48 protein-coding genes and 3 pseudogenes (1 of these 51 cut by a window edge) are annotated in these 57,196 nt (G+C 72.1%); 23 read left to right on the plus strand and 28 right to left on the minus strand.

Annotation, left to right across the window (positions count from 1 at the left end; all coding sequences use genetic code 11):
• Positions 1-162: 162 nt before the first annotated feature.
• Positions 163-648, plus strand: a pseudogene (locus ACZ5ON_RS04410) (GNAT family N-acetyltransferase); the annotation flags it as partial.
• 48 nt (positions 649-696) lie between these two features.
• Here the strand turns inward: ACZ5ON_RS04410 and ACZ5ON_RS04415 are convergent.
• Positions 697-1,863 carry a DUF418 domain-containing protein gene (locus ACZ5ON_RS04415; RefSeq protein ID WP_465585352.1) on the minus strand — a complete coding sequence of 389 codons (1,167 nt, stop codon included), beginning with the start codon at positions 1,861-1,863 and terminating at the stop codon, positions 697-699.
• Positions 1,864-2,083: 220 nt separating this feature from the next.
• Between ACZ5ON_RS04415 and ACZ5ON_RS04420 the strand changes: the two genes are divergently transcribed.
• Both ACZ5ON_RS04420 and ACZ5ON_RS04425 read left to right on the plus strand, forming a co-directional pair.
• Positions 2,084-4,105, plus strand: a complete 2,022-nt coding sequence (locus tag ACZ5ON_RS04420) for an oxidoreductase (RefSeq protein WP_465585354.1) — start codon at positions 2,084-2,086, stop codon at positions 4,103-4,105.
• A 218-nt stretch (positions 4,106-4,323) separates the two neighbouring features.
• On the plus strand, positions 4,324-4,905 hold the full coding sequence (locus ACZ5ON_RS04425; protein ID WP_465585356.1) for a PadR family transcriptional regulator: 582 nt from the start codon (positions 4,324-4,326) through the stop codon (positions 4,903-4,905).
• A gap of 19 nt (positions 4,906-4,924) precedes the next feature.
• Here ACZ5ON_RS04425 and ACZ5ON_RS04430 read toward each other — a convergent pair whose 3' ends face one another.
• On the minus strand, positions 4,925-6,100 hold the full coding sequence (locus ACZ5ON_RS04430) for an alpha/beta hydrolase (protein ID WP_465585359.1): 1,176 nt from the start codon (positions 6,098-6,100) through the stop codon (positions 4,925-4,927).
• A 1,097-nt stretch (positions 6,101-7,197) separates the two neighbouring features.
• Here ACZ5ON_RS04430 and ACZ5ON_RS04435 point away from each other — a divergent pair.
• Positions 7,198-7,632, plus strand: coding sequence for a hypothetical protein (locus ACZ5ON_RS04435; protein ID WP_465585363.1), 435 nt, complete (start codon positions 7,198-7,200; stop codon positions 7,630-7,632).
• A gap of 81 nt (positions 7,633-7,713) precedes the next feature.
• Here the strand turns inward: ACZ5ON_RS04435 and ACZ5ON_RS04440 are convergent, their stop codons facing one another.
• Positions 7,714-7,989: a hypothetical protein gene (locus ACZ5ON_RS04440; protein ID WP_465585367.1), complete on the minus strand. Its 276-nt coding sequence runs from the start codon at positions 7,987-7,989 to the stop codon at positions 7,714-7,716.
• Positions 7,990-8,948: 959 nt separating this feature from the next.
• Between ACZ5ON_RS04440 and efeO the strand changes: the two genes are divergently transcribed.
• From efeO to efeU, 3 genes are read left to right on the plus strand one after another with little or no spacing between them, the layout of a single operon-like run.
• On the plus strand, positions 8,949-10,088 hold the full coding sequence (gene efeO / locus ACZ5ON_RS04445; protein ID WP_465585369.1) for an iron uptake system protein EfeO: 1,140 nt from the start codon (positions 8,949-8,951) through the stop codon (positions 10,086-10,088).
• A 52-nt stretch (positions 10,089-10,140) separates the two neighbouring features.
• A complete protein-coding gene (gene efeB, locus ACZ5ON_RS04450) occupies positions 10,141-11,409 on the plus strand; it encodes an iron uptake transporter deferrochelatase/peroxidase subunit (protein ID WP_465585372.1) in 1,269 nt (422 codons plus the stop codon).
• A gap of 33 nt (positions 11,410-11,442) precedes the next feature.
• Complete coding sequence (efeU, locus tag ACZ5ON_RS04455; RefSeq protein WP_465585374.1) at positions 11,443-12,288, plus strand: iron uptake transporter permease EfeU; 846 nt, start codon at positions 11,443-11,445, stop codon at positions 12,286-12,288.
• A gap of 97 nt (positions 12,289-12,385) precedes the next feature.
• On the opposite strand, the gene ACZ5ON_RS04460 is transcribed toward efeU, so the two are convergent.
• Positions 12,386-12,937 (minus strand): GNAT family N-acetyltransferase, encoded by a 552-nt coding sequence (locus ACZ5ON_RS04460; RefSeq protein WP_465585377.1) that lies wholly within the window; start codon positions 12,935-12,937, stop codon positions 12,386-12,388.
• A 140-nt stretch (positions 12,938-13,077) separates the two neighbouring features.
• On the opposite strand from ACZ5ON_RS04460, the gene ACZ5ON_RS04465 reads away from it, so the two are divergent.
• The gene (locus tag ACZ5ON_RS04465) at positions 13,078-13,587 is read left to right on the plus strand and encodes a F0F1 ATP synthase subunit B family protein (protein ID WP_465585379.1); all 510 of its coding nucleotides are present in this window, start codon (positions 13,078-13,080) and stop codon (positions 13,585-13,587) included.
• A 202-nt stretch (positions 13,588-13,789) separates the two neighbouring features.
• On the opposite strand, the gene ACZ5ON_RS04470 is transcribed toward ACZ5ON_RS04465, so the two are convergent.
• From ACZ5ON_RS04470 to ACZ5ON_RS04495, 6 genes are all read right to left on the minus strand, one after another.
• Positions 13,790-14,026 (minus strand): DUF6296 family protein, encoded by a 237-nt coding sequence (locus tag ACZ5ON_RS04470; RefSeq protein ID WP_465585382.1) that lies wholly within the window; start codon positions 14,024-14,026, stop codon positions 13,790-13,792.
• Positions 14,027-14,088: 62 nt separating this feature from the next.
• Entirely contained in the window at positions 14,089-14,970 is an 882-nt protein-coding gene (locus tag ACZ5ON_RS04475; RefSeq protein WP_465585384.1) for a DUF7158 domain-containing protein, read from the minus strand.
• Complete coding sequence (locus tag ACZ5ON_RS04480) at positions 14,967-19,175, minus strand: glycoside hydrolase family 38 N-terminal domain-containing protein (RefSeq protein ID WP_465585387.1); 4,209 nt, start codon at positions 19,173-19,175, stop codon at positions 14,967-14,969. Before ACZ5ON_RS04480 ends, ACZ5ON_RS04475 begins: the two co-directional genes overlap by 4 nt.
• A 48-nt stretch (positions 19,176-19,223) precedes the next feature.
• Positions 19,224-21,455 (minus strand): endo-beta-N-acetylglucosaminidase, encoded by a 2,232-nt coding sequence (locus ACZ5ON_RS04485; protein WP_465585389.1) that lies wholly within the window; start codon positions 21,453-21,455, stop codon positions 19,224-19,226.
• A 124-nt stretch (positions 21,456-21,579) separates the two neighbouring features.
• Complete coding sequence (locus tag ACZ5ON_RS04490) at positions 21,580-22,854, minus strand: glycoside hydrolase 5 family protein (protein WP_465585391.1); 1,275 nt, start codon at positions 22,852-22,854, stop codon at positions 21,580-21,582.
• Positions 22,855-22,904: 50 nt separating this feature from the next.
• Complete coding sequence (locus tag ACZ5ON_RS04495) at positions 22,905-23,957, minus strand: LacI family DNA-binding transcriptional regulator (protein WP_465585393.1); 1,053 nt, start codon at positions 23,955-23,957, stop codon at positions 22,905-22,907.
• A gap of 379 nt (positions 23,958-24,336) precedes the next feature.
• On the opposite strand from ACZ5ON_RS04495, the gene ACZ5ON_RS04500 reads away from it, so the two are divergent.
• From ACZ5ON_RS04500 to ACZ5ON_RS04515, 4 genes and pseudogenes are all read left to right on the plus strand, one after another.
• Positions 24,337-25,581, plus strand: a complete 1,245-nt coding sequence (locus tag ACZ5ON_RS04500) for an ABC transporter substrate-binding protein (protein ID WP_465585397.1) — start codon at positions 24,337-24,339, stop codon at positions 25,579-25,581.
• Positions 25,582-25,594: 13 nt separating this feature from the next.
• Positions 25,595-26,467: a carbohydrate ABC transporter permease gene (locus tag ACZ5ON_RS04505; RefSeq protein WP_465585399.1), complete on the plus strand. Its 873-nt coding sequence runs from the start codon at positions 25,595-25,597 to the stop codon at positions 26,465-26,467.
• Between the two features lie 96 nt (positions 26,468-26,563).
• Positions 26,564-27,451: a carbohydrate ABC transporter permease gene (locus ACZ5ON_RS04510; RefSeq protein WP_465585403.1), complete on the plus strand. Its 888-nt coding sequence runs from the start codon at positions 26,564-26,566 to the stop codon at positions 27,449-27,451.
• 125 nt (positions 27,452-27,576) lie between these two features.
• A pseudogene (locus tag ACZ5ON_RS04515) lies at positions 27,577-27,713 on the plus strand (metallophosphoesterase family protein); the annotation flags it as partial.
• Positions 27,714-27,867: 154 nt separating this feature from the next.
• Here ACZ5ON_RS04515 and ACZ5ON_RS04520 read toward each other — a convergent pair.
• A complete protein-coding gene (locus ACZ5ON_RS04520) occupies positions 27,868-28,506 on the minus strand; it encodes an MBL fold metallo-hydrolase (protein WP_465585407.1) in 639 nt (212 codons plus the stop codon).
• Positions 28,506-29,591, minus strand: a complete 1,086-nt coding sequence (locus ACZ5ON_RS04525; RefSeq protein WP_465585411.1) for an S-(hydroxymethyl)mycothiol dehydrogenase — start codon at positions 29,589-29,591, stop codon at positions 28,506-28,508. The genes ACZ5ON_RS04520 and ACZ5ON_RS04525 overlap by 1 nt, the downstream gene beginning before the upstream one ends.
• A gap of 481 nt (positions 29,592-30,072) precedes the next feature.
• On the opposite strand from ACZ5ON_RS04525, the gene ACZ5ON_RS04530 reads away from it, so the two are divergent.
• The gene (locus tag ACZ5ON_RS04530) at positions 30,073-30,696 is read left to right on the plus strand and encodes a class I SAM-dependent methyltransferase (protein ID WP_465585414.1); all 624 of its coding nucleotides are present in this window, start codon (positions 30,073-30,075) and stop codon (positions 30,694-30,696) included.
• A 122-nt stretch (positions 30,697-30,818) separates the two neighbouring features.
• Here ACZ5ON_RS04530 and ACZ5ON_RS04535 read toward each other — a convergent pair whose 3' ends face one another.
• Positions 30,819-30,992, minus strand: a complete 174-nt coding sequence (locus tag ACZ5ON_RS04535) for a hypothetical protein (protein ID WP_465585416.1) — start codon at positions 30,990-30,992, stop codon at positions 30,819-30,821.
• 39 nt (positions 30,993-31,031) lie between these two features.
• Here ACZ5ON_RS04535 and ACZ5ON_RS04540 point away from each other — a divergent pair, with 39 nt between their 5' ends.
• From ACZ5ON_RS04540 to ACZ5ON_RS04555, 4 genes are all read left to right on the plus strand, one after another.
• Positions 31,032-32,669, plus strand: coding sequence for an alpha-amylase family glycosyl hydrolase (locus ACZ5ON_RS04540; protein ID WP_465585418.1), 1,638 nt, complete (start codon positions 31,032-31,034; stop codon positions 32,667-32,669).
• Between the two features lie 382 nt (positions 32,670-33,051).
• Complete coding sequence (locus ACZ5ON_RS04545) at positions 33,052-33,696, plus strand: LysE family translocator (protein ID WP_465585420.1); 645 nt, start codon at positions 33,052-33,054, stop codon at positions 33,694-33,696.
• A gap of 182 nt (positions 33,697-33,878) precedes the next feature.
• Positions 33,879-36,215 (plus strand): protein kinase domain-containing protein, encoded by a 2,337-nt coding sequence (locus tag ACZ5ON_RS04550; RefSeq protein ID WP_465585423.1) that lies wholly within the window; start codon positions 33,879-33,881, stop codon positions 36,213-36,215.
• A gap of 230 nt (positions 36,216-36,445) precedes the next feature.
• The gene (locus ACZ5ON_RS04555) at positions 36,446-37,291 is read left to right on the plus strand and encodes an isocitrate lyase/PEP mutase family protein (protein WP_465585425.1); all 846 of its coding nucleotides are present in this window, start codon (positions 36,446-36,448) and stop codon (positions 37,289-37,291) included.
• 180 nt (positions 37,292-37,471) lie between these two features.
• Here the strand turns inward: ACZ5ON_RS04555 and ACZ5ON_RS04560 are convergent, their stop codons facing one another.
• A complete protein-coding gene (locus tag ACZ5ON_RS04560) occupies positions 37,472-38,575 on the minus strand; it encodes an NUDIX hydrolase (RefSeq protein WP_465585429.1) in 1,104 nt (367 codons plus the stop codon).
• Positions 38,576-39,005: 430 nt separating this feature from the next.
• Here ACZ5ON_RS04560 and ACZ5ON_RS04565 point away from each other — a divergent pair, with 430 nt between their 5' ends.
• From ACZ5ON_RS04565 to ACZ5ON_RS04575, 3 genes are all read left to right on the plus strand, one after another.
• Positions 39,006-40,076 (plus strand): S1 family peptidase, encoded by a 1,071-nt coding sequence (locus ACZ5ON_RS04565; RefSeq protein WP_465585433.1) that lies wholly within the window; start codon positions 39,006-39,008, stop codon positions 40,074-40,076.
• 177 nt (positions 40,077-40,253) lie between these two features.
• On the plus strand, positions 40,254-41,339 hold the full coding sequence (locus ACZ5ON_RS04570; RefSeq protein ID WP_465585435.1) for a right-handed parallel beta-helix repeat-containing protein: 1,086 nt from the start codon (positions 40,254-40,256) through the stop codon (positions 41,337-41,339).
• A 25-nt stretch (positions 41,340-41,364) separates the two neighbouring features.
• A complete protein-coding gene (locus ACZ5ON_RS04575; protein WP_465585437.1) occupies positions 41,365-42,501 on the plus strand; it encodes a methyltransferase in 1,137 nt (378 codons plus the stop codon).
• 189 nt (positions 42,502-42,690) lie between these two features.
• Here the strand turns inward: ACZ5ON_RS04575 and ACZ5ON_RS04580 are convergent, their stop codons facing one another.
• The 10 genes from ACZ5ON_RS04580 to ACZ5ON_RS04625 form a co-directional block, all read right to left on the minus strand.
• Positions 42,691-44,058, minus strand: coding sequence for an acetyl-CoA carboxylase biotin carboxylase subunit (locus ACZ5ON_RS04580; protein ID WP_465585439.1), 1,368 nt, complete (start codon positions 44,056-44,058; stop codon positions 42,691-42,693).
• Positions 44,059-44,063: 5 nt separating this feature from the next.
• Positions 44,064-44,609 carry an acetyl-CoA carboxylase biotin carboxyl carrier protein gene (locus ACZ5ON_RS04585; RefSeq protein ID WP_465585441.1) on the minus strand — a complete coding sequence of 182 codons (546 nt, stop codon included), beginning with the start codon at positions 44,607-44,609 and terminating at the stop codon, positions 44,064-44,066.
• Positions 44,606-46,342, minus strand: a complete 1,737-nt coding sequence (accD, locus tag ACZ5ON_RS04590; protein ID WP_465585443.1) for an acetyl-CoA carboxylase, carboxyltransferase subunit beta — start codon at positions 46,340-46,342, stop codon at positions 44,606-44,608. Before accD ends, ACZ5ON_RS04585 begins: the two co-directional genes overlap by 4 nt.
• A 48-nt stretch (positions 46,343-46,390) precedes the next feature.
• Positions 46,391-46,723, minus strand: a complete 333-nt coding sequence (locus ACZ5ON_RS04595) for a TcmI family type II polyketide cyclase (RefSeq protein ID WP_465586108.1) — start codon at positions 46,721-46,723, stop codon at positions 46,391-46,393.
• A gap of 5 nt (positions 46,724-46,728) precedes the next feature.
• Positions 46,729-47,187, minus strand: coding sequence for an SRPBCC family protein (locus tag ACZ5ON_RS04600; RefSeq protein ID WP_465585446.1), 459 nt, complete (start codon positions 47,185-47,187; stop codon positions 46,729-46,731).
• Position 47,188: 1 nt separating this feature from the next.
• Complete coding sequence (locus tag ACZ5ON_RS04605; RefSeq protein WP_344640381.1) at positions 47,189-47,446, minus strand: acyl carrier protein; 258 nt, start codon at positions 47,444-47,446, stop codon at positions 47,189-47,191.
• Positions 47,447-47,510: 64 nt separating this feature from the next.
• Positions 47,511-48,752, minus strand: a complete 1,242-nt coding sequence (locus ACZ5ON_RS04610; protein ID WP_465585450.1) for a beta-ketoacyl synthase N-terminal-like domain-containing protein — start codon at positions 48,750-48,752, stop codon at positions 47,511-47,513.
• 6 nt (positions 48,753-48,758) lie between these two features.
• Positions 48,759-50,015: a beta-ketoacyl-[acyl-carrier-protein] synthase family protein gene (locus ACZ5ON_RS04615; RefSeq protein ID WP_465585453.1), complete on the minus strand. Its 1,257-nt coding sequence runs from the start codon at positions 50,013-50,015 to the stop codon at positions 48,759-48,761.
• The gene (locus ACZ5ON_RS04620; protein WP_465585459.1) at positions 50,012-50,437 is read right to left on the minus strand and encodes a cupin domain-containing protein; all 426 of its coding nucleotides are present in this window, start codon (positions 50,435-50,437) and stop codon (positions 50,012-50,014) included. The genes ACZ5ON_RS04615 and ACZ5ON_RS04620 overlap by 4 nt, the downstream gene beginning before the upstream one ends.
• A 69-nt stretch (positions 50,438-50,506) precedes the next feature.
• Positions 50,507-51,616: a SchA/CurD-like domain-containing protein gene (locus ACZ5ON_RS04625; RefSeq protein ID WP_465585463.1), complete on the minus strand. Its 1,110-nt coding sequence runs from the start codon at positions 51,614-51,616 to the stop codon at positions 50,507-50,509.
• A 246-nt stretch (positions 51,617-51,862) separates the two neighbouring features.
• On the opposite strand from ACZ5ON_RS04625, the gene ACZ5ON_RS04630 reads away from it, so the two are divergent.
• Positions 51,863-53,488, plus strand: coding sequence for an FAD-dependent oxidoreductase (locus ACZ5ON_RS04630; RefSeq protein WP_465585467.1), 1,626 nt, complete (start codon positions 51,863-51,865; stop codon positions 53,486-53,488).
• Positions 53,489-53,588: 100 nt separating this feature from the next.
• On the opposite strand, the gene ACZ5ON_RS04635 is transcribed toward ACZ5ON_RS04630, so the two are convergent.
• The 4 genes and pseudogenes from ACZ5ON_RS04635 to ACZ5ON_RS04650 form a co-directional block, all read right to left on the minus strand.
• Positions 53,589-53,777, minus strand: coding sequence for a YegP family protein (locus tag ACZ5ON_RS04635; RefSeq protein WP_465585471.1), 189 nt, complete (start codon positions 53,775-53,777; stop codon positions 53,589-53,591).
• 354 nt (positions 53,778-54,131) lie between these two features.
• Positions 54,132-54,614: a DUF4232 domain-containing protein gene (locus ACZ5ON_RS04640; RefSeq protein ID WP_465585475.1), complete on the minus strand. Its 483-nt coding sequence runs from the start codon at positions 54,612-54,614 to the stop codon at positions 54,132-54,134.
• A gap of 293 nt (positions 54,615-54,907) precedes the next feature.
• Positions 54,908-55,369 (minus strand): annotated as a pseudogene (locus tag ACZ5ON_RS04645) (GTP-binding protein); the annotation flags it as partial.
• 37 nt (positions 55,370-55,406) lie between these two features.
• Entirely contained in the window at positions 55,407-55,847 is a 441-nt protein-coding gene (locus tag ACZ5ON_RS04650) for a winged helix-turn-helix transcriptional regulator (RefSeq protein WP_465585478.1), read from the minus strand.
• A 152-nt stretch (positions 55,848-55,999) separates the two neighbouring features.
• On the opposite strand from ACZ5ON_RS04650, the gene ACZ5ON_RS04655 reads away from it, so the two are divergent.
• Both ACZ5ON_RS04655 and ACZ5ON_RS04660 read left to right on the plus strand, forming a co-directional pair.
• Positions 56,000-56,197 (plus strand): hypothetical protein, encoded by a 198-nt coding sequence (locus tag ACZ5ON_RS04655; protein WP_465585479.1) that lies wholly within the window; start codon positions 56,000-56,002, stop codon positions 56,195-56,197.
• 122 nt (positions 56,198-56,319) lie between these two features.
• Positions 56,320-57,196 carry the 5' portion of a Gfo/Idh/MocA family protein gene (locus ACZ5ON_RS04660; protein ID WP_465585481.1) on the plus strand. It continues 221 nt past the right edge of the window, so only the first 877 of its 1,098 coding nucleotides appear in the window; it begins with the start codon at positions 56,320-56,322; its stop codon lies off the right edge, out of view.

The raw sequence follows: 57,196 nt of genomic DNA on the forward strand, positions 1-57,196 counted from the left end.
GCGTCAGCTCGCCCAGGTGCCCCGGCGCGAACACCCCCGCCGCTACCGCGACCACCCGCGTGATGACAGACTTCTCCTGCAACGGGACCCCTGTGATTGATCGACTTTCTTCGCCGATCGTTGATCTACAGGTGTCCCGTTGCCTTGTTCAAGCCCCTTGACCTGCGCACTCATGCCATAACGCAGCGGCGTTGCGGTGATGAGGTGCTGGCGATCTACCGGTGCGGGATCGAGGAGGGGAACTCCACCTTCGAGACGGCGGCGCCCGGCTGGGAGGAGTTCGACGCGGCCAAGCTGCCGGAGCACCGGGCGGTGGCGGTCGACGCCGAGGGCCGGGTGCTCGGATGGGTCGCGGTCTCGGCCGTGTCCGGACGCGCCGCGTACGCGGGCGTGGTCGAGCACTCGGTGTACGTGCACCCCGGGGCGCGCGGCCGGGGCGTGGCCATGGCGTTGCTGCAGGAGTTGATCAAGTCGACCGAGCGGGCCGGGATCTGGACGATCCAGTCGGGCGTGTTCCCGGAGAACACGACCAGTCTGGCGCTGCACCGCCGGGCCGGGTTCCGGGCGATCGGTGTCCGGGAGCGGGTCGGCTGCCATCGGGGCGTGTGGCGGGACGTGGTGCTGATCGAGCGGCGCAGCGCGGTCGTCGGGGGGTGCGGGCAACCCCGCACCCTTCCCCCCGGACCTGTCCGGGCCTCAGCGGACGAAGCGGGCCAGCAGTGTGGCCCGGTGGAGGGCCGCCTCGAGCGGGCCGCGGCGGAACCGGCGGGTCCACGTCCAGGCGAGTACCAGGGCCAGCGCGCTGAAGGCGGCCAGCAGCACGGCGGGTGAGCCGGGAAGGTCGTCCCCGCCCAGGGCCTCGATCAGCACGATGTGCCCGACGTACACGGAGAGCGAGAGCGCGCCCACGGCAGCGACCGGCGCGACCGGCAGCCGGGTGCCGACCGAGGGGCGCCGGGCCAGCAGCGTGGTGCAGGCGACCACGATGCTCACCGCGACGCCGAGCGAGCCCAGGATCTCGAAGGTGGTGCCGCTGTGCGGCGCCGCGGTGAGCAGCCCGGCGGGGTCGCCGGTGTTCACGGTGCCCTCCTCGGCGCCGTTCCACCAGTCCACGTCCGTGGCGACCAGCCGGCAGGCCAGCCAGGCGCCGCCGTAGCCGAGGCCGATCAGCGCCGCTCCCGTGGCGGCCAGTCGGGCGCGCAGCCGGGCGGAGGTCAGATCGAGCCGCCCGAGAGCCATGCCCCCGAGGACGAACGGCATCCAGGTCAGCGCGGGGTAGTTGCCGGTGAGCAGCAGGGCCACCAGCCCCTCGCCACCGCTGAGGTGGGCGATCGGATCGAGTGCGGTGAGCGGCTCGCTCCAGTCCCGGGTGTCGAGGCCGGCGCGGAGCACGAAGGACAGCTGCGGGCCGAGCAGCGCCCAGCTCAGCGCGGCGGTGGCCAGCGGGCCGACCGGCAGCCGGCTCAACGGCAGGGCCAGCAGGAAGTAGAGGCCGTAGTAGGCGAGGATGACGTCGACCGGTGCGTGCACCGCCGTCATCGCGCTGCCGACGGCCAGCAGGATCAGGGCCCGCAGCGCGATCCTGGCCGCGGCCTGCCGACCGGCCCGCCCGACCCGGGGGCTGCGCCCGGCGATCAGCGTCAGCGATACGCCTGCCAGCAGCGCGAAGAGGGCCGAGGCGCGCCCGTGGGCGAACTGGGCGGCCAGGCCGATCGGTCCGTCCTCCCCCTGCACCGGTCCGACGTGGGCGGCGAACATGCCGAGCACCGCCAGGCCGCGCGCCAGGTCGAGGCCGGCCATGCGTCCTGTGGAGGCCGAGTTCGTCGGCCCGGTGGCGATGTTGGTGACTGCATCAGCGGACATGACCCCAGTCTTGGGCCTCCGCCGGCCGGTACGTACATCCATGGGAGGGAAATCGTCCCGCCGGTCAGCAGGGAGTGCGGCGGAGCGCGCGGCGCGTGCAGCAGAACGGCCGCGCGCCCCGGCGGTAAGTGCGCCCCGCAGCTGCGAATGTGCAACTAGTTGCATATCTGCACCCGCCCGCCCTACCGTGAGGCGACGACTTCGCGCGAGGAGGCGCTGGATGACCGCGTACCCCCACCTGCTGAGCCCGCTCGACCTGGGGTTCACCACGCTCCCCAACCGGGTGCTGATGGGTTCGATGCACGTCGGCCTGGAGGAGGCGCCCGGCGGCTTCGAGCGGATGGGCGAGTTCTACGCCGCCCGGGTCCGCGGTGGCGTCGGGCTGATCGTCACCGGCGGGATAGCCCCGAACGAGGAGGGCCGTCCCTGGAGCGGCGGCGCCAAGCTGACCTGTGACCAGGAGGTGGCGCAGCACGCCGTCGTCACCGCCGCCGTGCACCGCGAGGGCGGCCGGATCGCCATGCAGATCCTGCACTTCGGCCGCTACGCCCACCACCCCGACCTGGTCGCGCCCAGTGCGCTGCAGGCGCCGATCAGCCCGTTCACCCCGCGTGCGCTCACCGACGACGAGGTCGAGCGGACCATCGAGGACTTCGTCCGCACCGCCGAACTCGCCCGCCGGGCCGGGTACGACGGCGTCGAGATCATGGGCTCCGAGGGTTACCTGATCAACGAGTTCATCGCGGCCGCCACCAACCGGCGCGAGGACCGCTGGGGCGGCTCGTACGAGAACCGGATGCGCTTCCCGGTCGAGATCGTCCGCCGGGTCCGCGAGCGGCTCGGCCCCGACTTCATCGTCATCTACCGGCTCTCCATGCTCGACCTGGTGCCCGGCGGCTCCGGCCTGGACGAGGTGATCACCCTCGCCAAGGCGATCGAGGCGGCGGGCGCGACCATCATCAACACCGGTATCGGCTGGCACGAGGCGCGCATCCCCACCATCGCCACCTCCGTGCCGCGCGGCGCGTTCGCCTGGGTCACCAAGAAGGTGATGGGCGCGGTCCGGATTCCGCTGGTCACCAGCAACCGCATCAACACCCCGGAGATCGCCGAGCAGTTGCTCGCGGACGGCCACGCCGACATGGTCGCGCTGGCCCGTCCGCTGCTCGCCGACCCGGACTTCGTCGCCAAGACGGAACGCGGCCGGGCCGAGACCATCAACACCTGCATCGGCTGCAACCAGGCCTGCCTGGACCACACCTTCAGCGGGAAGATCACCTCCTGCCTGGTCAACCCCCGTGCCTGCCACGAGACCGAGCTGGTGCTCGGCCCGACCCGCCACCGCAAGCGGATCGCCGTGATCGGCGCCGGTCCGGCCGGCCTCGCGTTCGCGGTCTCCGCCGCCGAGCGCGGTCATGCCGTGACCCTGTACGAGGCGGCCGGCGAGATCGGCGGGCAGCTCAACATCGCCCGCCAGGTGCCCGGCAAGGAGGAGTTCGACGAGACCCTGCGCTACTTCCGCCAGCGGCTGGCGGCCGAGCAGGTCGAACTGCGGCTCGGTAGCGCGGTGACCGCCGACGCGCTCGCGGCCGAGGGCTACGACGAGGTCGTGCTCGCCACCGGAGTCACCCCGCGGACTCCCGAGATCCCCGGCATCGACCACCCCAGCGTGCTGAGCTACCTGGACGTGCTGCGCGACAAGGCCGAGGTCGGCGAGCGGGTGGCGATCCTCGGGGCCGGCGGCATCGGATTCGACGTCGCGTCCTTCCTCACCGACCCAGGGGACGCGGCGGCACTCGACCGCGCGGCCTTCCACCGGCGGTGGGGCATCGACACCGACTACCAGGCTCCCGGTGGTCTCGCCCGGCCGGAGCGGGCCGCCGCCCCGCGCAACGTCCACCTGCTCCAGCGCAAGACCAGCAAGGTCGGCGCCGGGCTGGGGAAGACCACCGGCTGGATCCACCGCACCGAACTCCGTCACCGCGGCGTCACCATGCTCTCCGGTGTGAGCTACCGGCGGATCGACGACGCCGGACTGCACATCACCGTGGACGGCCGCGACGAGACCGTCCCCGTCGACACGGTGGTCGTCTGCACCGGGCAGGAGCCGCGACGCGAGCTGTACGACGCACTGGTCGCGCTCGGCGTCCGGCCGCACCTGATCGGGGGCGCGGACGTGGCCGCGGAGCTCGACGCCAAGCGCGCCATCGACCAGGGCACCCGGCTGGCGGCCGCGCTCTGACCCCTGCGGTCGGGCCCACGTCGGTGGGGCTCTCCTGCGGTGCGATCGGGTATCCCCGCGTCGGGTGCCGATCCGTGCGTGGGGCCCGGCCGCTCGGCCGGCGAAGTCCGTGCGCCGGGCCGGGCTGCCGCCCTCCGAACGGCGCTCCGTGCTCCGGCCCGGGCATCCGTAGGATGCCCTGTGATACCCGTTGGCACCTGCCGGAGGCTCCCCCGACCATGTCGCTGCCGCACGCCATCCTCACCGCCCTGCTGGAGAAGCCGTCCTCGGGGCTGGAGCTGACGCGCCGGTTCGACAAGTCGATCGGCTTCTTCTGGCCGGCCACCCACCAGCAGATCTACCGTGAGCTGGGCAGGTTGGAGGAGGCGGGGCTGATCCGCGAACTGCCTCAGCAGCAGCCGGCCCGCGGCGGACGCAAGGAGTACGAGGTCCTGCCCGAGGGCCGGGACGCGCTGGTGGCCTGGGTCGGCGAGAGCCAGGACCCCAGGCCGGTCCGGGACGCGCTGGTGCTGCGGCTGCGCGCGGCGGCGGTGGTCGGTACGGCGGGAGTCGGCAGCGGGCTCGGTGACGAACTCCTCCGGCACCGTGAGCTGCACCGGCGCCAGCTCGCCGAGTACCGGGAGATCGAGCAGCGCGACTTCGTCTCGGTGGCGGACGACAGAGCCCGCCTGCAGCACCTGGTGCTGCAGGCGGGCATCGGCCTGGAGACGTTCTGGCTCGACTGGCTCGACCAGGCCCTCGCCCAACTCGCCGACGGCGACCTCGACGAGGAACTGGACGGTGACCTGGGGGAGACCTGAGCGGCGGTCTGTACGACGCTCAGTGCTGGGGCGGGATGATCCCGGTCAGCCACTTGAAGGTGGGGACCACGAGCGGCTTCCAGGTCGCGCTCAGGTGCGGCCCGTGGGTTTCGAACGGTGTCACCGAGGTCGGGGACTTCGCCGCCTTCTGCAGTGCCAGCGCGTCCTCCAGGCCGTCGCCCTTGTTACCGGTCTCGTAGAGGGCCACGTTCGGCGGGGTGGCCGCGTGGGTGAGCAGGTACAGCGGGTTGGAGACCTCCCGCAGGTGCGGGTCCTTCGCGGTCAGCGAATCGGACTCCTCCTTCGGGTCGTTGTAGCCGGACATGCTGATCGCGGCCCGGTAGCGGTTGGGGTGCGCCAACGCGAGCCTGGTGGCGCAGTGCGCCCCCGCCGAGTAGCCGGCCAGTGCCCAGTGATCGGGGGAGGCGTCCACCCGGAAGTTGTCCAGCACCATCTGCGGGACGTCCCGCGACAGCCAGGTCTCCGCGTTGACCTTGCCCGGAACGTCCGCACAGCCGGTGTCGGTGTTCTTGCCGAGCAGCGTGACCCGGGGCGAGACCAGGATGAAGGGTGCCACCTGACCGGACTTCATCAGCGGCTCCAACTGCTTGGAGACGTCCATGGTGCCGAACCAGGTGCTGGAGGAGCCGGGGAACCCGGCCAGCAACTCGACCACGGGGAAGGTCTTGTCCTTGTACGCGGGGTCGTCGTACTCCGGCGGCGTCCACACCAGGACCTCACCGTCCACTCCGGAGAGCTGGCCCTTGAGGTCGGTCTCCTTGACGTCCTTGGGGACCGCGCCGTCGTCCACCCCGTGGAAGGACTGGATCACCTTCTGCCGATTCTTGGCGGCACCGGCGTCGGCCGCGATGCCGTTGTCCTTGGGCGGCACCGGAACCGCCCGGACATGGCTGCTGGTGCCCAGCAGATCGCCCCAACTGTCGTAGATCAGGTTCGAGTTGTTGACCATCACGAAAACCATCAGCACGGCAGTGGACTGGCAGAACAGGATCGTCGTCAGATAGCCGAGGAACTGCAGCGGCCCGCGCTTGGCCTGCGATGCCCGGCCCCGGTTGCCGCGCCGGCTCCCCTGACCGCCGCCTCCTCGCCTTGCCCACTGCACCACGGCCAGCACGATGGAGGCCAGGAAGAGGACGATCGTGAGGATGAAGAAGGGAGTACCGGTCAGTTTCATGGCGTTCTTGTATCCAGCTCCTGTGCCGACCGGGCCACTTGCCCGGCTCGTACTGCGTTCGAAGAGTTCACCGGAAGTCGGTGTTCGGTTGCCTGAGGCGCGCAACCGGGCGGCCGCCCGGCGGCCTCGGCGCGTGTCGTCGGTGCCCGGCGGGTGGCCGTCGCCCGGCCCGGTGCCGTCAGTCGGTCTGCTGCCGCCGCCGTCCCGCCCGTTGCGCTAACCCAGGTGCGGCGGCGAGGGTGCCCGGGTGCGCGGTGTTCGACTGCGTGGTGTTCGGCTGCGCAGTGCTTGAGCGCCAGGTGCTCGGGTGCCAGGTGCTCGGGTGCCAGGTTTGCTCGGGTGCGCCGTGCCGAGGTGTTCCAGCTCGGCCGTGCGGCTGGCCGTGAGCCTCTCCACCGCCCCGGCGTGGTGGACTTGGGCGGCGAGCGCAGTACCGAGAACCAACTCAGCCTCCAGGGTGCGATGGCGGGAGGGAGCAAGCGGCGGTCCGCAGAGCCCTGCGCTCTCCCGGAGCACGTCCTCGGTCTCCGCCGGCCTGCCGAGGGCGGTCAGCGCGGCGCCGACGGGGACCACTGCTACCGGATGGTAGCCGCCCTGTCCCCGCGGAGACTGCTCAACATCATCCGGTCCGGCGACCAGGCCCATCTCCAATGCCCCCGTACGCGCGCAGCGGGCAACCACGCCGCTGATCCACACTACTGATGAGAACTACCGAAGAACGCCGGAGCGCGGCACCGACGGGCCCGGACGCCGCCGATCAGGAACCGACCGGCGGGACACCCTCCCACACCCGAACCGCACGCTCAAGATCGGGTCCGCCACTCGTCCGACCCACCGCCAAGTGCTGCCAAAGCACTCGCCAAGTGCCGGTCAGCTACGGCGCGATGGGTGGGCGAACCGGGAGCCGGCCGGCCTGCAACCCGCCGTGCCGGGCCCGGCGCGGCGTAGTACGGAGATCACGTGAGGCCGTGGAGGACATGAGTAAAGATGCCAACGATTCGCGAAATAGGGTGAATCGGCCGGACGGTGGCGGTGCCGGGCCGAGGTGACGGTGTAGGACGTTCACCAACGAGTTCGTCCACCGCTGGGAGCAACCCGTGCACATCGCGAAATTTCTGGCCGCTCCGCTGGCCCTGGGGCTGGCGCTGACCGCGACGACGGTGTCCGTCGCCGCGACGGCGTCGGCCGCCGCCCACCCGTCCCACGCGCGGTTTGCCCGCGCCGTCATGCTCACCAACGCGGACGACGGCCGCACCGTGACTGTGGCGCGCAACGACGTGATCACGGTCAGGTTGACCCATCTCCGGGATCAGGGGCAGACCTGGGTGTGGAGCGCACCAAAGGCCGGCGATCCCACGGTCCTCCAACCGCACGACGCCAGCACCTCTCCGAACGGAGACGCGTCGGCCGGATTCCAGGCGATCAGCCGCGGCACGAGTGACATCACCGCCTTCAGGCACTGCGTTCCCGACCCCGGTCACGTCTGTCCACGGGTCGTCATCCCCTGGCGGGTCACCGTCACCGTGAAGTGACGTAGCGCCCCGACGTCGCACCTGCCGGCGCCCGCGGGCAGCTCCTGGCCCCATCGCGCCGCGAGTGGCCGGTGCGGGGACTCAGCGTGCCTTCAGTGCGGCTTCGCAACTCCGGCAGCGACGGGTCCGCTGGGAGGGCGGGTACCAGGTGGCGCCCGGTTCGCCGGGGCTGTATGGCTCCCGCTCCAGGTCGCTCGTCGTGATGCCGCAGAAGGTGAGCGGGCCCGGATCCTCGGGTACGTCCGGATCGGCCGGGGCAGCGTGGACCCAGCGGATCCGGGCACCCACGTCGACCTCCCCGCTGTCGAGGACCTCGGTCGACGGTTCCAGCTCCAGTAACACGATCACACCACTCATGTCTCAGACCGTGCGGCAGGACACTGGCGGGCGCATCTCGGCGGGTCCCGGTCCGGCGCTCCGCCTCGCTACGCCGTGCCACCCTGCCGGGCGTGGGTGACGCCGCCGCTGCGGTTGCTGCCCACGAGGTACGGCAGTGTGGGCGGGACACCGCTCCCGGACGGATGTGAACGGTTCGGCCGCCGTCCGGACGGGCGGCCCGGACCGGAAGGGGCGACCTCGCTTCCGGATGAACCTGGCGATTCAAGGCGGTAATTCGCCCGCGCGGGAAAATCCGAATTTCCGCCTCTGGTGCCGCAAAAAGTGAAGCTCTGGCGCCAAGGACATGTCAAGTGACGTGGATCATCCGCCAGTTCGGGTCGCGCGGGTTTGGGCTGCCTGATGGGTTGTTTGTAGGGATATGTGCGAGATGGCCGCTTTGGGTGCCTCGGGGCAACCTGGACCACGTCGCTCCGTTGGAAGTGGGTGGCGGGGGGCGTGGGCGGAACCGTCCGGTCGTCCCGGCCCGCGGCGGAGACCGCCGCGTCGCACCCCGCGAGTAGTGCGGCCCGGCCGTCCGGGTTCAGCCGCTCGGCGCCCCCGGCGGCAGGCGCAGTCCGGGGGCCGGTTTGCCGCGGTTCGCCGTGGCTCAGTGCGGCGACCAGGTGCCCCCGACCGAGCGGCTCGGTGACCACGGCCGTCCGAGAAACCCCGTACCACCGATCACCGTACCCGCGTCGCTCCCATCGCTACAGGGTGCCCATGGGGCGAAAGGCCTTGGCGGGTAGTGGTGTTGATGACTGGTAATGGACAGTGGCTGGGCATGGTTCGCGGGTGGGGGATGGGTCATTTGGACGTTAAAGAAATGGTTAAGCTAAGGTATGCCTTAGCTAATCGGGCTGGCTCGGGATTCCGGTCGCGGATCCCGCCGGCTCGGTTTCGCCATGCCCCGCACCGCCCCCGTCAACCGTGGAGCCCCCATGTCTGCCCGCCGTTCCACCGCAGTCACGCTGCTCACACTCGCCGTGGCCACCGCCGTCCTGACCGGCTGCACGGAGCGGAAGAGCGACGCGGACCCGGCCGACGCGGTCCAGGTGAACGCCTCCGACGACGCCTGCGAGCTCTCGAAGACCTCGTTCCCGGGCGGCCATGTGCAGCTGGCGGTCCACAACAAGGGCTCCAAGACCACCGAGGTCTACGTCTACGCTCCGGGCGACCGGATCGTCACCGAGCGGGAGAACATCGGCCCCGGCACCAAGGTGACCATCAACGCCGAGATCAAGGCCGGCTCGTACGAGGTCGCCTGCAAGCCCGGCATGGTCGGGGACGGCATCCGGCAGAAGATCGCCGTCACCGGTGACGGCACGCCGGTCAAGAGCGACCCGCGCCTGGACGCCGCCGTCGCCGCGTACCGCAAGTACGCACAGGAGCAGGCCGACCAGACCATCCCGGTGGTCGAGCGGTTCGCCGCCGCGGTCAAGGCGGGCGAACTGGACCAGGCCAAGTCGCTGTTCGCCCCGTCCCGGGTCGGCTGGGAGCGCACCGAGCCGGTCGCCGAGAGCTTCGGCGACATCGACCCGAAGACCGACGCCCGCGAGGACGGCCTGGAGCAGGGCCAGCAGTGGACCGGCTGGCACCGGCTGGAGAAGTCCCTCTGGGCGGACAACCGGATCGGTGACGACGAGAAGAAGCTGGCCGACCAGCTGGTCGCCGATCTCAAGGACTGGCAGAAGCGGGTCGGCAGCGCCGGGATCACCCCGACCGGCATGGCCAACGGTGCCAAGGAACTCCTGGACGAGGTCGCCACGAACAAGGTCACCGGCGAGGAGGACCGTTACAGCCACACCGACCTCTCGGACTTCGCCGGCAACGTCGAGGGAGCGAAGAAGGCGTACGAGCTCCTGAAGCCGGTCGCCGCAGAGAGGGACGCGGAGCTCGCCGAGACGCTGGACGGCGAGTTCGCCGCGATCGAGGCGCTGCTGGCCAAGTACCGGCAGACCGGCGGCAGTTACGCCTCGTACGACCAGGTCGGCGAGCCGGAGCGGAAGACCTTCTCCGACGCGGTGAACGCGTTGGCCGAGCCGCTTTCCAAGCTGGCCGCCGCGGTCGTCGTCAAGTAGCCCCCAGCTCCTCCTCAAGCACCAGCACCAGTACGGAAGGACCCCGAACGCCGTGGACGAGCGGAAGCAGGCCGAGCAGAGCAGCAGTGCCCCCAGCAGGCGGTCCGTCATCGGCTGGGCGGGCGCCGGGGTCGCGCTGGGTGCGGCGGTCACCGGCTCGGTGGCGGCGGCGGTGCGCGGTGAGCACAGGGCGGTCCAGCTGGTCGACTCCACCACGGACATCCCGTTCTACGGCGACCACCAGGCCGGGATCGCCACCCCCGTCCAGGACCGGCTGCACTTCGCCGCCTTCGACGTCACCACCACCAGCCGCGACGCGCTGGTGCGGATGCTCAAGGAGTGGACCAAGGCGGCCGCCGCGATGACCGGCGGCCGCGAGGTGGGCACGGGCACCGCCGGCGCGCTGCCCGAGGCCCCGCCGGACGACACCGGCGAGGCGCTCGGTCTGCCCGCCTCCCGGCTGACCCTGACCATAGGCTTCGGGCCCGGCCTGTTCGAGAAGGACGGGGTGGACCGCTTCGGACTGAAGGCCAGGCGGCCCGACGCCCTGGTGGAGCTGCCCAGGTTCCCCGGCGACAACCTCGACCCGGCCCGCAGCGGCGGCGACCTGTGCATCCAGGCCTGCGCCGACGACCCGCAGGTCGCCGTCCACGCCATCCGCAACCTGGCCAGGATCGCCATGGGCACGGCGAGCATCCGCTGGTCGCAGCTCGGCTTCGGCAAGACCTCCTCCACCACCCCCGAGGCGCAGACCCCGCGCAACATGATGGGGTTCAAGGACGGCACCCACAACATCGCGGGCACCGACCGGGTGGCGCTGGACGAGCACGTCTGGGTCGCCCCCGGCGACGGCCCGGACTGGATGACCGGCGGTTCCTACCTGGTCGCCCGCCGGATCCGGATGCACATCGAGACCTGGGACCGCGCCTCGCTAAAAGACCAGGAGGACACCTTCGGCCGCACCAAGGCCGAGGGCGCCCCGTACGGCGGGCAGGACGAGCGGGACACCCCGGACCTGGCCGCGATGCCGGAGAAGTCGCACGTCCGGCTCGCCCACCCGGACAGCAACGACGGGCTGATGATCCTGCGCCGGGGCTTCTCGTTCACCGACGGCACGGACGGCCTCGGCCGCCTGGACGCCGGCCTGTTCTTCCTCGCCTACCAGCGCGACACCCGGAAGGCCTTCGTGCCGCTCCAGCAGAAGCTGGCCTCCCGTGACGCGCTCAACGAGTACATCCAGCACGTCGGCTCCGCCCACTTCGCCTGCCCGCCCGGGATCCGCAAGCCGGGCGAGTGGTGGGGGCAGGCCCTGTTCGGCTGACGACTTCCAAACCACCGACCCCAGGAGCCTCCCGTGTTCGGCAACTACCTGATCGGCCTGCGCGAGGGCCTCGAAGCCAGCCTCGTGGTCTGCATCCTGATCGCCTATCTGGTGAAGACCGGCCGCCGCGACCGGCTCGCCCCGGTCTGGGCGGGCATCGGCGCCGCCGTACTGCTCAGCCTGGCCTTCGGAGCCGTCCTCCAGTACGGCTCCACCCAGCTGACCTTCGAGGCGCAGGAGGCGCTCGGCGGCTCGCTCTCGATCATCGCGGTCGGCCTGGTCACCTGGATGGTGTTCTGGATGCGGCGCACCGCCCGTCATCTGAAGGCCGAACTGCACGGCAAGCTGGACGCCGCGCTCGCCATGGGCACCTTCGCGCTGGTGACCACCGCCTTCCTCGCGGTCGGCCGCGAGGGCCTGGAGACGGCCCTGTTCATCTGGACCGCCGTGCAGGCCACCAGCGACGGCGTCCGGCCGCTGGTCGGCGCGCTGCTCGGGCTGGCCACCTCGGTGGTGCTCGGCTGGCTGTTCTACCGGGGCGCACTGAAGATCAACCTGGCCAGGTTCTTCACCTGGACCGGTGCGATGCTGGTCGTGGTCGCGGCCGGCGTCCTCGCCTACGGCGTGCACGACCTGCAGGAGGCGGGCTGGCTCCCCGGCCTGCACGAGCTGCTCTTCGACATCAGTAGCACCATCCCCAAGGAGAGCTGGTACGGCACCCTGCTCAAGGGCGTGTTCAACTTCCAGCCGGACCCGACGGTGCTTCAGGCGGTGGTCTGGACGGTCTACCTGGTTCCGACGCTGTTGCTCTTCCTGCGCCGCGCCTCCGGTCCGGGCCAGGCGGCCAAACCGGTCGCGACCGCGACCGAGGCTTCCTGACGGTGGCCAAGGCCTGATCACCGTCAAGGCGGCCTGGCCGACCGTCACTTGAGAGCCCCCTGCCCGGCTTCGGAGCCGGGCAGGGGGCCTTGTCGCATCAGTCCCGCCGACCGGGCGTGGTGGGGACCCAGTAGCGCCGCACCCCGTCGCGTACGTCCTCCAGCCGGCCGCCGCAGGCCTCGATCACCTTGAGGGACGCCGAGTTGGTGCTGTCGCAGGTGACCAGCGCCGGATCGATGCCCATCCCGGCGGCGATCGGGAGCGCCGCGCGAAGCATCCCGGTGGCATGGCCCCGGCGGCGGGCGGAAGGCCGGACGTCGTAGCCGATGTGGCCGCCGAGCTCCAGCCAGTAGGGCGTGAGCCGGTGCCTGATGGCGATCCGGGCGAGGTAGGTGTCACCGTCCACGTACCAGAAGGTGCTGCACGGTACGTCGTACCGGAGCAGGCTGTCGGGGCCGCACGGGGTGCGGAACCGCTCGACGAACTCGGCGAAGACCTCAGGGTCCTCCCAGCGGTCGCCGTACTCGCGCAGGCACACTCCCGCGGTGGACTCGTCGTCCGGTCCGCCGTGGCCGAGGGCGCGGAACTCCGCCATGGCGGCGAGGAAGGAGGCATGGAACCGGGCATCGGGGGCGATGAGGTGCGGCACCGGATCAGTGTGGCGACTCATCGGCCCTGCCGCACACGGTTTTCAGGCGCGGCGGTCGAGATCCGTTCGGGCCGGGCCGTGACCCGTCGTCAGCTGCCCCTGCCTGAAGGGGCGGAAGACTCCGTGCCTATCATGCGCTCATGGGACCTTTGCGACCGGATACGGCTGAACTCGTCCTCGGCCTCGTGCTGTTCTTCCTGGTCTTCGGCATTCTCGGCATGGCCGTGCTGCCGCGGATCGAGAGGACGCTGGTGGAGCGGGACGACGCGATCGGCGGCGGGATGGATCGCGCGGAGACCGCCCGCGCGGAGGCACAGCGCATCTACGAGGAGTACCAGGCGGAGCTCCAGGCAGCCCGTCACGAGGCGTCCCGGCTCCGCCAGGAAGCCGCGGAGGAGGGCGCCGCGCTGCTCGCGGCGATCCGCGCCGAGGGGCAGCAGCAGCGCGACCGGATGGTGGCGGAGGCCAAGGTGCAGCTGGCCGCCGACCTGGTCATCGCCGAGGCCGAGCTGCGCGAGGACGTCATCGCCGTCGCCACCGAGCTGGCCGGCCGGGTCGTCGGTGAGCCGCTGGCCGACCTGCCGGGAACGCGTGCCGTCGCCGACGCGTTCCTCGCCGAGGTGGATGCCGGGGCCGTCGGCAAGTCCTGAGTACCGCGTACCGCGACCGACCGCGAACGACCGCCGGGCCGATGGGCTCGGCGGTCGTTCCGTGATCAGGGGAGGCTCTCGGAACCGGGGAGCACCTCCGGCCGGGCGAGCGCCAGGTTGCCGAAGCGGGCGGACCCGTCGACCGGGCGCGGAATCCCGCAGCCGGGTGGACGGTGCCCGTGACGCGAGGGCCGGTCGAGGCTCAGGGCATGGCCTCCGCGTGCACCGGGGTGCGCGGTGTCTGGTGACCGCCACTGGCCAGCATGCGGACCTCGCCGCGATCGCTGATCTCGGCTCTGACGATTCCGGAGTCGTCGGCATAGACGGGATGGCCGCCGGGGCCGTCCACGCCCGTGTCCTTGACGACGACCACGTCCTGCGGGCGATGGCTGCCCGGTTCGCCGGGGAACGTCAGTGCGTACCGTCGTACTCGACCCATGACCGGCCTCCTCAGCTGGCCCCACCGTCCATCGTACGGAGGGTGGGGCCGCGGGGAAGAGGTCAGTGCCGGTGGTGGTTGTCCGGCTGGGCCGGGTCGCCGGGGTGCTCCAGGCCCGGTACCAGCCGCAGCCGGTGCGCGCGGGCGTGGTCGAGCCAGCGGACGAAGGCGATCCGGCGGGCGGCTTCCAGCAGCTCCGGGGCCGGGTCGGACGGAGCGGCCGGGGCGACGCGTACGGTGAGCAGGGTGGCGGTCCAGCCGTCCACGCTGACCGTGCCCCCGGGGCCGGCCGTGCGCAGCGCGGCGGCCAGGGCGAGCGGCAGTGTCTGCGGCCGGGCGTCGAACTCCCCGTCCGGTGTGGAGATCCGCCAGATCGGCCCGTTCCCGTCCGGCCCAGCCCCGTCGGGTCGCTCCCCGTCCGGCCGGTCCTCGAGGGCGGAGCGGTATGCGGCGACCTCGGCGGGTGAGACCGTGACGTCGGCCGTCACCGCGCGGTACACGGCTCGTACGGCGGCGCTTCCCTCGAACGCGGCGGCGGCGATCGAGCCGAGCTCGACGGCGGCCCGCTGGTGCAGCCGGAAGGGTGGCGCCCCGACACGACCACCGTCCTCAGCCTCGCCGGCCAGTCCGCGTGCCGCAGCCTCGGCGGCACAGAGCCGCTCGGTGAGCACCACCTGGGCGACCCAGCGGGTCAGCTGCCGGTCCTCGGCGCTACCCGGGACGGGCAGCGCGGAGGACCGGGGCCCGTTGCGCAGGACGGTCAGCCGGCGGTCGAGCTCGGCCCGGGGCAGCGGCCGGCCGTCCAGCAGGCCGAGGATCCCGGGCGCGGAGTTCCCGTGCCCGTGCGGATGCCCTCGGCGCTGCCCGTGGCCGTCCGCCTGCTCGTGACCGGGCGGGTGCGGGTGCACGTGCAGCTCGCCGGACCGGCGCGGTGCGGCGCTCACGGGGCGATCACCAACTCGACGGTCGGCGCGTACTGGCAGCGGCCGAACCACATCACCTTCGCCAGTGCCCAGTACGCCCCGGCCTCGGCGCCGCGGGGGACGGCCACCTCGAACGCGATCGTCCGCTCGGCATCGGCCGGAAGGGTGAATCCGCGCACCGGTTCGGTGATCGCCTGCCACGTCCCCCACGGGGAGACCAGCTGCAGCTCGCCCCGGATCTCCCCCCGGGTGCGGTTGGCGAGCACGATGCCCAGCTCAGCCCGGCCACCCGGCGTCAGCCTCAGCGAGGTGCTGGTGACGTCCACCGCGAGGCCGGTGTCCCGGCCACCGGTGGCCTTGGTCCCCTGGGCCACGGTCCAGTCCTCCGGGACCTCGCCCGGCACCGGCAGCATCCCCGGCAGGTCACCGACCGCGATGGTGGCGACGTCCTCGAACGACTGCCCGGCGTGCTCCACCCGGGCGGCCGCGAAATACAGACCGGGTGCGGCGTTGGCCGGCGGCCGGAGCGTCACCGGGAAGCGGAGATGACCCGCGGCCTCCAGCCGGTACGGCCGGCGCCCGCAGCTGACTTCCCACCCGTCCGGCGCCAGCAGGCTCACGGTGCCCTCGACCGCCGTGTCGCGCAGCTGGGAGGCGAGCACCACCGAGACCTCCACCGGATCGCCGTCCGTGCGCAGCAGCCCCGGCGAGAGGCCGACCGAGACCGGCAGGTACCCCATCGGGGCCGGGCCCCGGTTGTGCAGCCAGTACCGGGAGTGCACGGGTTGCGCAGTCTCGGCGACCGGCCCGAGCTCCGCCGCCCCGGCCGCGGACCCGGTGGGCTCCGGCACGCCGACCACGGTCGCGACCTCCGAGCCGTGCAGCGCCGGGGCAGCCGTGAGCGGTTCGCCGGCCCGCTCCAGGAGGTCGGCCGTGCGCAGCCCGGTGAACCGCAGCGCGCCCTCCAGTCGTACGGCGCGGCCGAGGCCGGTGGACTCGACCAGGCGAAGCGTCACCCCGGCGGCCGGGTCGACGTCCGTCGCCGAGCCCCGGGCGATCGGGTTGCCGGTCGGCTTGAGGGCGCCGAGCAGCACCTCGCGCTCCGGGTGGATCCGCAGGTTGGCGAGTCGGGCCGGGAGCGGACCCGGGTGCGCGGGGACGAGCCGGGGGTGCAGCGGGTGGTTGAACTCCTGGCCCTGCGCGGGGAGCGCCAGCGCCCGCCAGTCGCCGTCACCGGACACCAGCGAGTAGCTGAAGTCGTGGGTCCAGTGCTGGAGTTGGAAGGAAGCTCCGTCGGGCAGGGTGCGCCGCGGCGGGTCGATCCAGACCCCGGACGGCCAGCCGGTGCAACTGCGCATCAGAGAGAGGTGCAGGGCGCCGGTCGGGTCCACGGCGAAGCCGGGCAGGCCGAAGGTGAGCAGGGCGACGGTGTGGTCGGTGAGCAGTTCGCCCTCCGCCACGGCGCCCGGGCAGACGGCGAGGACGCGGGCGTCGCCGAGGTCCTCGGCGAGCGCGGCGGGATCGGTCACCACCAGGGTGGGCAGCGCGCGCAGGTCGCGCAGGTCGGCGCCGGGCTGCCACATCTCGTGCAGCGGTTTGTCGGCCGGCACCCACACCCGCCCGTGCGCCCGGAGCGCGGCCGCGTACTCGGCGCCCGCCCGTTCCAGCAACTCCCTTGCGGCGCCGTTGACTTCCGGGCCGCCCAGGACGATGCGGAAGTCCGGGAGGTTGGAGTCGACGTCCAGCCAGCCGTAGCGGGACCAGTCGGAGCTCGCGGTGGTCGCGGTGACGCCGGCCCGGGCCAGGGCGACGACCAGCTCGCGGGCCGAGGCGGCGTCCTCCAGCGACGGGACCACCACCTCGGCGACGCCGAGCGCCCGTTCGCCGATCGGCGCGCCGGCCAGGTCGGAGAGTGCGACGCGGGCGGTGGCGCTCAGCCCGAACCAGGTGTTGGCCGGGTTGTCCAAGGTCCACGGAGCCTCGGCCGAGTCGACGTCCGGCAGTGCGAACCCGCGGCCGACCACGGCGCCCGCCACCTCGCTGACCGGCAGCGTGCCCGGCAGGTCGACCGGGAAGCGCAGCCGAAGCAGCCGGTCGGCGCCGGCGTAGTCCACCACCCGGGTCCGGCAGTCGACCCGCTCGACGCCGTGCCAGAGGGTGACCGACTGTTCGTAGGAGATGCCGTCGACGGTGCCGCCGATCACCAGGCGCTCGCCCAGCGGGCCGGTCTCCCGGCGGACGGTCGCGCCGCCGGAGCCGGCGCCGACCACCGGGCCCTTGGGGACCAGGTGCCAGGGGCCCTCGCCGAAGTCCGGGTGCTGCGGGTACTCCTCGTACACCCGCAGCTCGTTGCCGATCCGCCCGTCCTGGATCAACTCCCGTCCGTGGCGCAGGTCGTGGATGCTGGACAGGCCGCCGCCCCGGGCGGGGTCGGCGGTGACCCGGTAGCGCTCGTTGCGGATGGTCAGGCCTTGGGCGGGCTGCCAGGCGGCGTCCGGTGTGCCGTCCACCAGCCGCCAGGTCCGCCAGCCGAGGGCCGGGACGTCCTCGGCGAGGAAGCGCAGGACGCCCCGGTCCACCGCGCAGGGCACCTCGGCGCCGGTGTCGTCCAGCACCCGGCCGCCGGCGTCACCCTCAGGCAGTCGGATCTCCACCGGCGCTGAGCGGTCGAACGAGAGGGTGTTGGCGACCACCACGGCCCTGCCCTCGCCGGTGGTGTCGATCCGGCCGGCCAGTGCGTCAAGTGCGGTGTCCCGGACGGTGGTGGCCAGGTCGTGTGCCTCCCGCCAGCCCGCGAGCAGGTCGATGTACACCTGGTCCGACTCGGAGCCGGTGATCGCGTCATGGTGGGCGCCGTAGGCGAGTTGGCGCCAGACCTTGTCGAGCGCGGCCTGCGGGTAGCGGCCCAGGCCCTGGAGGGCGGCCAGGGTGGCGAGCTTCTCGGCGTCCACGGCGGCCACCTCACCCGCCCGCTGGGCCTGCTTGGTGTCGATGTAGGAGACGTCCTTGCCGGTGTAGACCGGGTTCATGTCCCGGGTCTGCGGGCTGGGACGCCGTCCGGTGGCGTCGAGTTCGGCGCGGACGGCGGAGAGGAAGTCGCGCGGGGTGCCGCAACTGAACCGTGGCCAGACGTACTTGGCCGCCCAGGAGCGGTGGATCTCGGTGACCCACTTGTTGGGCGGGGTGTAGTCGGTGCCGACGGGCAGCAGCAGGTTCCGCGTCGCGCCGACCGGCTTGAGCTTGCGGTACAGCTCGTAGACGGCCTGCTCGGCGCTGGCCAGGTCGGGGGAGGAGTCCATCCACCAGCCGGCCGAGTAGTGGTGCGGCATGAAGTGGGTGAGCACCCCGCGCCCCGAGGGCGAGATCCACTCGAACTCGCTCGGGAACTGCATCACCGTGGCGTCGTCCTTGGCCGTGCGGAAGTTCTTCTGGATCGGCCCCCACTGGTGGAACGGCCCGCGCGCCCAGGCGCTGCCGGTCAGCCCGGCCGCGTCCAGGTAGCCCGGGAACTGCGGGTCGTGGCCGAAGACGTCCAGTTGCCAGGCGGTCTGCGGATCGCCGCCGAGGATCTCGCGTTGGTAGCCGATGCCGTAGACGATGTTGCGGATGGTGCTCTCGGCGCCGGTCAGGTTGGTGTTCGGCTCGTTGTAGGTGCCGCCGACCAGTTCGACCTGGCCGCGCTCCAGCAGCCGCCGCAGATCGGCGCGGCGCTCCGGGTGCTGGTCGAAGTACGGCTTCAGATAGTCGATCTCGGCGAGCACGAACTTGTAGACCGGGTCGCGGAGCGCCAGGTCCAGGTGCGCGTCGACCAGCGCGAAGCCGTTGCGCTCCCACAGCGGCCGGGTGGTGGCGTCGCCGGAGAGCAGCTCCCACGGCGAGGTGTAGGCGGCCTGGGTGTTCCACCAGACCGGGTCGTAGTGGAAGTGCGAGACCAGGAACACGGTCCACCCGGGCTCGGCGACCTCGACGGTGGCCTCGGCCACGGCGTTCCCGGCCGCCACCGTGACCGGGAACCGGGCGCCGACCACCGGATCGGCGACGGTGAGCGGGACGTCGACCACGCCCGTGCCGGTGGCCTCGCCGCTGACGCCGGGCCCGGTGACGGTGACCCGGACGGGCGGGCCGTCGGCGGTCGTGTCCAGGGTCACGCGCAGTACCTGGCGGGGGGCGTCCTCGGTGCCGACGAACAGGTCGGTGTTCTCCACGGCGGTGATGGCGACCGGCACGGGGTGGTCCTTCCTGGAGGGAGAGGGAGTCGCGGGGCGCTCCGGCTGCTACGGGCCCCAGGCCCCGAACCCGTCGATCCGGGCGGCGGGATCCAAGGTCCGGCCCGCGGGATCGGAGGTCCGGGTGGCGGGATCAGGGGGTCGGATGACGGAGGCGGAGGTGCGGGCGATGGGATCAGGGGGTCGGATGACGGAGGGGCCGGAGGGCTGGACGGGCCCGGTGACGTCGGGCCGGAGGTTCCCGGCCGTGGCCGGCCGGTCCTTCGTCCAGCTCACTCTGGCCGTGGCCACCCGGGAGTGCCCGTAGGTCGTCGAGACCGCCTCGACCTCGACGGTGGTGGCGGTCTCCGCGCCGACCCGGTCCAGTCGCGGCACGTAGTACGCGTCGTCGGGCGTGCCGCCGAGGAAGGTGCGGCTGCCGTCCGGGTTGCACCGGTACACCTCGTAGTGGTGCACGGAACCGCTCCTCGGCGCCTTCCAGGAGAGCCGGAGCGACTTGCGGGTCGCCGAGACGTCGTCGGTGCCGAGCACGGTGAGGGCGGTGGGCGCGGCGGTGGTGCTCACCGCTCCGTCGTACACCGCGAGCTGGCCGATCCGCACGTCGTAGGAGTCGACCGGGCTCGGGGCGGAGACCTGGAGCCCGATCTGGGAGATGGTCCGCCCCCGGTACGCCGACAGGTCCAGGGTCAGCCGCTCCCAGCCGTTGCCACGGGTCGCGCCGAGCGGGATGGCGGTGAAGGCGGTCGGGTTGTCGGTGAAGGACACCACCGCACTGAGACGGGAGTCCCCGGCGGCGGGGGTCTTGAGCACCGCGGACAGCCGGGTGCGGGCGGTCACCGGCAGCCGGGACTGGTACAGGCGGACGGTGTTGACGGCGTCCAGCCGCCCGGTCAGCCGCAGCGAGGAGCCGCCTTCGTAGGCGTCGGTGAAGTCGATCGACGGACTGAGCCTGCTGCCGCCGGAGGAGACCAGCCAGCGGTAGGTGGGAAGCACGTCCTGCAGCGAGAGGTTGTTCCAGCCGCTCGAACTCACCCGCCTGCCTGCCGAGTTGTAGAAGTCGCCCTGACCGGTGCCGAAGGAGGTGACGAACGGCTTGGCGGTCACGGGGGAGGACTCGGCGATGTAATCGGCCAGGCCCTTCCAGGAGTCCGAGGTGGTGGTGTCGGACGGATCGCCGTTGGCGCCGACCCAGTAACGGGACTCCTTGGCGTAGAAGTCGGCACGGCTGGTGGCCGACTTCCAGGTCCACTCGGGGCGGTAGAGGCCGAGCGAGGTGACCTGGGGCCTGCCCGGCGGGAAGACCGCGTCCCAGGAGACGCCGGTGTTGTAGCCGGCCGCCTCGGTGTCGACACCCGAGTACAGGTCGTACTCGCTGCGGCCCAGCGAGTGCGCCACGGCGCGCGAGGAGTCGAGTTCGGCGGCCGTCCACCCGAAGTCGAGGAACATCGAGTCGGCCACCCGTTTCGAACCCTCCTGCAGGAAAGCCGAGTTGGCCGAGTCCAGCTGCTCCTGCCAGCCGACGTCGCCGGAGCTGGTCATCGCGTCGTACCACTGGAACTCGACCGGGCCCCGGGACCGGGCGTACGTCATGGTGTCGCGCAGTTCGGTGGCGAGAGCCGCGTCCGCGCCCGCCGTCTCCTGGTTGACGAACCAGCCGTCGAAGCCGTAGTACTCGGCCACCTGCACCAGCTTGTCCGCGACCGGGTGGCGGGAGCCGGACTTCTGTACGAAGTCGCGCACCCACTGCAGCTGCCCGCCGTAGGCGGTGGGCGGGAAGAACACCGTGCCGTAGACCTTGACGCCGTTGCGGTGCGCCGCGTCGATGACGGTCGGGTTGGGGGCCAGGATCAGGCCCTCTCCTGCCGAACCGCCCCAGAACACCAAGGTGTTCACGTACTGCCAGTAGCCGAAGGCGTAGTAGTCGGGGTCGGACGAACCCTGGGACGGGTTGGCGGACGTCGGGGCGAAGGACACCAGCGCGGAGATCCTCCCCTCACCGGTACGGGCGTTGGGGTTGGCCCGCAGCGCGGGATCGGCGGTGCGGCGCTGCAGCGGGACCTTGGAGCGGTTGAACCTGGCGTCCGGGTCGGTGGCCGGGTCCCAGCCGAGGATGGTGTTCGGATACCAGTGGGAGGCGTACGGCTGGCTGCCGCCCGCCGTGGTGGCCTCGGCGGCTCCGGTCGTGACGTTGCCTGCGGCGCCGGCTGTTGCCGGCGCCGTGCCGAGGACGGTGGCGGCCAAGGTCGCGCACAACAGCAGCGCGAGGTGTCTGAGTCTCATCCGGCTCTCCGATCCGGCGCGGGGCGAGTGGTCGGTGCGGAGCGAGTGGTCGGGTGCGGTGGTGGGAGTGGTGCGGTGGTGCGGGCACGCCAGGCGTGGCGTTGCGGTGGGGCGGCCTTGGAGGTCAGGAGTGCTCGGTGGGCTCGATGAGCCTGCCGATGCCGCGCGCGGCCAGGTACTTCGGGTCGGCCGCGCGGGTGGCGGGGACGATGGCGAGTGGGCCCGAGCCGCGCAGCCGGACCCACTCGGAGTGGAAGGCGCTGCCGGGGGCGACCTCTTGGCGCCGATCGGGTCGCTCGCGCAGATCGACCTCGCAGAGCAGTCCGGGACGGTCGGCGGCGGTGTCGCGCCGCCCCTGCTGCCCCGCGCTGCACTCGGCGGCGCGCTGCTCGGTGATGACGGCGGCGAGTTCGGCGGCGAGCGGCTTGCGGCGGTGGTCGGTGGTGAACAGGCCGAGGTCGTACTCGCGTTCGGGGAAGTCGGCGAGCGAGCGGTCCAGGTCGTGCGAGCACCACCAGGTGACGCCCCACAGCGCGGGGTTGGCGAGAACGAGGTCGAGTGTGCGGCGGACGAAGGCGGGTGCGTCCGCGTCCGGTACGTCGGGCCGGGGTGCGCCGATCTCCTGCAGCCAGACCGGCCGGGCAGGGTCGCCCGCGGTCGCGGCGGCGAGTTCGACCAGGTAGTCGGCGTGCGAGACGGTGGCCTGGCCGAGAGGGCCGTCGAGCGCGGAGACACCGTTGAACACCCAGGAGTGGACGGTGGTCAGATCGCCCAACTCGGCCGCGTCGACCGGGTGGAACGGATGGTCTGGGTCGTACCAGGCGGCGTCGTAGAGCGAGTACAGGCCGAGCACGTGCGGCGCGGCCGCGCTGACCGTCCGCAGCAGCTCGGCGGCCCAGTCGGAGGACGCCGCGGCGTCGGTCGGGTTGGCCGGCCAGAGGTTGTTGACCTCGTTGCCCAGGGTGATCGCGAAGAGGTTGGACCGGCTGGACGCCGCCCGACTCACCCGGTCGACGTACCGGATGACGCCTTCGCGGACGCCGGGGTCGGTGAAGAGGCTGCGCCGGTGCCAGGTGAGCACCCAGGAAGGCAGGAAGTCGTAGCTCGACAGATGCCCCTGGAGCAGGTCGACGGCCACATCGAGGTCGAACTCGGCCGCGATGTCGATGAGTTCGAGCAGTTCCTCGATGCCGCGCCGGCGGATCAGCGAGCGGTTCGGCTGGATCCACGGCCAGATGGGGAAGACCCGGACATGGTCCAGGCCGAGGCCGGCCAGGTCCTCGAAGTCCCGCCGCACGGCATCGGCCGAGAAGTCCAGCCAGCTGTAGAACCAGCCCGCCGAGGGAACGTAGTTGACGCCGAACCGGACTCGATCGGGGCTTGGGTGCTGGGTGGTCACACGCGTCCTCCGGCTGCCGGGCAGGGCGGGTTCCTTGTTGGGGCAGGAGCCTAAAGCGGTTTATCCGGGTTGCCAAGAGCGCCTTCGTCGGAGGGGCGGCCCGTGCTCTCCCGGACGGTGAGCAGCGGCGTGGGCGTCTGCAGGTCGCGGACCGCCCCCGGGGCGTCGATCGCGGCGAGCAGCTGCCGGGCCACCTGCTCGCCGAGCGCGAAGGTGTCCCGGGAGAGCGCGGTGAGCGAGGGGTGGACGATCCTGGCCAGCACCGAGTCGTCGAAGGAGACGATCGACAGCTCGCCCGGTACCGCCACGCCCATCTCGGTGGCCACGCCGAGCCCGGCCACCGCCATCACGTCGCTGTCGTAGACGATCGCCGTCGGCCGCTCGGGCCGGGCGAGCAGTCGGCGGGTGGCGGCGGCGCCCTCGGCGTCGCTGAAGTCGGTCGGGATCGAGACCGCCTCGACCAGCCCGAGGCTGCGGGCAGAGTCGCGCAGCGCGCGGATCCGCCGCTGGGTGTGCCGGAAGCCGGGCAGTCCGGCCAGGTGGGCGATCCGGCGATGGCCGAGCGCGGCCAGGTAGTGCACGATCGACAGCATCGCCTCGCGGTCGTCCGCCCACACGCTGGGCAGGCTGCCGTGCCGGCCTGGGCCGCCCAGCACGACCGCCGCGACGCCGAGTCGTTCCAGGACCTCGATGCGCTCGTCGCGCACCTTGAGGTCCACCACGATGAAGCCGTCCACCCGGTGCTCGGACGTCCAGCGCCGGTACACCTCGATCTCCGCCGCGGTGTCCTCGACCACCAGCAGCTGCAGCGCCACCGCCCTGGCCGAGAGGCCGGCCTGCAGGCCGGAGAGCAGCTGGGCGAAGAACGGTTCCACCCCGATGGTCCGGGCCGGCCTGGCGATCACCAGCCCGACCGCCTCGCTGCGGGCCCCGCCGAGTGCCCGCGCGGCGCTGTGCGGGCGCCAGTTCATCTCCCGGGCGACCAGCAGGATCCGCTCCCTGGTCGCCTGGCTCACCCCGGGCCGTCCGTTGAGCGCGAACGAGACCGCGCCCTTGGACACCCCGGCCTGCCGCGCGATGTCGGCAATCGTCGGTCGCCCCACGGCTCCGACTCCTCTCTCTTGACACGGAGTGTAGCCCGGAGGATAGTCCCGGGCACTAGAGCGGTTTAGCTCAGCGGTTGAGTTCGGATTCCCGGTGCCCGCGAGCCGGTTTCCGCGAGTCGCTCTCCGCGGGTCGTCCCCCGCGGGTCGAGGTCGGCGGGGCCGCCGGTGGGCGGGCCCGGTGCGCGCAGTTCGGCGCGCACGTGTTTGGTACGGCAGCGCGACATGCAACGGCACGTGACCACATGCAAGGCACGCAGACTCACACAGGCTGACGGGCGGGCGACCAGAGCGCCGGATCCAGGACAGGCCGGGAGACCTCATGCGAAAGTACCGGGTAGGGCTGGTAGTTGCGGTAAGGCTGGCAGTCGCCGCGGCTGTGGCGACGACTGTGACGGGATGCGGGCTGGGCGGTGGTCCGTCCTCACCCGGCGGCGACGGTGCCGCCACCACCGGAGAGATCAAGGGCAAGGTCACCCTCCAGACCTGGGCCCTGAAACCGAAGTTCACCGACTACCTGCAGGGCGTGATCGACTCCTTCCAGCGCAAGCACCCCGGTGTGCAGGTGACCTGGCTCGACCAGCCCGCCGACGGCTACGCCGACAAGGTGCTGAGCCAGGCCGCCGGCGGCGGCCTCCCGGACGTCGTCAACCTGCCGCCGGACTTCGCGCTGCCCCTGGTCAAACAGGGACTGCTGCTCGACATCGCCACCGCGGACCCCGCGCTCACCCGGGACTACGTGGCCGGCGGCATCGACGCATACCGCTTCGCGGGCCAGTCCGGCACCTTCGGCTACCCCTGGTACCTGAACACCGACGTCAACTACTGGAACGCCGACCTCCTCACCAAGTACGGCCTCGACCCGAAGAACCTGCCCGCCAACCTGGACGAACTCATCGCCCAGGCCAAGGTGTTCAAGCAGAAGTCCGGCGGACAGGCCTATCTGATGAGCCGCAAGCCCGGTCTCGGTGACCTCGCCGACGCGGGCGTGCGGATCATGGCGGAGGACGGCAGGAGCTTCACCTTCAACACCCCGCCGGCCGCCGCCCTGCTCGACCGCTACCGCGAGGCGTACCAGCAGGACCTGCTGCCCAAGGACGTCCTCACCGACAAGTACGCCGGCAACGCCAAACTCTTCTCCACCGAAACGGCAGCCTGGACCACCGGCGGCGCCAACTACATCACCAGCCTCGCCACCGACAACCCCACACTCGCGCCCGAGGTCGTCCCCTCACCGGCCATGGGCACCCCGCCGCTGTACGTCCAGGGCCTGTCCGTCGCCAGGAGCAGCAAGAACCTGCCCACCTCCCTCGCACTGGCCCGCTGGATCACCAACGCCGAGAACCAGGCCGCCTTCGCCCACCTCACCAGCATCTTCCCCAGCACCAAGGCCTCCGCGAGCGACCCGTACTTCAGCAAGAGCGACGGCAGCAACGCGAGCACGGCCAAGGTCATCGCCTTCACCTCGCTCGCCAAGGCCGCCCTCCTCCAGCCCGTCCAGGTGGACCAGGCCATGAGCGACACCGTCAACCAGCAGATCGCCCTGGCGATCAGTGGCGGCACCACCTCCCAGAAGGCGCTGGACGACGCCGTCGCCCGCTGCAACCAACTCCTCAAGAACTGACGGCATCGCCGCCATGACGCACCGACGCTGGTTCACGCCCTGGCTGCTCATCGCGCCGGCCCTGGTCTGGCTGCTGGTCTTCACCGTGTGGCCCTCCGTCAACACGGTGATCCTCTCCTTCACCAACGCCCGCCCGCTGGGCGGCGGACGCTTCGTCGGCCTGGAGAATTTCCACCGTGCTTTGACCGACGACCAGTTGGGAGACGCGCTGCTGAACAGCGTGATCTACATGCTGGTCTGCCTGCCGCTGCTCACCGTGCTGCCACTGCTGATGGCCCTGCTGGTGCAGAAGCGCCTGCCCGGCATCACCTTCTTCCGCACCGCCTTCTACACCCCGGTGATCGCCTCGGCCGTCGTGGTGGCCCTCGTCTGGGGCTGGGTCCTGGACGAACGCGGGCTGGTCAACGGCCTCGCCCAGCGCCTCGGCGTCCTCGGCCACGCGCTGCCCTTCCTCACCGACCGCTGGCTGCTCCTGCTCAGCGCCATCAGCCTCACGGTCTGGAAGGGTCTCGGCTACTACATGATCATCTACCTCTCCGCTCTCGGGAACGTCGGCCGGGAGCTCCACGAAGCGGCGGCCGTGGACGGCGCCGGCACTTTCCGCCGCTTCCTGCACGTCACCCTGCCCGGCGTGCGGAACACCGTGCTGCTGGTCGCCGTGCTGATCTCGGTCTCGGCGCTACGGGTCTTCTCCGAGCTGTACGTCCTCTCCGACGGCACCGGTGGCCCCGGCGGGCGGGACATGTCGGTGGTCATGCTGATCCAGATGTACAGCCGGGGCTTCACCGGCCACCTCGGCTATGCCTCCGCGCTCAGTCTGCTGCTCTTCGTCATCACCGTCGGCCCGCTGCTCCTGCTGGTGCGCCTGGACCGGAAGGCGGTCTGAGAACCGATGGCCCGACAGCGTCCGACGACCGGACTCCGCTCGCGGACCGAACCGACCGCGTCGGCCGGACTCGTGCAGGCGAGCGGTCCTCCGCCGGTGCCCGGGCACCCCGCGACCGTCCGACCGCGGCCGGCAACCCGTCCGGTCAGGGGTTTCAACTCCACCTCGACCACCGAGAAGGCGGTCCGCTACCTGCTGCTGCTCCTGGTGCTCCTCCTCACCGTGGGTCCCTTCCTCTGGGAACTCTCCACCTCCCTCAAGGCTCCCACCGAGGACATCTTCACCCGGACTCCCAGCTTCCTGCCGCACCGTGCCACCCTGGGCAACTACGCCGAGGTCGCCCGGGCCGTCCCGGTCTGGAGGTACGCCGCCAACTCCCTGGTGGTGGCCGCGATCACCGTCGGCGGCAACGCCGTCGGGGCGACGCTGGCCGGCTTCGCCCTCGCCCGGCTGCGCTTCCGGGGTGCCCGGCTGGCCCTCGGTCTGTTCCTGGCGACCCTCGTGCTACCGGGAGAAGTCACGGTCGTCTCGCAGTACGTGACGGTCCGAAGCCTCGGCCTCGCGGACACCCTGCTCGGTGTCGCGCTGCCCGGAGCGATCGGGATGTTGAACGTCCTGCTGATGCGGACCGCCTTCCGCGCGATCCCCGGCGAGCTGGACGACGCCGCGATCGTGGACGGAGCCACCGTCTGGCAGCGCCTGGTCCACATCGGACTGCCCAACGTACGCGGGATGCTGAGCGTCGTGGTCATCTTCGCCTTCATCGGCGCCTGGGACGACTTCCTCTGGCCGCTGATCGTGCTCACCGACCCCGACGAGTACACCCTCACCGTCGGCCTCCAGTACCTCAACGGCACCTTCAGCGCCAACCCCCGCCTGATCGCGGCCGGCACCATGATCGCCTTCCTGCCGATCGTGGTGGTCTTCGCCGCCCTCCAGCGCTTCTTCTTCCGAGGCGTCGAGGAGGGTGCGATCAAGGGCTGACCGGCGGCGCTCCCCGGTTCCGGGACGATCGGGTGAACCGCCTCCCGCACACCGCCGGAAGGAGGTCCGCACCGCGGTAGCAGCAGGCCGGCGCCGGTGGATCGGCCCGCCACGGCTGACGGGGGTGCGGCCACACCCACATGCCCTACACCAGGCTCGCGTTGGGCAGGACGGTGGTCACTCCCGGTAGCGTGGGCATGCCCTACGGCCGGGCCGGGCCGGAGCGCACTGGGCACTGCTGGGCCCCGGGGTGCAGCTGCGGTCCATCAGTCCCGAGTAGTTGACACGGGTGGCGAAGAGCGCGGCGCGCATCGCGACCTCCACGGCGATCGGGCTCCCGTGCAGGGGCGTCGGTGCGGAACGGCCCTCCGGAGAGCGGACGGGCTCCCCGGAGGGAGAGCGCATCCGGCCGGCGGTCAGTGACCGCGCCTGATCCACTCGTCGAGTTGCGGTGCCTCGGCCCCGATCGTGGTCGAGTCACCGTGACCGGTGCGTACGACCGTCTCCGGCGGCAGGGCCAGCAGCCGCTCGCGGATCGACCGGATGATGGTCGGGAAATCGGAGAAGGACCGGCCGGTGGCCCCGGGACCGCCCGCGAACAGCGTGTCGCCGGTGAAGACCGTACCCAGCTGTTCGGAGTACAGGCAGACCGCGCCGGGCGCGTGGCCCGGGGTGTGCAGGACGGTCAGCTCGATGCCCGCGACCGCCAGCCGCTGCCCGTCCGTCAGGTCGCCGTCCACCGGACGCTGGGGGTGGGTCTGCTTCCAGAGCACCTGGTCCTCACGGTGCAGCAGGACGGGAGCGCCGGTCCGCTCGGCGAGCGCCGGGGCGGCGGCGATGTGGTCGTTGTGCGCGTGGGTGCACACGATCGCGACCAGCCGGCGGCCGCCGAGCGCGGCGTGCACCGCCTCGGCGTCATGTGCGGGATCGATGACCAGCGCCTCGGCGTCGTCGCCGACGATCCAGACGTTGTTGTCGACCTGCCAGGTGCCACCGTCCAGCGAGAAGGTGCCGGAGGTGACCAGCCGCTCGACGCGGGGGGACTGCGCGGCCATCAGAAGACCACCACCGAGCGCAGCACCTCGCCCTTGTGCATCCGGGCGAACGCCTCCTCCACGTCCGTCAGCCGGATGGTCTCGCTGACGAAGGCGTCCAGGTCGAGGCGGCCCTGCAGGTAGAGGTCGATGAGCATCGGGAAGTCCCGGCTGGGCAGGCAGTCCCCGTACCAGGAGGACTTCAGCGAACCGCCCCGGCCGAAGACGTCCAGCAGCGGCAGCTCCAGCTTCATCTCGGGGGTCGGCACGCCCACCAGAACCACCGTCCCGGCCAGGTCACGGGCGTAGAACGCCTGACGGTACGTCTCCGGCGTCCCGACCGCGTCGATCACCACATCGGCACCGAAGCCGCCGGTCAGCCCCTGGATCGCCTCGATGGGGTCGGCGGAGCGGCCGTTGACGGTGTGCGTGGCGCCGAGCTTCTGCGCGGTGGCGAGCTTGCGGTCGTCGATGTCCACCGCGATGATCCGCGCGGCCCCGGCCAGCCTGGCACCGACCACGGCCGCGTTGCCCACGCCGCCGCAGCCGATCACGGCGACCGTGTCGCCCCGGCCGACGTTGCCGGTGTTGATGGCGGCGCCGAGACCGGCCATCACACCGCAGCCGAGCAGCCCGGCGGCGGCCGGAGAGGCCTCGGGCGAGACCTTGGTGCACTGCCCGGCGGCGACCAGCGTCTTCTCGGCGAAGGCGCCGATGCCCAGCGCGGGGGAGAGCTCCGTCCCGTCGAGCAGCGTCATCTTCTGCTTGGCGTTGTGGGTGTTGAAGCAGTACCAGGGCCGACCGCGCAGACAGGCGCGGCAGTTGCCGCAGACCGCCCGCCAGTTGAGGATCACGAAGTCACCGGGCGCGACGTCGGTCACCCCCTCACCGACGGACTCCACCACACCGGCCGCCTCGTGGCCGAGCAGGAAGGGGAACTCGTCGTTGATCCCGCCCTCCCGGTAGTGCAGGTCGGTGTGGCAGACCCCGCACGCCTGTACCCGCACCAGCGCTTCGCCCGGACCGGGATCCGGGACCACGATCGTCTCGACCTGTACCGGGGCACCCTTGGAACGGGCGATCACCCCGCGCACCTGCTGAGCCATGAGGAAGAACCTCTCGTCATCGGGCGCGGGCAGGCGCTCCGACCGTGCCCGCGCGGGTAGTTCGTGCCGGTCGCGGCCAGGCCGCGCCGGTCGCGAGTAGTTCACGACGTCAACACCGTACGGTGCCGGCGATCACCATCGACCACCGGATCACCGGTCACTGATCACCGGCCAGCGGCGGAGCCGCCACCGCGGGTCGGAGCCTGCCCGCGCGGCGGCGTCCGGAACCAGGCCCTCGTCGCTCCTCGGCCCGCGGAACGCGGCGGCGCCTCGGGAGAATCCAAACCGGAACGCAGTCACCGCCCAACCGTTCCTCGATCCCTTCCCCGCCGTCGTACGCCACGGTTGACCGCTGCTCCCGTATGTCAGGACCGGCGCGCGGACCGGAACCGCACGCGCCCGGCCCGTACCGGCAGCCGCGCCGCGTAGGCTCGGCTCCGGACGTGGAGTGGAGCGGACACCGGTACCCGGGAGGACGGCGATGGAAAGTCAGGACTGGGACCAGCGCTACGACTCGGCCGAGCTGGTGTGGGGCAGCGAGCCCAACCGCTGGGTGCGGCAGGAGTGCCAGGACCTGCCGCCCGGTCGGGCGCTCGACCTGGCGGCGGGCGAGGGGCGCAACAGCCTCTGGTTGGCCGCCCTGGGCTGGCGGGTCACCGCGGTCGACTTCTCCGGGGTCGCACTGGACCGCGGCCGCCGACTCGCCGAACGGCTTCCGCCCGCAGTCGCGGCGCGTGTGACCTGGGCCGAGGTGGACGTCCGCGACTACGTGCCCGAGCCCGGCGGCCACGACCTCGTCCTCATCGCCTATCTGCATCTGTTCACCGAGCAGCGCCGCGCCGTGCTACGACGGGCCGCCGAGGGCCTGGCGCCCGGCGGCACGCTGCTGGTGGTCGGCCACGACACCACCAACCTGACCGAGGGCTCCGGCGGCCCGGGGGACCCCGCCGTGCTCTTCACGCCGGATGACATCCTGGCTGATCTGGCGGACCGCCGGCTGCGGGTGGTCCGGGCCGGACGCGTCCGCCGGCCGGCCAGTGCCGCGCACGGCGCGACCGCCGAGGCGATCGATGCGCTGGTACGCCTCGAACGCCCGCCCAGCTGATCCGGGCCATGACGCCCGACCGCAGGAGCCGTGCCGCTGATGCGGGACAGGACGCTCGAACGCGGAAGCCGCGCCGCTGATGCGGGTGACCGACCACTCGCGACGGGCGCGCCGCACCCGCGTCAGCGGCGCAGCGCGGCCTTGCCGACCTGGACGCCGCGGGTGCAGCTGATCGCCCAGTTGTGTGCGGTGGGCGGGTTCCGGACCTCGAAGCCGGTGGTCTGCCGGCCACCGTTCCGGTACCGCGGTGCGGTTGTCGGCCGAACGGCAGCGCCCGGGCCCTCGCGGAGGGACACTTGCCTCGGACTGTCCCCGTGAAGGGAGCACGGCACGCGATGACGAACCCAGCACCGAACCCGCCCGCAAGCCGCCCCGCGAACCGGCCCGCCTCCGCCTGGCTGGCCGACGCCGTCCTGTACCAGATCTACCCGCAGACCTTCGCCGACTCCGACGGCGACGGCATCGGCGACCTCGCCGGGATCACCGAGCACCTCGACCACCTGGCCTGGCTGGGGGTGGACACGGTGTGGCTCACACCGTGCTTCACCTCGCCGTTCCGCGACGCCGGGTACGACGTCTCCGACTACTTCTCCGTCGCCCCGCGCTACGGCACCCAGGAGGACCTCGCCGCGCTGGTGGACGCCGCGGGCCGGCGCGGGATCAGGATCCTGCTCGACCTGGTGCCCGGTCACACCTCCGACCGGCACTCCTGGTTCCTGGGGTCCGCCGACGACCCCACCGACCAGCGCTACATCTGGGCCGATCGGCGGACCGGCAGGTTCGTCCCCTCCCCGGGCAAGCGGCCGGGCTACTACCTGCCGAACTTCTTCGACTTCCAGCCCGCGCTCAACTACGGCTACGCGCGCGGCCACGACGAGGAACCGTGGCGGCAGCCCGTCGACGCCGAAGGGCCGCGGCAGAACCGGGCCGCGCTGCGCGAGATCATGGACCACTGGCTGCGGACGGGCGTCGCCGGCTTCCGGGCGGACATGGCGTACTCCTTGGTCAAGGACGACCCGGACCGTGCCGGGACGGCGAAGCTCTGGCGTGAGCTGCGGGCCTGGCTGGAGCGGAGCCATCCGGGAGCGGTGCTGATCTCCGAGTGGGGACGGCCCGAACTCGCCCTGCGCGCCGGCTTCCACGCCGACTTCTTCCTGCACTTCGCGGGTCGGGCCGTGACCTCGCTCTGGGACAACGGAGAGGGGATGACCTCGGCCTCCTGGGAGTCGGGGCCCTGCTACTTCGACCCGCAGGGCCGGGGCTCGATGGCCGAGTTCGTCACCGCCTGGCGCGCCACCGGTACGGCCGTGGAGCCGGGTTCCGGCGCACCCGGCGCCGGGCACGTCATCCTGCCCACCGCGAACCACGACTACAACCGCCTCGCCACCGGCTCGCGTACGCCCGAGCAGCTCCGTGCGGCCTTCGCCTTCCTGCTCACCTGGCCGACCCTGCCCGCGATCTACTACGGCGACGAGATCGGCATGCGGTTCGTCCCCGGGCTGCCGGACAAGGAGGGCAGTCTGCTCGAGCCCACCAACAACCGTGCCGGGTCGCGCACTCCGATGCAGTGGGACGACACCGCCGGCGCGGGGTTCTCCACGGCTCCCGCCGACCGGTTCTACCAGCCCCTCGACCCCGATCCAAGCAGGCCGAACGTCGCCGCCCAACTCGCCGACACGGACTCGGTGTTGCACCTGGTCCGGCGGATGATCGCGCTCCGCAGGTCCACCCCCGCGCTCGGCAGTCACGGCCACGTCGAGGTGCTGCACACCGGGTACCCCTTCGTCCACCTGCGTGGCGGCACGCACCTGGTGGTCGTCAACCCCCGCCGTGAGCCCGCCTACTTCGCGCACCCCGGGCTCGAGGATACCCGCGCTCTGGAGGTCAGGGGCGTCATAGCGACGGCTGACGGCGTCAGTGCCGAGGGCTTCGGCTACGGGATCTTCGAACTCCCCGGACCCGCCCGACGGTAGCCGCGTCCTCCCTGCGCGGAGGTCCGGCGGATGGTGCCGGACACCGGGTCGAGGGGCCTTCTCGGCAGGCGCTTCGAGATCCGCGACTCCTCGGCCCGGTTCCGGCGGACAGTTGAGCCGGCGTCAGATGGATCCTCGCCGCGTATGGCTCTCCGCAGGGAAACCGGATGGGAAGCCGAAGGGGAAGCCGCCGAGAAGCCGCCCGTCCCGGCCGGACACGCTCCACGGTCGAGGGGCACCGTCCGGTGGAGAGCCGGTTGCCGGAGGTGAAGGCCGGTTGCGGGCCGCCGGCCGGATGCCGTCCTGGATGTAGCAGTACTGAATCGAATCCTGAAGAAACCCGCGCTGGTGCTGAATGCTCCCTGGCGCCCATCCTTTCCGCATGATCGGAACGAACGCGGTCCTCGGTGTGACGGCAGTGGCTCTCGGCATGGTGCTCACCCCCGGGCCCAACATGATGTACCTGGTCTCGCGGAGCATCACGCAGGGGCGCCGCGCGGGAGCGGTCTCGCTGGCCGGGGTCGCCGTCGGCTTCCTGGTCTACCTCGGCGCCGCGAACCTCGGCCTGTCGCTGGTCCTCCTGGCCGTCCCCGGGCTGTACCTCGCGGTGAAGGCCGCCGGCGCCGGGTACCTGGCCTGGCTGGCCTGGAAGGCGCTCAAGCCGGGCGGGCTGTCCGTCTTCACCCCGCGGGAACTGCCGCCGGACTCGCCGTGGCGCCTGTTCTCCATGGGTCTGCTCACGAACCTGCTGAACCCGAAGGTCGCCGTCATGTACCTCTCGCTGATCCCGCAGTTCGTCGACGTCAAGGCGGGGCACGTGCTGTTGCAGGGGTTCGCGCTGGGCGGCGTCCAGATAGCCGTCAGCCTGGTCGTGAACCTGGCCGTCGTCTTCGCGGCGGGCGCCATCGCGGTCTTCCTCGGGCGCCGCCCAGCCTGGCTGCGGGCCCAGCGCTACCTGATGGGAGCCGTCCTGGGGGCACTGGCCGTCAAGCTGGCCACCGACAGCGCGCCTGCCGCCGCGGCCTGACCCGCCGGGTGCGCGTGACCACAGCGTGCCGTGAACGCTGCCACCCCGTCGCCGCGCGAGGACCCGTACCGGCGCCGCTCCGGCTGCGACGCCACCTCCGCGTGACCGTGCCGAGCTGACGGCCCGTACGATCTTCGGCGGACGACCAGCGCGAAAGCACACACGGGGACGGGGAACAGCACATGGAGCCACTCGAGGCCAACGATCCGGAGGCGATCGGCCCCTACCGGCTGGTGGCCAGGCTCGGGGCGGGCGGGATGGGTCGGGTGTACCTGGCCCGCTCGGCGGGCGGTCGGACGGTCGCGGTCAAGGTGGTGCGGTCCGAACTGGCGGAGGACCGGGAGTTCCGGACCAGGTTCCGCCGCGAGGTGGAGGCCGCGCGGGCGGTGGACGGGGCGTACACCGCGCCCGTGGTGGACGCCGACCCCGACTCGCCGACCCCCTGGCTGGCGACGGCGTACGTGCTCGGTCTCCCGCTTACCGACGCCGTCCAGCGGTACGGGCCGCTGCCGGAGGACTCGGTCCGGGCGCTGGGTGCCAGGCTCGCGGAGGCGCTGCACGCGATCCACGGCGCCGGACTGGTGCACCGTGACCTCAAGCCGTCCAACGTCCTGCTGGCGGCCGACGGCCCCCGGGTGATCGACTTCGGGATCGCCAGGGCACTGGACGGCGACAGCCTGACCCAGACCGGGGTGGTGGTCGGCTCGCCCGGCTTCATGGCACCCGAACAGGCGATGGGCCGGCCGCTCGGCGCGGCCGGCGACGTGTTCTCGCTCGGCTCGGTGCTGGTGTACGCGGCGACCGGGCACGGTCCGTTCGACGGCGAGTCGGGTGTGGCGGCGCAGCTGTACCGGGTGGTCCACGACGAGCCCGCCCTGGGCGAACTGCCCGACGGGCTGCGGCCGGTGATCGCCTCAGTGCTGACCAAGGACCCGGCACGGCGGCCCGCCCCGCTGGAGCTGGCCGCCCAGCTGCTGCCCGCCGGCACCGCGGCGGCCTCCGCCGGGAACTGGCTGCCCGGCCCGGTCGCCTCGGCGCTGGCCACCCACGCCTCGTCCGTGATGGATATGGAGACCCCGAGCCGCGGCACGCCCGCACAGCCGTCGCAGCCCGCCACCCCGCCCGCCGCGGAGTACGCCCCGACCTGCACCGACCAGCCGGAAGCGGCACCCGGCACCATGCGGCTGGGCCCCCGGACGGCCGCACCCACGCCGCCGTTGCCCGGCCCGAGGCCCTCGGCCGCGCCGCCGTCGTCCGCCACTGGGCCGATGGCCACACCGGTACCCCCGCCGGCGTACGCACCGACGCTGGCGCCGCCGTCCAGGCCCGCGCCGAAGGTGTCCCGGCGGCTCTTTCTCGCCGGCGGCGGCCTGGCGGGCGCGGCGGCGGTCGGCGGCACCGCCTGGGCGCTGCTGCGCCCGCGCCCGCACCCGCACCCCACGCCGCCGGCTCCGACGCCGGGACTCTCCGGCAGCACGTCGCCGGGCAAGGCGCCCTCGCCCGTCTGGACGTACACCTTCCCCGGCGCGTCGATGGCCCAGTTCCCGGCGCTGGTGCTGAACGGCGCGGTCTTCGTCGTGGCCAACGGCCTCACCGCGCTGGACGCCGGCACCGGCGCCGTGCGCTGGGCCCGGCCGGATCTGTCCGCGCCCACCACGAACACCATCGTGGGCGGCGGCCAGCTGCTCACCCTGCTCCGCGGGGTGAGCAGCATCGATCAGAAGACCGGGCGGGAGGACGCCGGCTCGCTGGTTGCCTACGGCGGCGACAAGGTGATCGAGGTCCACAAGGTCCTCGCTGCTGACGACCAGGCGGTCTATCTGAAGGTGCTGGTCAGGCCGCAGTTCGAAACGGCCGGGGACCAGATGGTGCTGGCCCTCGACACCGCCAGCCGGATCAACAAGAAATGGGCCCAGCCCGACGAGGACACCGAGGACTCGCTCGCCACCGGCCGGGTGACCGGCGGCACCCTGCTGCACAGCCGCGGCAAGTCGCTCATCGTCGCCCGGGACGTCAAGGACGGCCGGGAGCTGTGGCACGTCGACACCGGCACGGTCGACCCGTGGCGGATCTGGTGCGACGACAAGCGGCTGTACTGCCTGATCGAGGACTCCGACCTGCAGGCGGTGGGCCTCGCGGACGGCAAGCAGCTGTGGCGGCTGAAGCCGGACCACGGCCGGTTCGCCCCGGTGACGGCCGGCAACGGGATGGTGTACGGCAGCGACGGCTCGGAGGCGGTCTTCGCCTACGACGCCGAGACCGGCAAGACGCGCTGGCGCTGTGCGCTGCCCCAGCGGCCCAGTCTGACCAGCGAACCACTGCTGGTGGGCGACACGCTCTTCGTCGCGAGCGAGTTCGACGGCGGGCTGTACGCGGTGGACGCCAAGTCGGGCACGTTCAAGTGGACCTTCGACGACCCGTCCTACCCGCTCAAGTACAACGACTGGTACCTGAGCACCGACGGCAAGGTGGCGTTCGCGCGGCGGGGCGCGAAGATCTACGCGCTTCCGACCGGGTGATCGCGGTGCCGGGGGCCTATATACCTGAGCTATCCATGTCAGCTTGATATAGCCCCTCGTTCGGCTCCCGGTTCAGCATTGTTCATGACCATCTCTTTACCTAGATTTGTGGAAGACGAGGTGGCAGCGTCCCGTACCTGCCGCCCCTTCCGCGCCTATGTCACCGGTACGCCCCGCACGGCGTACCGGTGGCGCGCATCGGGCACCATCACCATCTGCTGGAGGACCCTGTGCATCACCCGATTCGGCTGCGCGACGCGATCTCCGAGGCCGGGACCACCCCGCTGATCGGCGTCTTCGACATGTTCTCCGCCTCGCTGGCGGCCCAGCACTACGACGGGATGTTCGTCTCCGGGTTCGGCTTCGCCGCCTCGCACTACGGCCTGCCGGACATCGGCTTCATCGCCTGGCCCGACATCGTCGCCTTCGTCCAGCGGCTGAGGCTGGCCTTCCCCCGCCAGCACCTGCTGGTCGACATCGACGACGGCTATGTCGACCCCGAGACCGCCTGCCACGTGGTCCAGCACCTGGAGGCCGCCGGCGCCTCCGGGGTGATCCTGGAGGACCAGCAGCGGCCCCGCCGCTGCGGACACGTCGACGGCAAGCAGGTGCTCCCGCTGGAGGCGTACCTGGAGAAGCTGGAGATGGTGCTGGCCGCGCGGCGCGACCTGGTGGTCGTCGCCCGCACCGACGCCACCGAGGACCGCGAGATCCTGCGCCGTGCCGAGGCCCTGGCCGCCACCGAGGCCGACGTCATCCTGGTCGACGGCGTGCGCAGCGTGGACTGGATCCGCAAGGTCCGCGCCGTCATCGGCGACAAGCCGCTGCTGTTCAACCAGATCGCCGGCGGCAAGTCGCCCCGGCTCTCGCTGCCCGAACTGACCGAGCTGGGGGTGGATGTGGCGATCTACAGCACCCCCTGCCTGTTCGCCGCGCACAGCGCGATCGACCAGGCGCTGGTGGAGCTGAAGAAGGCGGACGGTCGGCTGCCGGAGTTCACCGCGGACAGCGTCGGCGTGGCCGAATCGCTCGCCCTGTTGGAGCGGAACATCAGCCGTAACCACCAACTGGTCTGATTGGTGCGGTAGTTGGCCGGACCGTCTGTGAAGGGGGCAGCTCCCGGCCGCCCGGCCGGGAGCTGCCCCTCGTTCTCGGTTCCCCTGCCCGGGCGGTCGGCGCCAGCACCTCGGTAGTCCTGCCGCAACTCGGCCACGGCGCCGGAGACTCATGGGTGCATCACGTCGAGTGCTCCGCCGTCACGCCACCGGCGGACCGGCCGCGACCGCCCGGCCGCCGACCAGTTCCACCGGCCCGCCCCCGCCGCCGTCCCGCCCCGCCGCCCGGGCGGCTAGGCAGGCCTCCAGCCGGCACCGCGCCTGCTCGGAGAGGACCTCGCGGGCCTCGGTCGCCGTGAACATCCCCCAGTCCACCAGCTCCTCGGGCGGCAGCGTGATCCGCCCGAGGAGCTCGGCGGTCACCTCGCCGCCGTCGAAGACGTACACCATGGCCACCGAGCCGTCCGGGCCGGCCGACCAGTCCAGCGCCAGCAGGCGGCCCGGCTCCCGCTCCCAGCCGAGTTCCTCGCGGATCTCGCGTCGCGCCGCCGCCCGGGGCATCTCGCGGTCGGCCTCGACTCCGCCGCCCGGCAGCGTCCAGTACGGCCGGTCCTCCCGTGGGCGCAGGCGTACCAGCAGCACCCGCCCCGCCGGGTCGGAGAACAGCATCCGCGCCTTCGCCCGGATCCTCGGCAGCGAGGCGTAGTACGCCTCCCGCTCCAGCGGCGGCCGCTGCTGCGCCGCCCCGCCGCTGCCCGACAGCTCCAGCCCGGCCGCCCGGGTGTACGGCGGCGGCGGAACCGGCGGCACATGGGCAACGGTGTGCCCGACCGGACGGCTGTCCTCCAGCTCCAGCGGTCCGGCACCTCGCGGCGCGGTGAGACAGGCCGTGACCCGCCGCGACAGCCTGGGCGGCAACGCCGAGGCGAGCTGGCGATCCGTCAGCCAGGCCCAGCCGCCGACCTCCGTGGCCTGCGGCCGGAACGCGGAGAGCTGCTCGTCCCGCAGCGGCGCAGCCCAGTACAGATGGGCCGCGATCGGCGGGCGGCCGTCGCCCAGCGACCAGTCGACGCAGGCCAGCGGCCCCAGTTCGGGCCGCACCCCGAGCTCCTCGGCGATCTCCCGGAAGGCCGTCTGCCGCGGTGACCCGTCGGACGGCTCCCAGCCGCCACCGGGGATCGCGATCGGATGCTTCCGGTCGTACGTGAGGCGTACCACCAGGAGCCGACCCCGCTCGTCCGGGAGCAGCACCCCCGCCGCGGCCAGCACCCGCCCTCCGCCATCGGCCCCCGCGGACCCGCTCACCCCGAACCCCCTTCGCCCGAAGCCCACTTGGCTTTCGCAGAGCAGGACACGGCACACCGCCTCGCTGGTTCCCGGCCGCCTTGGTTCCCGACCGCCTTGGTACTCGTCCGGTAACCCGTCGATTCCCCGGCGGCCCCGCCCGCATGCCCGAGGCGGCCGAGGATCGCCCGGCTCCGTACCGCCCGTGCCGCCGGCGACGGCCGGACCGGCCGCACGCCGACGGTGGAGCACCCGGCCGGGGAGCCCGGCCGCCGCGACCGGCTCAGCCGACCGCCGTTCCGGGTCGCCAACCTCGGCCCCGGCCCCGATATTTGGCAGCAGGACCCGCCCGGAGCCCGCCACGGCCACCCGGAAGCCGGGTCCTCGGCCGACCCGGGTACGCCATCCGGGCGCGCCCGCGACCCCTCTTCCCAGGCACCAGGGAGCCCTGATGAGCAATCGCCGTACCTGCCGTCGCGCCGTCCTCCTCACGGCGGCCGCCACGCTGCTCGCCGGTACAGCACTCGCACTGCCCGCACCCGCGGCCGCCCTGCCCCCTCCGACACCCACCGGCGAGGCCGCCGCAGCGCTCGCCGACGACCTCCAGCAGCAGCTGGGCGAGGACCGTACCGCCGGTTCATACCTGGACGCCTCCGGCCGAGCGGTCGTCACCATCACCCACCCGGTGGACTCCCAGCGGGTGGAGGCGGCCGGGGCCGTTCCCCGGCTGGTCCCCCGAAGCGCCGCCCAGCTGGCCACCACCACCGCCGAGCTCGATCGCAGCGCCGCCGTCCCCGGTACCGCCTGGGCCGTCGACCCGGCCGCCGACCAGGTGGTGGTGTCCGCCGACACCACCGTCCGCGGCGCCGCCCTCGACCGGCTCACCCGGACGGTCGAGGAACTCGGCCCCGCCGTCCGGCTGGAGCGGGTGCCCGGGGTGTTCAGCCCCAGGGTGAACGGCGGCGACGCCATCCACGGCGGCCCGTACCGCTGCTCGCTCGGCTTCAACGTCCGTGGCCCGGAAGGCGGTTACTACTTCCTGACCGCCGGCCACTGCGGGAACGTCGCCTCGACCTGGTACACCACCGCGGCCCACACCACCCCGATCGGCAGCACCGAGAGCTCCACCTTCCCCGACCACGACTACGCCCTGATCAAGTACACCGACGGCAGCGTCCCGGCCTCCGCCGTGGACCTCTACAACGGCACCAGCCGTACGATCACCAGGGCTGCCAACCCCTCGCTCGGGCAGACCGTCAGCCGCAGCGGCAGCACTTCGCACGTGCACAGCGGCACCGTCACCGGGCTCAACACGACCGTGAACTACCTGCAGGGCACCGTCCGGGGGCTGATCAAGACGACCGTCTGCGCCGAGGAGGGCGACAGCGGCGGCCCGCTCTTCGCCGGCCAGACCGCGCTCGGCCTCACCTCGGGCGGCACCGGGAACTGCGCCGTCGGCGGCACCACCTTCTTCCAGCCCGTCACCGCGGCGCTCAAGGCGTTCGGCGTCGGCGTGTACTGACGTCGCGTCCATCCGTTCAGCGGCACGGCAGCACGGTCGGCCGAGCAGAAGTGGCAGGTGTCGAGGGGCGCCCATAGCTTCGATTAGGTGGCCCGATGCCGGTCGGGAACCCGAGTCCCGGCCGGCACTCGGGCCAGTTGAGCCAGCACCCGAGCACCCGAAAGCAGGTCATCACCCATGCCCACGCGCCGGACCCCGCAGTTGGCGGGCGTCGCAGTCATCCTCGCCGTCGGTCTGGTCACCGGGCTTCCCGGGCCGGCCGGCGCTTCCGTGTCTCCGGTCATCCGGCTCGTCCACCCGGGCGAGTCGATCCAGAAGGCGGTGGACGCCGCCGGACCCGGTGACACCGTGCAGATCCTCCCGGGCACCTACCGCGAGAGCGTCCAGGTCACCACCTCCGGCCTGACCCTCCGCGGGACCGGCCGGACCACCGTGATCACCGCGCCCGAGAAGTCCGCACCCGCCGCCACCGGCAACGCCTGCGCCAAGGCCGGCCACGGCCTGTGCGTCACGGGCACCGCCGGGCACCCGGTCACCGGGGTACGGATCGAGGCGCTCACGGTCGCCGGCTTCACCAAGAACGGCATCAACGCCTACGGCACCGACAAGATGACCGTGCACGCCGTCCTGGCCAGGGACAACGGGCAGCAGGGCATCAGCCAGGAGCAGTCCACCCGGGCCGTACTGCGCGGCAACGAGGCCCGCGGCAACGGCCAGGCCGGGATCTTCGTGGCGAACGTGGCGGACGGCAAGGTCCCGCCCGTCTTCACCAAGGGCACGGTGATCGGCGAGAACCGCCTCTCGGACAACCGGCTCGGCGTCGTGGTCCGCCGGGTGCGCGAGCTCAGCGTCCAGGCCAACGTGATCACGGGCAACTGCGGCGGCGTGTTCGTGGTCGGAGACGAGGGCGTGCCCCGGGCGGGCGCGCTGACGGTCCGGTCGAACCTGGTCCGGGCCAACAACAAGTTCTGCCCGAAGACCCCACGCCTGGACGTCGTCCAGGGCACCGGCATCCTGCTCACCGGAGCCGAGGACACCCTGGTGACCGGCAACCGGGTCGAGGGGAACGTCGGCAAGTCCTCGATGTCCGGCGGCATCGTCCTGTTCCACAGCTTCGTCGGTGCACCCAACAGCGGGATCAAGGTCACCGACAACACGGTGCGCGACAACGGCCCGGCCGACCTCGCCGTCCGCGACACCGGCACCGGCAACACCTTCGCCCGCAACCAGTGCCGGGTCTCCGAACCCGCCGGCCAGTGCTGACCGTTCCCCACAGAAAGGCGGGCACATGCACACGGCACCATCCACCACACCGACCGTCAATCCGACCTCGGTCAGCCCGAACGCCGCCAAGCTGACCACACCGATCGCCATCGGCCGCACCAACTCGCCACAGGCTGGCGACAGTCCGCCACCATCGCCGAACATGCGGCTGCGCGAGATCGTGTTCGGCGCCGCCTGCGCCGCAGCCGTCCGCGCGGCGGTCAGGCTCGAACTCGCGGACGCGATCGGCGAGTCGCCGGTCGGTGCCGAGGAACTCGCGGCCGTGGTCGGCGCCGAGCCGCCGCCGCTTCGCCGTCTGCTGCGGGCGCTCGCCTGCTACGGGATCTTCGCCGAGACCGAGGACGGCCGGTACGTCCACACCGAGATGTCCCGCCTGCTCCGCGAGGACGAGCCGAACAGCCTGCGCTACATCGCCCTCTGGTGCACCGAGCCGTGGACCTGGGACGCCTGGCCCCGCCTGGACGACGCGGTCCGCTCCGGGCGGACCGTCTTCCCGGACATCCACGGCAAGGAGTTCTTCGACTACCTGCACGACGACGCCCGCGAGTCCGCGGCGGTGTTCAACCGGGCGATGACCCACTCCAGCCGCCAGTCCGCCGCCGAACTCGCCGACTACCTCGACCTCACCGGGGTGCGGACGGTCGCGGACATCGGCGGCGGCCAGGGCCACGTCCTGGCCGGCCTGTTGGAGAAGTACCCCAAGCTGCACGGCACACTGCTCGACCTGCCCAAGGTGATCGAGGGCGCCGACCCGCGGCTGCGCGAGGGCGGACCACTGGCCTCCCGCATCACGCTGCTGCCGGGTGACTGCCGCGTCGCCGTCCCGGTCGACGCCGACCTCTACATCATCAAGAACATCCTGGAGTGGGACGACGACAGCTCCCGCCGGACGCTGCGCAACATCGTCGCCTCGGCCAGACCCGGCGCGCGGGTCGTGGTGGTGGAGAACCTGGTCGACGACACCCCGTCGATGCGCTTCACCACCGCCATGGACCTGATGCTGCTGCTCAACGTCGGCGGAGCCAAGCACTCCAAGCAGAGCATGGTCGACCTGATGACCGAGGCGGGCCTGTGCCTCGGCCACATCGGCCCGGTCAACCCCTATCTGCACGCCTTCGAGAGCACGGTCCCGCTCGACTGAGCGCGACACACACGGTGGAGCCGGCACCCCGAAACCGACGGGGTGCCGGCTCCACCGTGTGGCGGTGTCCGGAAGGCGCGTGTCGGTGTCCGGAACGCACGGTGGGGCGCGGACGCGAGCGGCCTCCCCGTCGTCTCGGTTCCCGCGCCCCCGGCCGCTCAACGGCCGCTCAACGGCCGCTCAACGGCCTCAACGGCCGGTCACCACCGGTTCCTCGGTCATCCGCGCGACCAGCCCGGTGGTGTGCGTCCCGGCCCGGAACTCCGGGCGGGCCAGCACCTCCCGCAGGAAGGCACCGGTGGTCCGCACCGCGGGGCCGTCGATCCGGAACTCGCTCAGCGCGCGGTCCATCCGGGCCAGCGCCTGCGTCCGGTCCGGTGCCCAGACGACCGTCTTGGCCAGAAGCGAGTCGTAGTCCGGGCCGACCAGCCAGCCGGGGTAGGCGTGGGTGTCGACCCGTACGAACGGCCCGCCCGGCGGGACGAACTCGGTCAGCAGGCCGGGCGTCGGCGCGAAGCCCCGGGCCGGGTCCTCCGCGTTCACCCGGCACTCGACGGCCACCCCGCGCGGCCGCACCTCGTCCTGCCGGAAGGAGAGCGGCCGCCCGGCGGCGACGGTGATCTGCTCCCGGACCAGGTCGATCCCGGTGACCATCTCGGTCACCGGATGCTCGACCTGGAGCCGGCAGTTGACCTCCATCAGATAGAACCGGTGATCCGGAGTCAGCACGAACTCGAAGGTCGCCGCCCCGACGTAACCGACCGCCAGCGCACCGCGTACCGCGGCCTGGCACATCGGCTCGCGCAGCTCCTGCGGCAGGTTGGGGGCCGGGGACTCCTCGATCAGCTTCTGATGCCTGCGCTGCACCGAGCAGTCCCGCTCGCCCAGGTGCACGGCCGCCCCGTGCCGGTCGCAGACCACCTGCACCTCGATGTGCCGGGCGTCCTCGATGAACCGCTCCAGATAGACGCGTTCGTCGCCGAAGACCGCCCGGGCGTGCGCCCGGGTCGAGTGGTAGGCGGGGAGCAGGCCGTCCTCGCCGCGCACCACGGCCATCCCGCGTCCGCCGCCGCCCGCCACCGCCTTGAGGATCACCGGGTACCCGACGCGCTGAGCGGTCTCCTTGGCGTCCCCCGGGGTGGCCAGCGCGCCGGTGCTGCCCGGCAGCACCGGCAGCCCGGCCCCGGCCATCAGCGTGCGGGCCATCGCCTTGTCGCCGAGTTGCTCGATCACCCTGGGAGGTGGGCCGATGAAGGTGAGCCCGTTCGCCTCGCAGATCTCCGCGAAGTCCGGGTCCTCGGAGAGGAAGCCGTACCCGGGGTGGACCGCCTCGGCGCCGGTGGCGATCGCCGCCTCGATGACGGACGGCACGTGCAGATAGCTGCCCTTGGCCTGGGGCGGGCCGATCCACACCGCGCGGTCGGCGAACCGGACCACCGCCGAGTCCCGGTCGGCGGTGGAGTACACGGCCACCGTCCGCAGCCCGAGTTCCCGGCAGGTCCGGGCGATCCGCAGCGCGACCTCGCCCCGGTTGGCGACCAGAACGGTGGTGAACATCGCCCTCACCCCTCGGCCGCCGGCTCCACGGCGATGAGCTGCTGCTGGTACTCCACCGAGGTGCCGTTCGGCACCAGCAGCTCCACCACCCGGCCGGCGACCTCCGCCTCGATGGTGCTCATCATCTTCATCACCTCCAGGATCCCCACGGTCTGTCCCGGCCGGACGAGATCGCCGACCGAGACGAAGGGTGGGGAACCCGGCTCGGGAGCCTGGTAGAAGGTGCCGACCATCGGTGCGCGGACGTACCGGAGTCCGCTCCCCGGTTCCTCGTCCGGCACGGCCGCCGCCTGCCCGGTGGACGGCCGCACCGGCGGCTGCGGTCCTTCGGTGACGGGCCAGTCGATCTCCACGCTGGTCCGCCCGTGCTGCAGCCGGATCCGGGTCGGCAGCTGCGGCGAGAGGCCGGCCAGCTCCCGGACGGCCCGGCAGACCGCCTCCAGATCGGCCCGGCTGGCCTCCGCCGAGCCGGGGAAGGCGTGCGGGTTGATCAGCGTGACGGACTTGCGGCCGTTCTCCTGATGGGTCTTCTTGTCCACACCGAGTGTCACTGTGCACCTCTCTCGACCGTTCCGGCCGCCGGGCCGACCACCGGCCCGGCGGCGGTCCCTCCGTCCGCCCCGGCCACCTCGACACCGAAGCGGCGGAAGCGCTGCTTGCGTTCCGCGAGCAGCCGTGCGGGCTCCCAGGGGATCAGCTCGCCGAGAGCCGCGGTCAGCGCCTCGCCGAGCATCGCGGCCGCGCCCGCGTGGTCCCGGTGCGCGCCGCCGTCCGGTTCGGGGACGACGCCGTCCACGACGCCGAGCCGGAGCAGCTCACCGGCGTGCAGGCGGAGCGCGTTGGCGGCGGTGGGCGCGGCCGCGGGGTCCTTCCAGAGGATGGCTGCGCAGCCCTCCGGACTGATCACGGAGTAGACGCCGTTGGCGCTCACCAGCACCCGGTCGCCGATGCCGAGGGCTAGCGCCCCGCCGCTGCCGCCCTCGCCGATCAACACGGTGACGATCGGTACCGGCAGCCGGGACATCAGACGGAGGTTCTCGGCGATGGCGATGGCCTGGCCGCCGCGCTCGGCGTCGGGGCCCGGGTTGGCGCCGGGGGTGTCGACCAGGGTGACCAGCGGGAGCCTGAGCTTGGCGGCCATCCGCATCAGCCTGGCCGCCTTGCGGTAGCCGGCGGGGGAGGGCATGCCGAAGCGGCGGCGCCGGCGCTCGGCCAGATCGGGACCGCCCTTGTGATGGCCGATCAGCACCACCGGGAGCCCGCCGAGCCGGCCGAGGCCACCGATGATGGCGGGGCAGTCCTCGCTGAGCCGGTCGCCGTGCAGTTCGAGAAAGTCGTCGAGCAGACGGCCCACGTAGTCGAGGCTGCTGGGCCGGTCGGGGTGCCGGGCCAGCCGGACGGCGGCCCAGGAGTCGTGTCCGGCCGGGGCGGCAGCCCTGCGCGGGACCCGCCCCGGTGGGCGGCCCGGCTCGGGCGGCCCGGCGGGGGAGCGCAGGCCCAGTAGCCGGCCGAGCGTGGCGCGCAGCGCGGGCCGGGCCACGACGTCGTCAACCAGGCCGTGGGCCAGCAAGAACTCGGCGGTCTGGAAGCCCTCGGGCAGCTTCTCGCCGGTGGTCTGCTCGATCACCCGGGGCCCGGCGAAGCCCATCCGGGCCCCGGGCTCTGCGATGATCACATCGGCCAGGGTGGCGAAGGAGGCCGCCACCCCGCCGTAGGTCGGGTCGGTGATCAGCGAGATCACCAGGATCCCGGCCTCGTCCAGTTCGGCCAGCGCCTGTGCGGTCTTGGCCATCTGCATCAAGGAGAGCACCCCCTCCTGCATCCGCGCTCCACCGGAGGCGCAGACCAGCAGGAGGGGGGTGCGCAGCCGCAGGCTGGTCTCGGCGGCCTCGGTGATCTGGGCGCCGACCCCGCACCCTAGGCTGCCGCCGAGGAAACGGAAGTCCATGGCGGCGATGACCACCGGCTGCCCCTCGATCCGCCCGGTCGCGCAGAGCACGGCGTCCTCAAGGCCGGTGTCGGCGCGGGCGTCGGCCAGCCGCTCGTGGTACGGGCGGCTGTCGACGAATGCGAGCGGGTCGTGCAGCGCCGCGACCTGGCGCAGCGGCTCGGCTGATCCGGGGTCGAGCAGCTGGTCCAGGCGCTGCTGGGCGGTGAGCCGGCCGTGCCAGCCGCAGTCCGGGCAGACCCGCAGGCTCCGCCGGAAGCGGCGGCCGTAGATCAGGCCGGCGCAGTGTCCGCAGCGGACCCACTCCGGGTCCGTCCGGTCGTCGGTGTCCACCATGGCGGGTCCTCCTCCGGCCCAGCGGGATGCGGCTCAGCGGGATGCGGCTCAGCGGGACGCGGCGCGCTCCCAGCGGTAGAACTCGCGGGCCATCGCGTCCTTGGGCTCCCGCCAGGTGGCGGGGTCGTACGCCTGGACGAAGGCGGTGAGCTTCTCGCTCACGTCGCGGAACTCCGGGTGGTCCTTGTACCTGGCCACCGAGGGGCCCGGCGGCCGGTCGGCCTCGATCAGGTGCAGGTAGAGATCGCCGAACTGGAACAGGCTGCGGCCGGTGACCCCGACCAGGTGCGGCAGCTCGCCCCGGTCGGACTCGGCGAAGACCTCGGCGATGTCCGCGCCGCACTCCGGCTTCATCCGCGCGACGATCAGCGTGCGGTGCACGGTGTTCACCCCTTCCTCCCCGCGCGCTTCTCGACCTTGTCCCGGATGAGTTCCATCTGGATCCGCGAATTGCGGTTGATGTGGTTGGTCATCCCCTCGTCGTCGACGGGGGCGGTGGGCTTCATGGCGAAGTCCTGGATCCACCGCATGCTGGTGCCGCCCGGGACCTCGGCGTACTCCCAGCGGATGTCCATGTACTCGAACGGGCCCGGCTCGACCCGGCGGGCCTTGACGGCCAGCCCCTTGCGGTCACAGGTCCGCTCGGACACCCAGCTCCAGACCTTGCCGTTCTCGTCGGGGTGCATGGTGAGGCGGAAGGTGGTCCTGGCGCCCTCGCGCTCCAGCACCTCGACCGAGGCGTACTCGCTGAACAGCTGCGGCCAGTTCTCCAGGTCGTTGGTCATCTCCCAGACCAGGTCGACGGGGGCATCGATGACGACGGTGTTGTCGGTGTGACCGGGCATCTCATGAACCTGCTTTCGCGAAGGAGTTGTTGATGGCGACGAGGAACTCGGACGGCGTCTTGGCCATTTCGGCGCCGTCCACGATCTGCACACCGTGGCGGTTCTCCAACTCGCCCACCACACCGAGCAGTCCGAGCGAGTCCACGCCGAACTCCTCGAAGGTCGTCTCGGGACGCTGCAGGTCCCGCGGGTCGATGAAGATACCGGCCTTGCCCTTGATCAGGGCCGAGAGCTCGGTGTGGGTCAGGTTGGTGGGCATGCACTGCTCCTTGTCGGGTGTCTTCAGTTGATCCAGTTGGTCTCGGCGTGTGAGCGCGGCGGCCTCACACGTCCTGGCCCCGGCGCAGCACCAGGGCCGCGTTGGAACCCATCAGCCCCCGGCTGAGCACCAGCGCGGTACGCAGCTTGCAGGAGCGGGCGTAGCGGGTCACCAGATCCACCTCGTGGCAGACCTTGGTGACCTTGGGAGTGGGCGGGATGACGCCCTGCTCCATGGCGAGTACGGCGGCCGCCACGTCCAGCATCGGGGCGCCGCAGTACGCCCGGCCGAAGCCGGCCTTGGGAGCGGTGACCGGGACACGGCCCGCGTGGTCGCCCAGCGCGTCCCGCAGGGCCAGCACCTCGGCCAGATCGGCCTCCGGAGTGCCCAGCGCGTCGGCGAAGACCACGTCGATCTCGTCGGGCGCGCAGTGCGCCTCCCTCAGCGCGCCCCGGACGGCCCGGGCGAGGCCCTCCCTGGACTCCGCCCAGCGCGACGCCCCGGTGAAGGTGGCGGCGTGCCCGGCGAGTTGGGCCCGGATCCGGGCCCCGCGCGCGGCGGCCGCCGCCCGGGACTCGACCACGAACATCGCCCCGCCCTCGGCGGGAGCGAACCCGGCCGCCCGCGCGGTGAACGGCAGATAGGCCGAGTCCGGGTCGGCGGACCGGCTCAGCTCCGGGTAGCCGAGCTGGCAGACCATCGAGTACGGCGCCAGCGGGGCCTCCGCCGCGCCCACCACCACCGCCTCGGTGCCCCGCCGGATGGCCCGGGCCGCGTGCGCCAGCGCGTCCAGACCGCCCGCTTCGTCGGAGGCGACGACCCCGCACGGGCCCTTGAAGCCGCCCCGGATCGACACCTGCCCGGTACTGGCCGCGTAGAACCAGGCGATCGACTGGTACGGTCCGACGTACTCGGGGCCGCGGCCCCAGAGCTGCTGCAGCTCCCGTTGGCCGAACTCGCCGCCGCCGGAGCCCGCGGCGGTCACCACGCCCACGGAGAACGGCGATCCGGCCGCAGGGTCCAGCGCGGCGTCGGCCAGCGCGAGGTCGGCCGCCGCCATCGCGAAGTGCGTGAACCGGTCCGTCTGGACCAGGTACCGCTCCTCCACCGATCCCGACGGCTCGAAGCCCCGGACCTCGCCGGCGACCCGCAGCGGCTGGTCGCCGCAGCCCTCCCGGGAGATCGGCCCCAGCACCGAGGCGCCCTCCTGGACGGCCTTCCAGAAGTCGTCGGTACCGACCCCGTTCGGAGCGATCACCCCGATGCCGGTCAGCACCACGCGGCGCTGCACCTGATCGTCCGTCACATTGCCTCACCCTTTCCGACTGAGCACCACGGCTGACTGGAAGCCGCCAAAACCGCTGCCGACCGAGAGCACATGACGGAGCGGTATCTCCCGGGCGGTGCGCGGCACGTAGTCCAGGTCGCACTCCGGGTCAGGGGTGGAGTAGTTCGCGGTCGGCGGCACCACGCCGTGCGCCAGCGCCAGGGTGCACGCCACCAGCTCGATCGCGCCGATCGCGCCCAGCGAGTGGCCGACCATCGACTTGATCGAACTCATCGGCAGCCGGTAGGCGTGGGCGCCCAGCGAGCGCTTGACCGCGGCGGTCTCGTGCCGGTCGTTCTGCTTGGTGCCCGAGCCGTGCGCGTTCACGTAGTCGATCTCCGTGCCGTCCAGCCCGGCCTGATCCAGCGCCCGGTTGATCGACTCGGACATCTCCAGGCCTTCCTTGGTCAGCCCGGTCATGTGGTAAGCGTTGCCGAAGGTGGCGAACCCGCCGATCTCGCAGTACACCGTGGCGCCCCGGCGGCGGGCGTGCTCCAGCTCCTCCAGCACCAGCACCGCGCCGCCCTCGCCGAGGACGAAACCGTCCCTGCTGGCGTCGAACGGCCGGGAGGCGTGCTCCGGGTCGTCGTTGCGCGCACTGGTCGCCTTGATCGCGTCGAAGCAGGCCACGGTGATCGGCGAGATCGGCGAGTCCGAGGCGCCGGCGATGACCACGTCGGCCCGGCCCTCCTGGATCGACTGGAAGGCGTAGCCGACCGCGTCCAGCCCCGAGGTGCAGCCGGTCGAGACGGTCTGCACCGGACCGTGCGCACCCGCCTGCTCGGCCACCGCGGAGGCCAGCGTGCTCGGCGAGAACGCCCGGTGCAACTGCGGCCCGGCCTCGCGGTGGTCCACGTCCCAGCGCTCGCCGCCGGCGCTCACCAGCGCGTAGTCGTGCTCCAGGCGGGTGGTGCCACCGACCGCCGTACCGAGCGAGACCCCGACCCGCCACGGATCCTCGGCCGCCAGGTCGAGCCCGGCGTCGCGGACCGCCTCGGCCGCCGCCACCAGCGCGAACTGCACGTACCGGTCGGAGCGGGCCACCTGCTCGGCGTCCAGTCCGTGCGCTGCCGGATCGAAGTCGCACTCGGCGGCGATCCGGGAACGGAACCCGGTCGGGTCGAACAGCGTGATGCCCCGGGTCGCGGTCCGGCCTGAGGTCAACAGCGACCAGAACGCGGGCACGCCCACGCCGCCGGGCGCCACCACGCCGATTCCGGTGACCGCCACCCGCCTGGTCACGGTGCGACCTTCGCGGGTTCCGTCAGCCCCGGCCGCGGGGTCTCCTCGGTGTCGACGTGCCCGAGCTCGGGACGCGGCGCCAGCGGGCCCAGGTGGAAGACCATCTTCGCCTCGGTGTCTCCCACGTTGCGGAACCGGTGCCGCATGTTCACCGGGATCATCAGCCCCTGCTCGGGCCCCAGCGCCACGCTCACCCCGTCCAGGTCGGCCTCCAGGTCACCGCAGACCACGAAGACGAACTCCTCGGAGTACGGGTGGTAGTGCTCGCCGATCCGCTCCCCGGGCCGGATGATGGCCAGGCCCATGAACCCGCTGGTGGCGCCGCACATGGTGGGGGTGAGCATGGCGCGCAGGTCTCCGCCGCGCCGCCGGTTCGGCGGTACGTCGTCGACGTGCACGATGCGTGGAAGTTGCGTGGTCATGGCTGCTGCCTCCAGGTGGTTTCTGCCGGGGTGGTGGAGCGGGGATACGGCTGACGGGGCGTCATCTGGTCAGTCCGAGCTGCGATCGGTGACCAGGGAGAGCTCCCAGGCCGCGACCAGCAGCCGGGCGGTGTCGTCCCCGGGCCCGCCGGCGTCGGAACCGAGTTCCGTCAGCCGGCCGAGCATCGCATCGGGCCGCCCCCCGCGCACCCCGAGCGCGACCTCGACGGCGGACTTCGCCGGAACGGTCAGATCAACCTGCCGCACCAGCACGTCACCGCGGTGGAAGATCGTGCTGCGCACCAGCACACCGGCCGGATCGGCAGCTTCCGCGAGGTCCTGACGGTGCAGCAGTTCCGCCAGCTGCTCACCGCAGCCGCTGCGGACCGGGTAGCTCAGCGCGTGCCGGTACACCATCGCGGGCTCCTTGCGGCGAGCCACCGTGTGGTGCACGGCCGGCAGCGCCGCCCGCTGGAAGAAGTCCCGCGCGGAGAGCGGGTCGCTCAGGTCGCGGGCCTCCTCCAGGTACGGATTGACGGCCTCCTCGACCGCCCGTACCTCGGGCTGCTGCGCCACGTGCCGCAGTGCCGCGACCAGGTCGCCGACCACCTCGACCGCCCGCACCACCCGGTTGCCCTTCATGTAGAGCGAGGTCCGGGCCAACCGGGTGGCCTCGTCCACCCGGGCCCGGGGCGAGGTGTAGCCGGCGAGGATCTCCGCCACCTTCTGCTCGCTGCCCGGCCGCACCGTGAAGGTCAGTGCGTGCCGCACGATCCCGTCCGCGCTGCCCGCGGGCACGGGCCGCGGCGCCGCGCTGCTGTCGAGGGTGCCGCGGCCCGAGGTCTCCCGCATGATGCTGAACCGCAGTGACCTGGTGTCCCGGACACACCCGTGCAGCGGCCGCACCATCTCGCGGTGCGCCTCGCTGTCCACCCAGGCCAGGAACGGCTGGGCGCTCTCCCACTCGCTGGTGATCAGCCACTGCGCGGGGTTCTCGATCGACTGGCAGAGCTGGTCGCTGACATGGCCGGGGACCGAGGCCACCTGGTGCCGCAGCTGCTCGTAGGCGTCCAGGAAGCGGTCCTGCGCACCGTCCTGGACATCCAGCAGCAGCACCACGCGGAGACGCGAGTCCTGCGGTGTGGAGCGCTGCGCCTGAGGTTCGGACAGCGTGATCATTTTTGACTCTCCTTGGGCAGTTTTTAGGAAAGGCGAGCCCGAAGAAGCGCACTTCCGAGCCCTGCGAGCGCGTGATGTGACTCTCCGTGATCGCGTGAGCGCGTTCGGGCCTCAGCCTGAATCCGATCGTCGGGTGCCTGACCGAACCGCGCGAGATCTGCGGGCCATCCGGGCGAAACCCGCTCCGGCGGCGCGGCCGGAGGGGATGGATCACGGGTCCCGCACCGCGTACTCCTGGAGCAACCGATGAACCCGAAGACCGACGAGCGCGTCCCGGTCCTGATCGTGGGCGGCTCGCTGGTGGGCCTGTCCACCTCCCTCTTCCTCGGCCGCCTCGGCGTCCGGCACCTGCTGGTGGAGAAGCACGCCGACACCTCCCACCACCCCCGAGGGCGCGGGAACAACCTGCGCACCATGGAGCTCTACCGGGTCGCCGGCGTCGAGGACGACATCCGCAGCGCCGCCTGCGTCCTGGCCGGCAACCACGGGATCCTGCAGGCTCACACGCTCACCAGCGCCGACCAGGAGTGGCTGTTCCGGGAGATCGACCCGGGCGGCGCGCTGGCCAGGTTCAGCCCCACCAACTGGTGCCTGTGCAGCCAGAACGACCTCGAACCCGTACTGCTGCGGCACGCCCGTGAACTCGGCGGCACGCTGTGCTTCAGCACCGAGCTGCGCTCCTTCGAGCAGGACGCCGACGGCGTCACCGCCGTGCTGCGCGACCGGGAGACCGGCGCCGAACGCACCGTCCGCGCCGACTACCTGGTCGCCGCCGACGGTCCGCGCAGCCCCGCCCGCGAGCGCCTGGCCATCGGCCAGACAGGGAAGGGCGACCTCTTCCACAACGTCAGCATCACCTTCCGCGCCAAGCAACTGGCCGAGGTGGTGGACGACCGCCTCTTCATCGCCTGCTACCTCACCAACCCGGACGGGTCCGGTGCGCTGCTGCCGGTGGACAACGTCGAGAACTGGGTCTTCCACGCGCCCTGGAAGCCCGACCAGGGCGAGACCCTGGAGGACTTCACCGACCAGCGCTGCATCGACCACATCCGCACCGCCACCGGAGTGCCCGACCTGGAGGTCGAGATCACCGGAAAGGCCCCCTGGCACGCCGCCGAACGGGTCGCCGAACGCTACTGCTCCGGACGCGTCTTCCTGGCCGGCGACTCCGCCCACGAGATGTCGCCCACCGGCGCCTTCGGATCCAACACCGGCATCCAGGACGCCCACAACCTCGCCTGGAAGCTCGCCGCCGTCCTCGGGGGCTGGGCCGGACCCGGCCTGCTGGAGACCTATCAGCAAGAACGCCAACCGGTCGCCCGGGCCACCAGCGAACGCGCCTCCGCCCGCTCCGCCGAACACCGCCACCCCGGCTACGACGCCCTGCCCGGCACCGGACGGCAGAGCAACGTCCTGGCCGTGGCCCTCGGCTACCGCTACAACACCGGCGCCGTCCTCGGCGCCGACCCCACCGCACCCACCGTCCCCGGACGCTTCCAGCCGGACGGCGCCCCCGGCGGGCGGGCCCCCCACCTATGGCTGCGCCGCGCGGGCGTACGGCTCTCCACCGTGGACCTGTTCGAGAAGCACCTCGTACTGCTCACCGGCCCCGGCGGGTCCGCCTGGCACCTGGCCGCCGAACGGGTGGCAGGCAAGCTGGACATCCCGCTGGACCGCTACCGCATCGGCACCACCACCGAGGACGACCTGGCGCCCGAGCCCGGCACCGACTGGGCCACCGCCTACGGCACCGGCCCCGACGGTGCAGTCCTGGTCCGGCCGGACGGCTTCGTGGCCTGGCGTGCCACGGCGGCCGCGGCCGACGCGGAGTCCGTGCTCGGCGCCGTGCTCGGCGACCTGCTGCGGCTCTGACCCGCTCTGCCGGTTGGCGCCTCGACCGGACCAAGTGGCATGGCACAAAGGCCGGTTCCCCACTGTGAACGGAGAACCGGCCCTCGTGCCCGGGGTCGGGCTAGGCCGGCGTCGACGCCTCGTGGACCTGGGCGTACGGTGCGAGCTTGCGGATCGACTCGATGCTCTTCATCAGCGACTCCTTGCTGTCGTGCGGGTCGCTGGTGATCAGCACCGAACCGTTGCTCGCCTTCAGCCGGAACCGGTGCACGCCCGGCTTCTCGGTGTAGACCTCGAACTTGCCTGCCATGGAGATTTCACCTCTCGAATCTGGTCGCCCCCCCTCCCGACGCACCGTAGGCCGGGCGTGCGACCACCGCATGCTGAATGGGCCGTCCGGGTAAGGGAGTTCGAACCCCGAATCGGGTTCACTCTCTCGTGGGGACATGGCGGGGACATGGCGGTGGTAGCGCCACCCGTAGCGCGCACTGACCAGCACAACGTCATGGCCTACCCGGCCCCACCCCGCCAACCTGGGCTGGCGTGCTCGCTCGGCGGATCGACCTGCGGGCGTCGGCGGGCGCCGGTGGCGGCGCCCGCTCCTGTGCACCAGCAGGCTTGAGTCGGGGAGTCCGACCTGGGGTTCTCCGGTCCTTCGGAGGCCTCAGGAGGTGAAGACCACGCCCTGGCTGACCGGCTGGAGGGAGCCGACCGTGAACCCGGCGGGGGAGACGCTCAGTTGCGGTACCGGCTTGCCGTCGACGCCAAGGAGGTTGGCGGTGAGCTGGGTGGTCTCGTCAGGCGGGGTGATCGTGATGCCGGCCAGCACCTTGCAGGTCGAATCGGCCTTGTCGCAGGACGTCCACTTGAGGCCGGAGAACGCCGAGACGCCCGGCTTGAGGCTGACCTCGACCGGCTGCCCGGGGTGCGCGACCCGCGAACTGCCGGTCACCACCGGGCTGTTGTCGGCCAGCAGACCGCCGTAGCCGAGGTAGCCGTGGACCGTGCAGGTGCGCGAGCTCTTGTTGGTGAGCATCACCATCGCGGACCCGGGGTGATCCGGCTGCAATTGGACGTCGGCCTTGAGATCGGCAGTGTGGCAGCGGGTGGAGACCTTGCCGTCGGAGGCGGAAGTGCCGGACGCCACGGCCCCGGGACCCCCCGCGGAAGCAGCCGGCTTGCCCGACGCACCCGACGTCCCGGCACCCCCCGAGGGTGCTGGCGAGGCCGCGGACGTCGACGACACCTCGTCGTTGCACGCCGCCGCTCCCAGCCCCAGCGCCAGCACCGTCGCTGCCACTGCCACTGTCCTGCCAACCCGCATGATCCACCCCTCCGGTTCCGCGGACGGCACCCGGTCGTGCCTCCGATCACCCCAGGGGACGCCACGCTCCCGCCTGCCGGTTCGCCGCCTTCCGTTCCGGGGGCGTAACAGCCGATGCTCTCAATCTGGCGGCTCACTGCGCGCACCACCTGGCCGCGCCGGACCTGCCCGCGCTGCACCCCGCGCAGCAGCAGCGCGACGTTGTCGCCGGCCTCGGCGGACTCCATCGTCCGGCCGAAGGTCTCCACGCCCGTCACCACGGACTGCACGTCCGCGTCGTAGCCGAGCACCTCCACCCGGCTCCTGGGCGGAGACGACCAGGATCGCCGTCCAGCTGCGCCGCGCCCGTGATCATGTTCTTCACGAAGTCGGCGTGGCCGGGCATGTCGACGTGATGCATAGTGCCGGGTGGCCGTCTCGTACTCGACGTGCGCGATGTTGATGGTGATGCCGCGGGCGGCCTCCTCCGGGGCCCGGTCGATCCGGTCGAACGGGACGAAGGAGCCGCCGCCGCGCTCGGCCAGCACCTTGGTGATGGCGGCGGTGAGGGTGGTCTTGCCGTGGTCGACATGACCCATGGTGCCGATGTTCAGGTGCGGCTTGGCCGACGCCCTCTCAGACTGCCGGGGCCAGGATGGCCTCCTCCTCGACCTGTGCGTTGTCGTAGGCGGTGCGGGCCTGGTCGATCTGGTGGCGGTGGCGTTCGGCCCAGCCGGTGAGCGCCAGCAGCGATTCGTACAGCTCGCGGGCCATCGGGGTGGCGGTGTACTCCACCTTGGGCGGAACGGTCGGGTAGACGGTGCGGGTCAGCAGGCCGTCCCGTTCCAGGTTGCGCAGGGTGAGGGTGAGCATGCGGCGGCTGATGCCCTTGACCTGGCGCTCCAGTTCGGTGAAGCGTGCCGGGCCTTGGGTGGTTACGAGCAGGATGCCGATGCTCCACTTCCCACTCACCCGTCCGAGGACTTCGAGGACCGAGCAGGCAGCCTCCGCAGCGGGAGACTCGCACTGACTCGAGCCGCTGACCTGGGGTGTCACACGGGTGTTCCTCTGGGACATGAAAGTGCCTCCTTCCGCTGTCGGCCATGGTTCCAGAACATGATCTCTGTAACAAGACGTGCACCTAGCCGGCCCGCGCGGCGGCATCCGCGCCCCTGGTCACTTCCTGCGCATCGTCCTGCTTCCGACAAGAAGGCAATCAGCCATGGCCATTGACAACAGCTCTGCTGACCCAGGGCACCGCACAGATGCGGGACCTGCGCGACGGCTACAGCCATGCCTTCCTGGTCGCCGCGGGCTTCGTGTTCCTCGCCTGGGCGGTCACGTTCTCCGTCCTGCGGGACGGACGCCGACACCAGGACGCGGTCCGGCCGGAGAAGCAGACCGCGCAGACCGTCGCCGCGCGATAGCCGCGCGGCGCGGAACCCGGGCGTGAGCCAGGCCGCACGGGACGCGCCCGGCACTTGGTACCACCGGCCGACGGACAGGCCGACCATGCGGACGAGACAGACGGAAACGAGAGGTGTTCATCGTGGCGGACAAGATCCGAGTGGGAGTCGTCGGCGCGCACGCACAGCGGGGCTGGGCACGCGGGGTGCACCTGCCGGCGCTCTCGGCGCTCGACGACTACGAGATCAGTGCGGTCGCCGGGACCAGCGACGCATCGGCGCGGGCTGCGGCCGAGGTGTGGGGCGCCCGGCACGCCTTCACCGATCCCGAGGCGCTCATGGCACACCCGGAGGTCGACCTGGTCACCATCGCCGTACAGCTTCCGCGCCGCGACGGGCTGGTGTCCGCGGCCATCGCGGCGGGCAAGCACGTCTACAGCGAGTGGCCGCTGGCCCTGTCCGCAGCGGAGGCTGAGCGGTTTCGGACGGAGGCGCAGTCCGCGGGGGTGCGGCACGCGGTGGGGCTGCAAAGCCGCCACCATCCGGCGGTCCGGCTGACGCGCGACCTGATCGCGGACGGCCTCGTCGGAGAGGTGCTGTCGGCCTCGCTGACGTACTCCCTGTCGACACCGGAAGTCTGGTCCGAGCGGTACGCCGCGCTGTTCGACCACACCAAGGGCGTCAACCACGTGGCGGTCGTGGGCGGCCACTCGATGGACATGTACCGCTTCATCGTCGGCGACTTCACCGAACTGTCGGCGACACTGACGACCCGGATCCGCCGCGTCACGCTGGAGGAGACCGGGAAGGAGATCGAGGTGACCTCCCCCGACCAGATCGCGGTGGCCGGGCTGCTCCAGTCCGGTGCCGCCGCATCGGCGCACCTCATGACGGGCGGCCCGCACGGCGACGGATTCCGCATCGAGGTGCACGGGCGCGCCGGCCGGCTGGTGCTGCGCTCCACGGACGACTCGCTGGTCGGCCCCGAGTTCGTGCTCACCCATGCGGCGGGCGGCGGCG

Source organism: Kitasatospora sp. NPDC032150 (assembly GCF_055579945.1).

Coding starts and splice junctions, on each gene's coding strand:
- ACZ5ON_RS04550 (WP_465585423.1), top strand. CDS start 33,879: ATGGAGCCACTCGAGGCCAACGATCCGGAGGCGATCGGCCCCTACCGG.
- ACZ5ON_RS04520 (WP_465585407.1), bottom strand. CDS start 28,506: ATGGCCGCGCAGTCCCCCCGCGTCGAGCGGCTGGTCACCTCCGGCACC.
- ACZ5ON_RS04430 (WP_465585359.1), bottom strand. CDS start 6,100: ATGAAACTGACCGGTACTCCCTTCTTCATCCTCACGATCGTCCTCTTC.
- ACZ5ON_RS04505 (WP_465585399.1), top strand. CDS start 25,595: ATGACGCACCGACGCTGGTTCACGCCCTGGCTGCTCATCGCGCCGGCC.
- ACZ5ON_RS04570 (WP_465585435.1), top strand. CDS start 40,254: ATGCCCACGCGCCGGACCCCGCAGTTGGCGGGCGTCGCAGTCATCCTC.
- ACZ5ON_RS04420 (WP_465585354.1), top strand. CDS start 2,084: ATGACCGCGTACCCCCACCTGCTGAGCCCGCTCGACCTGGGGTTCACC.
- ACZ5ON_RS04545 (WP_465585420.1), top strand. CDS start 33,052: ATGATCGGAACGAACGCGGTCCTCGGTGTGACGGCAGTGGCTCTCGGC.
- ACZ5ON_RS04635 (WP_465585471.1), bottom strand. CDS start 53,777: ATGGCAGGCAAGTTCGAGGTCTACACCGAGAAGCCGGGCGTGCACCGG.
- accD (WP_465585443.1), bottom strand. CDS start 46,342: ATGGTGGACACCGACGACCGGACGGACCCGGAGTGGGTCCGCTGCGGA.
- ACZ5ON_RS04465 (WP_465585379.1), top strand. CDS start 13,078: ATGGGACCTTTGCGACCGGATACGGCTGAACTCGTCCTCGGCCTCGTG.
- ACZ5ON_RS04565 (WP_465585433.1), top strand. CDS start 39,006: ATGAGCAATCGCCGTACCTGCCGTCGCGCCGTCCTCCTCACGGCGGCC.
- ACZ5ON_RS04470 (WP_465585382.1), bottom strand. CDS start 14,026: ATGGGTCGAGTACGACGGTACGCACTGACGTTCCCCGGCGAACCGGGC.
- ACZ5ON_RS04605 (WP_344640381.1), bottom strand. CDS start 47,446: ATGCCCACCAACCTGACCCACACCGAGCTCTCGGCCCTGATCAAGGGC.
- ACZ5ON_RS04625 (WP_465585463.1), bottom strand. CDS start 51,616: ATGATCACGCTGTCCGAACCTCAGGCGCAGCGCTCCACACCGCAGGAC.
- ACZ5ON_RS04415 (WP_465585352.1), bottom strand. CDS start 1,863: ATGTCCGCTGATGCAGTCACCAACATCGCCACCGGGCCGACGAACTCG.
- ACZ5ON_RS04600 (WP_465585446.1), bottom strand. CDS start 47,187: ATGCCCGGTCACACCGACAACACCGTCGTCATCGATGCCCCCGTCGAC.
- ACZ5ON_RS04485 (WP_465585389.1), bottom strand. CDS start 21,455: ATGAGACTCAGACACCTCGCGCTGCTGTTGTGCGCGACCTTGGCCGCC.
- ACZ5ON_RS04425 (WP_465585356.1), top strand. CDS start 4,324: ATGTCGCTGCCGCACGCCATCCTCACCGCCCTGCTGGAGAAGCCGTCC.
- ACZ5ON_RS04530 (WP_465585414.1), top strand. CDS start 30,073: ATGGAAAGTCAGGACTGGGACCAGCGCTACGACTCGGCCGAGCTGGTG.
- ACZ5ON_RS04540 (WP_465585418.1), top strand. CDS start 31,032: ATGACGAACCCAGCACCGAACCCGCCCGCAAGCCGCCCCGCGAACCGG.
- ACZ5ON_RS04580 (WP_465585439.1), bottom strand. CDS start 44,058: ATGTTCACCACCGTTCTGGTCGCCAACCGGGGCGAGGTCGCGCTGCGG.
- ACZ5ON_RS04575 (WP_465585437.1), top strand. CDS start 41,365: ATGCACACGGCACCATCCACCACACCGACCGTCAATCCGACCTCGGTC.
- ACZ5ON_RS04525 (WP_465585411.1), bottom strand. CDS start 29,591: ATGGCTCAGCAGGTGCGCGGGGTGATCGCCCGTTCCAAGGGTGCCCCG.
- efeO (WP_465585369.1), top strand. CDS start 8,949: ATGTCTGCCCGCCGTTCCACCGCAGTCACGCTGCTCACACTCGCCGTG.
- ACZ5ON_RS04620 (WP_465585459.1), bottom strand. CDS start 50,437: ATGACCACGCAACTTCCACGCATCGTGCACGTCGACGACGTACCGCCG.
- ACZ5ON_RS04440 (WP_465585367.1), bottom strand. CDS start 7,989: ATGAGTGGTGTGATCGTGTTACTGGAGCTGGAACCGTCGACCGAGGTC.
- ACZ5ON_RS04650 (WP_465585478.1), bottom strand. CDS start 55,847: ATGTCCCAGAGGAACACCCGTGTGACACCCCAGGTCAGCGGCTCGAGT.
- ACZ5ON_RS04630 (WP_465585467.1), top strand. CDS start 51,863: ATGAACCCGAAGACCGACGAGCGCGTCCCGGTCCTGATCGTGGGCGGC.